At 41.6% G+C, this 57,671-nt stretch carries 54 protein-coding genes and 1 tRNA gene (1 of these 55 running past the window's edge); 36 read left to right on the top strand and 19 right to left on the bottom strand.

Annotated features, from left to right (window positions below; genetic code table 11):
- Nucleotides 1-1,302, bottom strand: the 5' portion of a protein-coding gene (gene sppA, locus DUT71_RS11875) for a signal peptide peptidase SppA (RefSeq protein ID WP_113662761.1). The gene continues 462 nt to the left of window position 1, outside the view; the window shows 1,302 of its 1,764 coding nt (coding positions 1-1,302); it begins with the start codon at nt 1,300-1,302; its stop codon lies off the left edge, out of view.
- A 165-nt stretch (nt 1,303-1,467) separates the two neighbouring features.
- Between sppA and folK the strand changes: the two genes are divergently transcribed.
- Together folK and DUT71_RS11865 are read left to right on the top strand one after the other, a co-directional pair.
- The gene (folK, locus tag DUT71_RS11870) at nt 1,468-1,959 is read left to right on the top strand and encodes a 2-amino-4-hydroxy-6-hydroxymethyldihydropteridine diphosphokinase (RefSeq protein WP_113662760.1); all 492 of its coding nucleotides are present in this window, start codon (nt 1,468-1,470) and stop codon (nt 1,957-1,959) included.
- A 12-nt stretch (nt 1,960-1,971) separates the two neighbouring features.
- The gene (locus DUT71_RS11865) at nt 1,972-2,349 is read left to right on the top strand and encodes an Hpt domain-containing protein (protein ID WP_113662759.1); all 378 of its coding nucleotides are present in this window, start codon (nt 1,972-1,974) and stop codon (nt 2,347-2,349) included.
- Nucleotides 2,350-2,377: 28 nt separating this feature from the next.
- Here the strand turns inward: DUT71_RS11865 and pssA are convergent, their stop codons facing one another.
- Nucleotides 2,378-3,049 (bottom strand): CDP-diacylglycerol--serine O-phosphatidyltransferase, encoded by a 672-nt coding sequence (gene pssA, locus DUT71_RS11860; protein ID WP_113662758.1) that lies wholly within the window; start codon nt 3,047-3,049, stop codon nt 2,378-2,380.
- Between the two features lie 75 nt (nt 3,050-3,124).
- The gene (gene rho, locus DUT71_RS11855; protein WP_113662757.1) at nt 3,125-4,852 is read right to left on the bottom strand and encodes a transcription termination factor Rho; all 1,728 of its coding nucleotides are present in this window, start codon (nt 4,850-4,852) and stop codon (nt 3,125-3,127) included.
- Nucleotides 4,853-5,562: 710 nt separating this feature from the next.
- Here rho and pyrF point away from each other — a divergent pair.
- Both pyrF and DUT71_RS11840 read left to right on the top strand, forming a co-directional pair.
- Nucleotides 5,563-6,393, top strand: a complete 831-nt coding sequence (gene pyrF, locus DUT71_RS11845) for an orotidine-5'-phosphate decarboxylase (RefSeq protein ID WP_113662755.1) — start codon at nt 5,563-5,565, stop codon at nt 6,391-6,393.
- Nucleotides 6,390-7,286, top strand: a complete 897-nt coding sequence (locus DUT71_RS11840) for a DMT family transporter (protein ID WP_113662754.1) — start codon at nt 6,390-6,392, stop codon at nt 7,284-7,286. Before pyrF ends, DUT71_RS11840 begins: the two co-directional genes overlap by 4 nt.
- A gap of 46 nt (nt 7,287-7,332) precedes the next feature.
- On the opposite strand, the gene DUT71_RS11835 is transcribed toward DUT71_RS11840, so the two are convergent.
- Entirely contained in the window at nt 7,333-7,902 is a 570-nt protein-coding gene (locus DUT71_RS11835; RefSeq protein WP_113662753.1) for a hypothetical protein, read from the bottom strand.
- Nucleotides 7,903-8,149: 247 nt separating this feature from the next.
- Here DUT71_RS11835 and DUT71_RS11830 point away from each other — a divergent pair, with 247 nt between their 5' ends.
- The 3 genes from DUT71_RS11830 (at nt 8,150) to DUT71_RS11820 (ending at nt 10,801) form a co-directional block, all read left to right on the top strand.
- Nucleotides 8,150-9,430 (top strand): DUF2851 family protein, encoded by a 1,281-nt coding sequence (locus DUT71_RS11830; RefSeq protein WP_113662752.1) that lies wholly within the window; start codon nt 8,150-8,152, stop codon nt 9,428-9,430.
- Nucleotides 9,431-9,691: 261 nt separating this feature from the next.
- Entirely contained in the window at nt 9,692-10,357 is a 666-nt protein-coding gene (locus DUT71_RS11825) for a YceI family protein (RefSeq protein WP_113662751.1), read from the top strand.
- Nucleotides 10,358-10,582: 225 nt separating this feature from the next.
- Complete coding sequence (locus DUT71_RS11820) at nt 10,583-10,801, top strand: PspC domain-containing protein (RefSeq protein ID WP_113646729.1); 219 nt, start codon at nt 10,583-10,585, stop codon at nt 10,799-10,801.
- A 101-nt stretch (nt 10,802-10,902) separates the two neighbouring features.
- Here DUT71_RS11820 and DUT71_RS11815 read toward each other — a convergent pair whose 3' ends face one another.
- Nucleotides 10,903-11,559 (bottom strand): ankyrin repeat domain-containing protein, encoded by a 657-nt coding sequence (locus DUT71_RS11815; RefSeq protein ID WP_113662750.1) that lies wholly within the window; start codon nt 11,557-11,559, stop codon nt 10,903-10,905.
- Nucleotides 11,560-11,828: 269 nt separating this feature from the next.
- On the opposite strand from DUT71_RS11815, the gene DUT71_RS11810 reads away from it, so the two are divergent.
- From DUT71_RS11810 to DUT71_RS11795, 4 genes are all read left to right on the top strand, one after another.
- The gene (locus tag DUT71_RS11810; RefSeq protein ID WP_113662749.1) at nt 11,829-14,450 is read left to right on the top strand and encodes an FtsK/SpoIIIE family DNA translocase; all 2,622 of its coding nucleotides are present in this window, start codon (nt 11,829-11,831) and stop codon (nt 14,448-14,450) included.
- A 23-nt stretch (nt 14,451-14,473) separates the two neighbouring features.
- On the top strand, nt 14,474-15,124 hold the full coding sequence (locus DUT71_RS11805) for a LolA family protein (RefSeq protein ID WP_113662748.1): 651 nt from the start codon (nt 14,474-14,476) through the stop codon (nt 15,122-15,124).
- Between the two features lie 92 nt (nt 15,125-15,216).
- On the top strand, nt 15,217-15,978 hold the full coding sequence (locus DUT71_RS11800; protein ID WP_113662747.1) for an MBL fold metallo-hydrolase: 762 nt from the start codon (nt 15,217-15,219) through the stop codon (nt 15,976-15,978).
- Between the two features lie 199 nt (nt 15,979-16,177).
- Nucleotides 16,178-16,261, top strand: a tRNA-Leu gene (locus DUT71_RS11795).
- Between the two features lie 522 nt (nt 16,262-16,783).
- Here DUT71_RS11795 and DUT71_RS11790 read toward each other — a convergent pair.
- From DUT71_RS11790 to DUT71_RS11745, 8 genes are all read right to left on the bottom strand, one after another.
- Complete coding sequence (locus tag DUT71_RS11790; RefSeq protein WP_113662746.1) at nt 16,784-18,514, bottom strand: sensor histidine kinase; 1,731 nt, start codon at nt 18,512-18,514, stop codon at nt 16,784-16,786.
- A gap of 10 nt (nt 18,515-18,524) precedes the next feature.
- Nucleotides 18,525-19,643 carry a sensor protein KdpD gene (locus DUT71_RS11785; protein ID WP_113662745.1) on the bottom strand — a complete coding sequence of 373 codons (1,119 nt, stop codon included), beginning with the start codon at nt 19,641-19,643 and terminating at the stop codon, nt 18,525-18,527.
- 4 nt (nt 19,644-19,647) lie between these two features.
- On the bottom strand, nt 19,648-20,712 hold the full coding sequence (locus DUT71_RS11780) for a porin (protein WP_113662744.1): 1,065 nt from the start codon (nt 20,710-20,712) through the stop codon (nt 19,648-19,650).
- Between the two features lie 165 nt (nt 20,713-20,877).
- Complete coding sequence (locus tag DUT71_RS11775; RefSeq protein WP_113662898.1) at nt 20,878-21,444, bottom strand: K(+)-transporting ATPase subunit C; 567 nt, start codon at nt 21,442-21,444, stop codon at nt 20,878-20,880.
- A gap of 18 nt (nt 21,445-21,462) precedes the next feature.
- The gene (gene kdpB / locus DUT71_RS11770) at nt 21,463-23,496 is read right to left on the bottom strand and encodes a potassium-transporting ATPase subunit KdpB (protein ID WP_113662743.1); all 2,034 of its coding nucleotides are present in this window, start codon (nt 23,494-23,496) and stop codon (nt 21,463-21,465) included.
- 4 nt (nt 23,497-23,500) lie between these two features.
- Entirely contained in the window at nt 23,501-25,219 is a 1,719-nt protein-coding gene (gene kdpA, locus DUT71_RS11765; protein WP_113662742.1) for a potassium-transporting ATPase subunit KdpA, read from the bottom strand.
- Between the two features lie 3 nt (nt 25,220-25,222).
- Complete coding sequence (locus DUT71_RS20605; RefSeq protein ID WP_113662897.1) at nt 25,223-25,300, bottom strand: potassium-transporting ATPase subunit F; 78 nt, start codon at nt 25,298-25,300, stop codon at nt 25,223-25,225.
- A gap of 1,210 nt (nt 25,301-26,510) precedes the next feature.
- Nucleotides 26,511-27,845 (bottom strand): sigma-54-dependent transcriptional regulator, encoded by a 1,335-nt coding sequence (locus DUT71_RS11745; protein ID WP_113662739.1) that lies wholly within the window; start codon nt 27,843-27,845, stop codon nt 26,511-26,513.
- Nucleotides 27,846-28,325: 480 nt separating this feature from the next.
- Between DUT71_RS11745 and DUT71_RS11740 the strand changes: the two genes are divergently transcribed.
- Together DUT71_RS11740 and DUT71_RS11735 are read left to right on the top strand one after the other, a co-directional pair.
- Nucleotides 28,326-29,084 carry a hypothetical protein gene (locus DUT71_RS11740; RefSeq protein WP_113662738.1) on the top strand — a complete coding sequence of 253 codons (759 nt, stop codon included), beginning with the start codon at nt 28,326-28,328 and terminating at the stop codon, nt 29,082-29,084.
- 188 nt (nt 29,085-29,272) lie between these two features.
- Complete coding sequence (locus DUT71_RS11735) at nt 29,273-29,647, top strand: hypothetical protein (protein ID WP_113662737.1); 375 nt, start codon at nt 29,273-29,275, stop codon at nt 29,645-29,647.
- Between the two features lie 264 nt (nt 29,648-29,911).
- On the opposite strand, the gene DUT71_RS11730 is transcribed toward DUT71_RS11735, so the two are convergent.
- On the bottom strand, nt 29,912-30,208 hold the full coding sequence (locus DUT71_RS11730) for a Dabb family protein (RefSeq protein WP_113662736.1): 297 nt from the start codon (nt 30,206-30,208) through the stop codon (nt 29,912-29,914).
- A 319-nt stretch (nt 30,209-30,527) separates the two neighbouring features.
- On the opposite strand from DUT71_RS11730, the gene DUT71_RS11725 reads away from it, so the two are divergent.
- The 9 genes from DUT71_RS11725 (at nt 30,528) to DUT71_RS11685 (ending at nt 40,012) form a co-directional block, all read left to right on the top strand.
- Entirely contained in the window at nt 30,528-30,926 is a 399-nt protein-coding gene (locus DUT71_RS11725; RefSeq protein WP_205313925.1) for an HYC_CC_PP family protein, read from the top strand.
- Between the two features lie 246 nt (nt 30,927-31,172).
- The gene (locus DUT71_RS11720) at nt 31,173-31,523 is read left to right on the top strand and encodes a heavy-metal-associated domain-containing protein (protein WP_113662734.1); all 351 of its coding nucleotides are present in this window, start codon (nt 31,173-31,175) and stop codon (nt 31,521-31,523) included.
- 116 nt (nt 31,524-31,639) lie between these two features.
- Nucleotides 31,640-32,935 (top strand): efflux RND transporter permease subunit, encoded by a 1,296-nt coding sequence (locus tag DUT71_RS20545; protein WP_113662733.1) that lies wholly within the window; start codon nt 31,640-31,642, stop codon nt 32,933-32,935.
- Nucleotides 32,932-34,869 carry an efflux RND transporter permease subunit gene (locus DUT71_RS20540; protein WP_113662732.1) on the top strand — a complete coding sequence of 646 codons (1,938 nt, stop codon included), beginning with the start codon at nt 32,932-32,934 and terminating at the stop codon, nt 34,867-34,869. The genes DUT71_RS20545 and DUT71_RS20540 overlap by 4 nt, the downstream gene beginning before the upstream one ends.
- The gene (locus tag DUT71_RS11705; protein WP_240186917.1) at nt 34,856-36,544 is read left to right on the top strand and encodes a TolC family protein; all 1,689 of its coding nucleotides are present in this window, start codon (nt 34,856-34,858) and stop codon (nt 36,542-36,544) included. Before DUT71_RS20540 ends, DUT71_RS11705 begins: the two co-directional genes overlap by 14 nt.
- 223 nt (nt 36,545-36,767) lie before the next feature.
- Nucleotides 36,768-37,955 carry an efflux RND transporter periplasmic adaptor subunit gene (locus DUT71_RS11700; protein ID WP_113662895.1) on the top strand — a complete coding sequence of 396 codons (1,188 nt, stop codon included), beginning with the start codon at nt 36,768-36,770 and terminating at the stop codon, nt 37,953-37,955.
- 7 nt (nt 37,956-37,962) lie between these two features.
- Complete coding sequence (locus DUT71_RS11695; protein WP_240186916.1) at nt 37,963-39,195, top strand: efflux RND transporter periplasmic adaptor subunit; 1,233 nt, start codon at nt 37,963-37,965, stop codon at nt 39,193-39,195.
- Nucleotides 39,196-39,242: 47 nt separating this feature from the next.
- Nucleotides 39,243-39,449, top strand: coding sequence for a hypothetical protein (locus tag DUT71_RS11690; protein WP_113662731.1), 207 nt, complete (start codon nt 39,243-39,245; stop codon nt 39,447-39,449).
- A gap of 8 nt (nt 39,450-39,457) precedes the next feature.
- Nucleotides 39,458-40,012: a DUF3347 domain-containing protein gene (locus DUT71_RS11685; RefSeq protein WP_113662893.1), complete on the top strand. Its 555-nt coding sequence runs from the start codon at nt 39,458-39,460 to the stop codon at nt 40,010-40,012.
- Here DUT71_RS11685 and DUT71_RS11680 read toward each other — a convergent pair whose 3' ends face one another.
- Entirely contained in the window at nt 40,013-40,555 is a 543-nt protein-coding gene (locus tag DUT71_RS11680) for a hypothetical protein (protein WP_162796032.1), read from the bottom strand. It lies immediately after the preceding gene.
- 271 nt (nt 40,556-40,826) lie between these two features.
- On the opposite strand from DUT71_RS11680, the gene DUT71_RS11675 reads away from it, so the two are divergent.
- Nucleotides 40,827-41,126 (top strand): hypothetical protein, encoded by a 300-nt coding sequence (locus tag DUT71_RS11675; protein ID WP_113662729.1) that lies wholly within the window; start codon nt 40,827-40,829, stop codon nt 41,124-41,126.
- A 9-nt stretch (nt 41,127-41,135) separates the two neighbouring features.
- Nucleotides 41,136-41,894 carry a DUF2931 family protein gene (locus DUT71_RS11670; RefSeq protein ID WP_113662728.1) on the top strand — a complete coding sequence of 253 codons (759 nt, stop codon included), beginning with the start codon at nt 41,136-41,138 and terminating at the stop codon, nt 41,892-41,894.
- A gap of 66 nt (nt 41,895-41,960) precedes the next feature.
- Here the strand turns inward: DUT71_RS11670 and DUT71_RS11665 are convergent, their stop codons facing one another.
- Nucleotides 41,961-42,929, bottom strand: a complete 969-nt coding sequence (locus DUT71_RS11665) for a GlxA family transcriptional regulator (protein WP_113662727.1) — start codon at nt 42,927-42,929, stop codon at nt 41,961-41,963.
- A gap of 121 nt (nt 42,930-43,050) precedes the next feature.
- On the opposite strand from DUT71_RS11665, the gene DUT71_RS11660 reads away from it, so the two are divergent.
- From DUT71_RS11660 to DUT71_RS11610, 11 genes are all read left to right on the top strand, one after another.
- Nucleotides 43,051-43,551: a DinB family protein gene (locus tag DUT71_RS11660; protein ID WP_113662726.1), complete on the top strand. Its 501-nt coding sequence runs from the start codon at nt 43,051-43,053 to the stop codon at nt 43,549-43,551.
- A gap of 3 nt (nt 43,552-43,554) precedes the next feature.
- Entirely contained in the window at nt 43,555-44,055 is a 501-nt protein-coding gene (locus DUT71_RS11655; protein WP_113662725.1) for a DinB family protein, read from the top strand.
- A gap of 107 nt (nt 44,056-44,162) precedes the next feature.
- The gene (locus DUT71_RS11650) at nt 44,163-44,627 is read left to right on the top strand and encodes a VOC family protein (RefSeq protein ID WP_113662724.1); all 465 of its coding nucleotides are present in this window, start codon (nt 44,163-44,165) and stop codon (nt 44,625-44,627) included.
- Between the two features lie 11 nt (nt 44,628-44,638).
- Complete coding sequence (locus tag DUT71_RS11645) at nt 44,639-45,049, top strand: VOC family protein (protein ID WP_113662723.1); 411 nt, start codon at nt 44,639-44,641, stop codon at nt 45,047-45,049.
- Between the two features lie 119 nt (nt 45,050-45,168).
- A complete protein-coding gene (locus DUT71_RS11640) occupies nt 45,169-45,480 on the top strand; it encodes a hypothetical protein (RefSeq protein ID WP_205313923.1) in 312 nt (103 codons plus the stop codon).
- A 142-nt stretch (nt 45,481-45,622) separates the two neighbouring features.
- A complete protein-coding gene (locus tag DUT71_RS11635; protein ID WP_113662722.1) occupies nt 45,623-46,057 on the top strand; it encodes a DUF2147 domain-containing protein in 435 nt (144 codons plus the stop codon).
- A gap of 32 nt (nt 46,058-46,089) precedes the next feature.
- Entirely contained in the window at nt 46,090-47,076 is a 987-nt protein-coding gene (locus tag DUT71_RS11630; RefSeq protein WP_240186915.1) for a YCF48-related protein, read from the top strand.
- Nucleotides 47,077-47,227: 151 nt separating this feature from the next.
- Nucleotides 47,228-47,602 carry a response regulator transcription factor gene (locus tag DUT71_RS11625; protein WP_113662720.1) on the top strand — a complete coding sequence of 125 codons (375 nt, stop codon included), beginning with the start codon at nt 47,228-47,230 and terminating at the stop codon, nt 47,600-47,602.
- Nucleotides 47,603-47,622: 20 nt separating this feature from the next.
- Nucleotides 47,623-48,768 carry a HEAT repeat domain-containing protein gene (locus DUT71_RS11620; protein WP_113662719.1) on the top strand — a complete coding sequence of 382 codons (1,146 nt, stop codon included), beginning with the start codon at nt 47,623-47,625 and terminating at the stop codon, nt 48,766-48,768.
- Nucleotides 48,768-50,225 (top strand): glycosyltransferase family 2 protein, encoded by a 1,458-nt coding sequence (locus DUT71_RS11615; RefSeq protein WP_113662718.1) that lies wholly within the window; start codon nt 48,768-48,770, stop codon nt 50,223-50,225. The genes DUT71_RS11620 and DUT71_RS11615 overlap by 1 nt, the downstream gene beginning before the upstream one ends.
- A gap of 6 nt (nt 50,226-50,231) precedes the next feature.
- A complete protein-coding gene (locus tag DUT71_RS11610) occupies nt 50,232-52,280 on the top strand; it encodes an LTA synthase family protein (RefSeq protein WP_113662717.1) in 2,049 nt (682 codons plus the stop codon).
- Nucleotides 52,281-52,733: 453 nt separating this feature from the next.
- Here the strand turns inward: DUT71_RS11610 and DUT71_RS11600 are convergent, their stop codons facing one another.
- The gene (locus DUT71_RS11600) at nt 52,734-53,903 is read right to left on the bottom strand and encodes a hypothetical protein (protein ID WP_113662715.1); all 1,170 of its coding nucleotides are present in this window, start codon (nt 53,901-53,903) and stop codon (nt 52,734-52,736) included.
- A gap of 1 nt (nt 53,904) precedes the next feature.
- Entirely contained in the window at nt 53,905-55,158 is a 1,254-nt protein-coding gene (locus tag DUT71_RS11595) for a YaiO family outer membrane beta-barrel protein (RefSeq protein WP_113662714.1), read from the bottom strand.
- 271 nt (nt 55,159-55,429) lie between these two features.
- Between DUT71_RS11595 and DUT71_RS11590 the strand changes: the two genes are divergently transcribed.
- Entirely contained in the window at nt 55,430-56,083 is a 654-nt protein-coding gene (locus DUT71_RS11590) for a response regulator transcription factor (protein WP_113662713.1), read from the top strand.
- 85 nt (nt 56,084-56,168) lie between these two features.
- Here the strand turns inward: DUT71_RS11590 and DUT71_RS11585 are convergent, their stop codons facing one another.
- Nucleotides 56,169-57,299 (bottom strand): serine hydrolase domain-containing protein, encoded by a 1,131-nt coding sequence (locus DUT71_RS11585; protein WP_240186914.1) that lies wholly within the window; start codon nt 57,297-57,299, stop codon nt 56,169-56,171.
- Nucleotides 57,300-57,671 lie beyond the last annotated feature (372 nt).

The raw sequence follows: 57,671 nt of genomic DNA, 5'->3' as shown, positions 1-57,671 counted from the left end.
CACCTCATCAAAGGTGATTCCCAGTTTGTTGTTCATCAGATTTTCCAGGTTCATGTACATGCCAAACACCCCAATAGAACCGGTGATGGTGTTGGGCTGCACAAAAATGCTGTCGGCGGCACAGCCGATATAGTAACCGCCCGAGGCTGCCACGTCGCCAAAAGAGGCCATTACAGGCTTGATTTTTTTGCTCAATTCAACCTCTCTCCAAATCACGTCAGAAGCCAGCGCACTGCCACCGCCCGAGTTTACACGCAGCACAATGGCCTTAACATCTTCGTCCAACCTGGCCTTCCTGATGGCACGCGAAATGCGTTCGGAACCAATCTGTTCATCAGAGCCTTCGCCGCCAATAATATCGCCGTTGGCATAAATTACGGCTATTTTATTTTTAGAGGCAATATCGCCTTGCGTAGGAAGGTCTTTGATATAATCGTTGATGGCGACACTGTTGATGTCATCTTTCTTGCTTTTATCGGTAATTTCCCTGAGCTCGTCTAAAACTTCATCCTTATATTTCAGGCCGTCCACCATTTTAAGCGTGAGTGCATCTTTCGGATGTTGTATCTTCAGTTGGTCGGCAATTTGGAACAAGGTGTCTGAACTTAGTTTGCGGGCATCGGCTATGCCTTTTAAAAATGTTTGGTATAAACCATGGACATAAACACTAACCTGCTCGCGGTTATAGTCGCTCATTTTGGTGTTAATGAAAGGTTCCACGGCACTTTTGTAATTGCCCACCCGGATAATCTGCGGCTCAATGCCCAGTTTGTCCAAGGCCCCCTTAAAGAACATGAGCTGGGCCTTAAAGCCCTTAAATTCAAGATCGCCTTCTGGGTTAAGGTAAACCTTAGTGGCCGCCGAAGCTAGATAATAAGCGCCCTGGGAATATATTTCGCTATAGGCAATTACGGGCTTTTTGCTGGTTTTAAAATCCAGGATGGCATTTCTGACCTCCGTTAAGGTAGCCATGCCGGCCTGTGGCGCCATTACGTTAAGGTAAACTGCTTGGATGTTGTCGTCGGTTTTGGCTTTTTGCAAGGCCCTGATCACATCGTAGAAACCCAAGCTTTTGTTGCCGCTGCCAAACACATTGCCAAAGGATTCTTTGGGCGTACGTTCTGTAATGGCCTGATCAAGATTGAGGTAAAGTACGGAGTTTGGCTTAACGACGGTTTTGGTGTCGCTACCTACGGAGGAGATAAGGCCTACAATGACCACAAACCCCAGGATGCCTAAAACAACTGTCGAAAGGACGATGCCAACCACTGTAGCAAAAACGTACTTGAAGAACTCTTTCATATTTTGTTTTGTTTTTAAGGTGATGAAATAATTCGATTTTACAAGATCGAAAAAGGTTTTTAAAATTTATTGGTTTAAGTTTGTAAAGTTAAAAAAAGCATTGTGATAAACAGGTATTTCAAATGAAGAAGTAACTGATTTACTTTTGCGTTAAACTAACCTTACATGAAATTAGATCGCAGAGATGCTTATTTGTTACTTGGTACTAATTTAGGCAACAGGGCGCACAACCTTACAGCAGCCATTTCCTATATAGAAAAGGAAGTGGGCGTGGTTTTTGCGCAGTCGGGTGTTTACGAAACTGCTGCATGGGGCAAAACAGACCAGCCCAACTTTTTAAACCAGGCCATTGCCGTAAAAAGCACCTTGTCTCCAATGGAATTGCTGCAAACCCTGCTGGGCATTGAGCAGAAAATGGGCCGTGTAAGACTAGAGCGATGGGGACAGCGTTTGATAGATATTGATCTTATTTTTTATGCCGATTTGGTGTTGGATAGCCAGGCATTGCAATTGCCACACCCAGAGATGCATAAGCGAAGATTTGTACTGGAACCTTTAAATGAAATTGCCGAAAATTTTATTCATCCTATTTTTGGGGAAAAAGTATCGGCCATTTTAGCTAACTTGACCGATAAATTAACTGTTCAAAAAATATAAAGTATAAACCAAATGATTAATCCGGCTAAAAGTAAAGAAGATTTAGATTTGTCATACCTGAAAGAGATGTCTGGCGATAGCGCCGAATTTATGATTGAAATGCTCGATACTTTGGTAGAACAGATCCCGGTATACCTAGAGGATTTGCAAAGGGCCGTAGATGCAAAGGATTGGAAAGCGGCATCGGAGTTTGCCCATAAGGTGAAGCCTACTTTTTACTACGTGGGCCGGGAAGATATCAGGGATTATATGCAGCTTATTGAACGTAATGCGAAAGAAGGTATTGAGGTTGATCGAATCCCGCAGGCGCTCACTGAAATCAAGCAGGAACTGCAGATCATTTTGGGGCAAGTGGCCAAATCAAAAGCCCAATTGCAGCAACAACTTTAGCGCTATTGGGCTTTGTTTCTAATAGCCTTTATCTGTTCTTGAAATACACAAAAGACAGACCGATATAAAGTAATAATATTAGCGGCAGTGCCACAAATTGTTGCCAGCAGAATAATGCCAGGGATAAAACCATGAAAATGAATTTGATTTTATGCTCTCCCCAGCTAAAGTTGCTGAATTTTAGGGAAAATATCCTGATTTCACTGATCAACAGGTAACTGCTCACTACGGAAATGGCCGCTAGTACCACCCAATTTCCAATCACTTGCGGATGGTAATCGGCTACGTAGGGTAACGATACCATAAACAGTGTATTCATGGGTGTGTTAAGGCCTATAAAATCTACCGTTTGCCGAGTGTCTGTATTAAATTTGGCCAGCCTTAGGGCCGAAAACAGGGTAATCAGGAAGCCTAGGTAGGGCAAATATTCAGAACTGCTGTTGCTTGCCTTAAACAAATGGAACATTACTGCTCCGGGCAAAAAGCCAAAGCTCACCATGTCAGCCAATGAGTCGAGCTCCTTTCCAATACCATCTTTGATTTTTAATGCACGTGCGGCCATTCCATCAAAAAAATCAAATATTCCCGATAGGATCACAAAATAGGCCGCAGATTTTAAATCGCCATTAAAACAAAATACAATACCTATACAGCCTGATAACAGGTTGGCCAGGGTTAAAGCATTAGCGAGGTTAAACATTTGAATTTAGTATTGCGTAAAGCGTAAAGCGTATTGCGATTTCTATATACGCAATACGCTAGTGGCTATACTATTTTATCCGTTCATTCCAAGTAGGAATTCTTCGTTGCTCTTGGTGCCTTTAATTTGGGCCTGTATCAGCTCCATAGCTTCTTGGCTGTTCATGTCGGCCAAGTGGTTGCGCAATACCCAAATACGCTGCAAGGTTTCTCTGTCTAATAATAGGTCATCTCTGCGGGTACTTGATGCGGTGATATCGATAGCCGGGAAGATACGTTTGTTGGCCAATTTACGGTCAAGCTGAAGTTCCATGTTGCCAGTACCTTTAAACTCTTCGAAAATCACCTCATCCATTTTAGAGCCAGTTTCTGTTAGGGCGGTAGCTAAAATAGTTAAGGATCCACCTTTTTCGATGTTACGGGCGGCACCAAAGAAACGTTTTGGTTTGTGTAAAGCGTTGGCATCAACACCGCCAGAAAGGATTTTGCCCGATGCCGGCGCTGTAGTATTGTAAGCTCTTGCCAAACGGGTAATCGAGTCAAGTAAGATCACTACATCATGGCCGCATTCCACCAATCGTTTCGATTTTTCCAGCACAATATTGGCAATCTTCACGTGTCTTTCGGCAGGTTCGTCAAACGTAGAAGAAATCACCTCTGCTCTTACGCTGCGTGCCATATCGGTTACCTCTTCCGGACGTTCGTCAATTAGCAAGATGATCAAATAAACCTCTGGATGGTTTTTGGCTATAGCGTTGGCTACTTCTTTTAATAGGTTGGTTTTACCCGTTTTTGGTTGCGCAACAATTAAACCACGTTGCCCTTTACCAATGGGGGTAAACAAATCCATGATACGGGTAGAGTGGTTGCTGCTTTCAATAAACAGGTCCAATTTCTCGGTTGGGAAAAGTGGGGTCAGGTAATCGAAAGGCACACGGTCACGTACATCGGCAGGTACACGGCCGTTAATGCTGATTACTTTAACCAAAGGGAAGTATTTTTCGCCTTCTTTTGGTGGGCGGATACTGCCGTTAACCGTATCTCCAGTTTTTAAACCAAATAATTTGATTTGCGATTGCGAAACATAGATATCATCAGGAGACGATAGATAGTTATAATCCGCTGAACGTAAAAAGCCGTAACCATCGGGCATAATTTCCAAAACGCCTTCGTTGGTGATGGTGTTGTCAAAATCCAGGTTGGAGTAGCTGGTTTCGTTCTGTTTTTGGTTGTTGTTGCCGTTGTTGCCGTTATTGTTCTGCTTTCTTTGTGGTTGGTTTTGTTCTGCCTGTGGTTTTTCTTCCTTGGCAGGTTTTTCGTTCACCACAATCACTTCCGCATCGCTTGGGTTTGCTGATTTATCCTTCGAGATACGTTCTCTTTTTTTCTTTTGGTTTTCCAGTTTGTCGGCAATGCTTTCTTGTTTTTGCAGGTCTTGGCCGGTAACCAGGGCAATGGCCTCAAAATCGGGAGTAGGAATTTCAATCAGGTCGTCGTCAAAAAGGGTTGGTTTCTGTACTTTTTCCTTTTTGGTTTCTATGGGAGCTTTTTTCTCCTCGGCCACTGGAGCGGCCTCCTTATTTTCTTTTACAATACGTGTTCTTTTTCTGGCAGGCTTTTCGGTATTTACTTCGGCTTGGGGCTCTGGCGTAACCGCCACTTCGGCGTTTGCCGCTTGTCTTTTAAGAATTTCTTCAATTAAATCGCTTTTGCGCAAATCACCTGCTTTATCTACACCATTTGCTTTTGCTAACTCACGCAGTTCGGTAGTAAGCTTTTCAGTTAGTTCTGTTTTACTAAACATTTATGTCTTGTCGAGAATTTTATTTTTAGGGTTTAACCAAATCATACAACCAAAAAAGAGGCTCAAAAGATTTAAGAAATTTTCTTGCTAAGATTTTTTTTGGAAGGTATTCAGATAAACTTTCTGGGAATTATGGCACAATTGTAGGAAAATGGATTTTAATCTGCAAGATATTTTTCAAAAATTTTCTTTAAAGCTTGGGCCTTTTACTCATAAGGTCAATACTTTAATGGGGCAACTTGTTGATAAATTGTGTTGCTTTGATTTTAAACGTTGAAAAGGCCCGTTTAGTTTTAGTGACTTTAATAGTCCTGCTTTTAGCCACAATCTTTTTGTAGGCCTGTTTGTTGAATTTATGAAGGGATGTGTTGCAAGGCGAAGCGCTTTGATGAACTCAGCGCGATAGGCAAGCGGCGGCAGTGCTGCCAAAAGGTATTCCTGCCAACATTGGGTTTAGGGTGCTCTCACCTGTGCACGGCACTTGCCAACTAAACCCGTCACCAGCGGATACCTGCCTTGTGGCTAAGGCCTGCAGGCGTATGAGCTTGGGGCGGGGCTGCAGCGGCGATTTGGCACCTCGGTTGCTTTTCCCTATCATTTAAAACTCCTGTTGGGCCAAACCTTTTAGGTTTTGGAAAACTGTGAACTGAAAACTGTGAACTGAACACTATTATTAGCATCTTTGCTGCAATTAAAAATCGCATCAAAAAATGAACAAGCAGCAGCTATTTGAACAAATTCAACTTAAAAAATCATTCTTGTGTATAGGTTTGGATCCGGTAATGGATAAACTGCCCAAGCATTTGCTGAAATACGAGGATCCGATACTTGAATTTAACAAGCAGCTGATTGATGCTACCCATGATTTGTGTGTGGCCTATAAACCTAATACTGCCTTTTACGAAACCAGAGGAGTTAAGGGCTGGAATACCTTGGTTAAAACCTGGCAACATTTTCCGAAGGATGTATTTACCATTGCTGATGCCAAACGTGGCGATATTGGCAACACCTCGGCCATGTATGCCGAAGCTTTTTTTAATGAAGCCAGTTCGGAAATGAGCTTCGACTCGGTTACGGTAGCACCTTATATGGGTAAGGACTCGGTTACGCCGTTTTTGAGCTACGAAGATAAATGGGTGATTTTACTGGCCCTTACCTCTAACGAGGGCAGCCGAGATTTCCAGACCAGGCAAAGTGACGACCAAAAGCTGTACGAGCAGGTAATTACTACTGCTGCGCAATGGGCCAGTGCCGATCAGATGATGTATGTGGTAGGCGCAACCAAGCCCCAAGAGTTTCAGAATATCCGTCGTTTGGCTCCTGATCATTTTTTGTTGGTTCCTGGGGTAGGCGCACAAGGTGGAAGTTTGAGCGCTGTTTGCCAGCACGGCCTTAACCAACAATGTGGGTTATTGGTAAATGCCGCCCGTAGTATCATTTATGCCAGCAATGGCGAAGATTTTGCCGAAAAAGCAAGGGAAGAGGCCCAGGCACTTCAGCAGGAAATGGAACAGATATTGACGGCCGCAAAGTTGATATGAAACAAAAAAGAGATCTAAAGCTTGTTGCAGCACTCTTTGCCATTGCCATTGTGTGGGGAACCACCTATTTGGGAATCCGCATTGCGGTGCATACTATACCGGCTTGGTTTGTGGCGGGGTTGAGGCAGGTAGTGGCTTCTGCTGTGCTATTGACCATCCTGCTTTCCAAGGGCCAGTTTAAATGGATAGGCTGGAAAAGCTTGGGGCGTCAAATTTTAGTGGCAAGCTTGATGATCATTGTGGCCAATGGTATGACCACCGTGGCCGAAGAGAGTATTCCGAGTGGCCTAACCTCATTGCTCACGGCACTTTCACCAATCATTGTATTTTTAGCGAGTGTGGCTTTTGGCTTGCAAAAGGCAAGTTTAAAAGGTTTTATTGGCGTAATTGTTGGTTTTTGTGGTGTGGCTTTTATTTTTAGGGATGGCATTGGCGATTTGCTGGACCCCAATTATAAAACCGGCGTTACCTATTTGGCTATGGCTATTTCTGGCTGGGCCGCGGGCACTATTTACACCAAAAAATATGCACATAAAAGCGAAAACCTCTTTTTGGATTTGTTTTATCAGTTTGCCTATGCAGCTGTTGCCCAACTGATCATTGCTGCTTTGGTTTCTTCTTCAACAAATGTTAGCCAATGGACTTGGCAAAGTTTAATGGCCATTGTTTATTTGGGGGTGTTTGGTTCAGTGGTGGGTTTCTTCTGTTATAACTATGCCCTAAAAAGGGTAAGCGCCACAGAAGTATCTATTTTATCGTACTTCAATACCATTATCGCCATCTTTTTAGGGTGGCTGGTGTTAAATGAAACCGTTACCTACGACTTGCTTATTGCTACCGTTTTAATAATATTGGGAGTATTTATTACCAATTATAAGAAGCCTGAGGGCTAAACTTTATAAACCTAAAGGCTAATGGACATCTCGGCGTTGCCGTGAGCTAGCTAAAACCCAAAATACGGCTAACATCGGTAAGTAGCCCGTTGGCGGTAACTTCATCTAATCCGCCCGCTATTTGATACGTTCGGCCACCCGATTCTATGTTTAGGCTGTAGCTGATTGCCTTAATCATATCGCCCATCTGTAACCCTGCTGATTGTGAAAGAGATGGCGGGCCTAATACAATGGTCGAGTTGTCTTGAGTATTCCTGATTATTACCCTATGGATATCCTCTTTGTTCATTTTTTGTCCGTTCATTTCAATTCTGTTGGGATACACGGCAAACGAACTAGGTAAGCGATGATTGGCTGGACGAGGGTCTCTTTTAAGCCCCCAGCGCATGATCAATACAAAAACGATCAAACCGGCAATAATTCCATATATCATTGGGGCTTGGTTAAATCGATCATAACTGCTTCCGATGAGCCCGCCCACTAACATCGCACCAAGAGATGCTAATGCAATGTATAGGAACATTCCAGCGCATCCTCCATTGGTTTTTGGGGCAGGTGTAACATTAAACAAAAATCCATCACCTTGTGGTGTTTTGGTGTAATATGCTGTTTTCATTTTTTTGATATAAGCTGTTTAGGTGTTTAAAAGTTGCGGAGTTTGGATGTTTTATCGATTGGTTTGCAAAAAAATCTGTCCTTTGAAAACCTGCCATTTTGAGATATGGGCTTTTTGAGAGCGTGTTTGTTTATACCGTTAGTTGATTTTAATATGATCAACTAATATAGAAAAAATGATATTGCATTTCAAATAAAAAAATGCAATATCATTTTGATAATCACTAATTTATTTGTTAAATTCAGCCATGCATCTACCCGAGAGCTTTCTGCACTTCATCTGGCAATTTAGGCTTTATAATAGCACTGCCCTGCAAACTTCCGACCACCGACCGGTGCAGGTTTTGAATTGCGGCTATCCGAATAAACATGCCGGGCCAGATTTTACAGATGCCAAAATTATCATCGGCCAAACCACTTGGGTTGGACAGGTCGAAATCCATTTGAGGTCTTCTGATTGGTATGCCCACCATCATCAAACTGATGAAGCTTACAACAATGTAATCCTACATGTGGTATTAGACGATGACCTGGAAGTGAAGGCTGCGGATGGGACCATTTTGCCTACACTGTCGTTGAAAGGAAGAGTTACCGAGCAGTTGCTGGAAAGATACCAGTCGTTAATAAATACTGTTTGCGCCTTTCCTTGCGAAAAACAGCTTGGCGGAATAGACAGCTTTGTGGTCAACGGTTTTTTGCCAAGGGTATTGGTTGAGCGCTTGGAACAAAAATCAAACGAAGTTTTTGAACGCTTGGACCAGCTTAATGGCAACTGGGACGAAACTTTTTATCATTTTATGGCCAAAAATTTTGGCTTTAAGGTAAACGCTTTGTCAATGCAGCTATTGGCACAAAGTTTACCCCAGCAATTATTTGGCAAGCACAAAGACCAACGGTTACAGATTGAGGCTTTGATATTTGGTCAGGCTGGATTTCTAAATCAACCGTTTGAGGATAGATATCCTAATTTATTAAAACAGGAGTATGCTTTTTTAAAGAAAAAGTACAGCTTGCAGGATATTGGTGTTGCGCTTTGGAAATTCCTGAGAATGCGGCCACAAAACTTTCCCACATTGCGTTTGGCACAATTTGCCGCCCTGATTGTGAAATCGAGTCATCTGTTTTCCGGAGTGTTGGAAGTTAAAAATGTGAGGGAGCTGCATTTGTTGTTTGAAGACTTACCCGTGGATAAATTTTGGGAAACGCACTACCACTTTAATAAAACGGCTGAGCATGTGAACGTACAACTGGGTAAGCAATCTATTGATAACATTTTGATCAATACGGTGAGCCTGTTTTTATTTGCCTATGGGAAATATACGCAGCAGGCTAACTATCAAACAAGGGCATTTTATTTATTGGAAAGCATTTCGGCTGAAGAAAACAAAGTGATTTCCCAATACAAAAATGCAGGGGCAGAAGTAAAAAATGCCTATCAAACACAAGCCTTATTGCAGTTAAGGAAAAACTATTGCGATCATAAGAAATGTTTGTCCTGCGGCATTGGTTTAAAGATTTTGAAGAGATGAGGATGGATATTGACGGTTAGCTCCAGGCAAAAAAATAAAGATTTTTTACGTAAATTTAGCTTAAGGCGAGTGGAAAAATAAGTTGGTGGCGGTAACGAATAATAGGAGCGGAGAAAAGTCGTTACACTATTTTGAAACGTACCGTCAAAAACCGTTGCGCTTAAATTCTTAACATAGGTCAATAATTATGGATTTGAGGTGCTTTAGTTTTGTGACCATCATTTGTAGTTAAACTAAACTTTAATAATTAAAACAGAAAAAATGAAAAAATTACTTTTTGCGCTTCCTGCGCTTTTTCTATTGGCTTCGTGCGGAGGTTCGTCGAGCAATACGGCAACTACAACCGAGCAAACTGCTGCCGAACAAAAAGGTGAAACCTTTAATATTGACACCCTAACTACTTCGGTAGATTGGAAAGGTGCCCACAAAGGCGGTTTGGCGCCACGTTGGGGCAAAATCAAAGTTGCTTCTGGAACAATTTCGGTAGCAAAAGATTCAGTGAGTGGTGGCGAGTTTTTGGTAAACATGAAATCTCTTCAGGTTGATCCAGCTTCGGTAACCGAAGAGGGTAAGAAAGCAACAGACCTTGAAGGCCACTTGAAAAGCCCAGATTTCTTTGATGTGGAAAAAGCACCCACTGCAAAATTTGTGATCACCAAAGTAGCACCATACACTGCTGCAGATGGCGCTAGCCTAGTGGCCGATCCTAATTATCTGATCAGTGGAAACTTAACGCTTAAAGACAAGACTTTGAACGTAACTTTTCCAGCTAAGGTTGAAGTAAGCGCAACTTCAGTTACTGCTTCGGCTAAGTTTGTGATTGATAGAAGCGCCTGGGGAATCAATTATAAAACAGAAGGTAGTCCTGAAAACTGGATGATTTCAAAAGATGTTGAAATTGGCCTTGCGCTTAATGCTAAAAAATAAGTATTTAATAACCTTGTACTTAATTATAGGGAACAGTCCGGCAAGCTTTTGCTGGACTGTTTTTTTATAACAATGATCCTAATATTGCTTCACTGAAATTTTTGGACGCCAATATTTGTGAACGTGCTCATATCAAAACCTCGAAATGTCACGTTATAAAATTCGAATTTAAAATGTAGCACTTATCTATTAATTTTGTAAATTAGGATATAAAACCACGATAAAATGTTTCAGCGTATCGTTACCTTCTTTGAACAACGCAGCTTTGGGGTATCAGCCTACCTAGCTAATAAATTGAATATGAGTACCGCCAAAGTACGCCTGTTTTTTATCTATTCCTCGTTTTTGGCTGTAGGCTTTCCTATCTTGTTCTATATTCTGGCTGCGGTAGTTTTGGATATCCGGAACTACATGAAGCGTATTAGATTGAGGGTTTGGGAATAAAAGTATTAGGTTACAAGCATTAAGAGATACGTGGAGTAATGCCGAAGAGTTTGCGATCCAGTACTGCTTACTTAAAACGTATTACTTAAAAACGTATAACCTTAATCGTCGTCCCTTAAAATTTCAGCTATTTCGTTAAATCCTTTCTCGGCCGCCAAGTCAGCTGGCAGTTTGCCTCCTTCCATTCTTAAGGTAACTTCGGCACCGTGCTCCAGTAAAAGGATAATCATTTCGATATTTCCCAGTTGTGCGGCACTGTGCAAAGGCGCCACCCCTGATTTTTGGCATACGTTGGGATAGGCCCCGGCATCCAACAACATTTTGGCAATGTTATAGTTGTTGCTGGCTACAGCGGAGTGGATAGGGAAAACGTTGAAACCGTTCTTGCTAGGCAAGTTTACCTCGGCACCTTTTAACACTAAAAAACGGGCAATTTCTTCGTGTCCGAAATAGCACGCCAAGCCAAGCGGGGTAAAGCCATCTACAGAATATTCGTTAACCAATTTGGGATTTTTGAAAACCAGCAAGGTAACATCATCAAACTTGCCCACGGCACAAGCGTCAAAAATATTCAGTTCAGGCATAAATTCGGCAATGGCATTGGCAATTTCCATTTTTTTGTAATAGCAGGCCAATAACATGGGCGAAATTTGGTGCGAAGTAAGTTGGGCTGCCAAGCTAGGTTTTTGCGACAAAAGGGCCACAATTTCTTCCAATTGGTTATTTTCTATAAGCGTTTCGAGTTGCGTAATGTCCATTTTTTAAATTAGTTTTCGCCAACAGGTTAAATTAACGAAAATTTATTAACATTTTTAAAACAAAAAATCCTGCCCAGTGGCTACTGCGCAGGATCAAACTAAAATAAAAAACCTATACAATAAATTAATTGCTGAACATGTTTAAGACTGTACAGCCTTGGTAAGGTTTAAAGCTTAATTACAATTTAAAGCGAACAAGTTAAAGCAGAGCAGAAGTAAAAGAATATAAACTGTTTCTTATATTTGTTCATTAAAACATAAACGATACGATGTCGGTACGGGGAAATTCATTTAAATCCAATTCTTTTAAACAAAACACAGAAACAGGTAAAAGTGGGCCGAAATCAGGTCCTAAAGAGCCCCGAGTAAAACCCGAGTATCTGCCAAATTTTAATCTTCAGGATGGAAGGCTGGTCAAAATTGTTGGCTTGCTTTTCATCATTCTTTCCATTTATTTCCTGGTGGCCTTCACTTCTTACATTTTTACTTGGGAAGAAGACCAAAGCTATGTGATTGATGCCAATGGCGGCTGGAGCAACCTGTTCAAAAGCATAGATGAACTGAAACAAAGCGGGGTAGAAGATCCTGTGGTGCAGAACTGGCTAGGTAAAGTGGGAGCGTTATTATCGCATCAATTTATTTACGAATGGTTTGGCGTTGCTTCTTTTCTGTTTGTTTTTGTATTTTTTGTAATTGGCTATCGCTTGCTGTTCAAGGTAAGGATATTTGCCATTGAAAAAGTATTGGGCTACAGTTTCTTTTTTTTACTGTTCCTTTCGTTGGCCTTTGGTTTTGGACATTCCTTTTTTGCCAAAACCCCACATTTCCTTGAAGGAGAATTTGGCTATTGGAGCAATAAACTGCTCGAAATTCAGATTGGACGGACGGGCGTGGCGGGCTTATTGGTTTTCTTGGGCGTATCGGTGCTGATCGTTGCCTATAATATCGATTTTAAAATTCCAGAGAAACAACCAGCTCCTAATCCAAGAAGAATCATAGATCCTGAAGTTCCTGAAAATATCCAGCTGGAAGACGAAACCAAATCAGAGCCAGTGGAATTTAGCTTAAATGATAGGTACAAAAATCAACAGAAATTAGACCAGAATATTACTTTAACGCCAAATAGGTTTGATCGGAAAGATCCGGACGTTGAAGAAGAGGACAATACGGGCATCCCATTACCTACCAATGTGCTACTTACACCAGCGGTAGCCGCACCAGTGGTTGCCCCTGTGGTGGAAATGCCAAGTCCGGCAACTAGCCTGGCCATGGAAATCACCCCAACGCCAAAAGCTGAGGAAAAAATAGAGGAACCTGCGTTTACCATCGAAAAAACGGAAGAAGAAGCTAAGTCGGACGAACTGGTAGAACAATTTGGTACTTATGACCCAACCCTGGACCTGTCTAACTACAAATATCCACACTTGGATTTGTTAGAAAACTACGGGACCAACAAAATCTCGGTAAACGCCGATGAACTGGAAGCCAACAAAAACAAGATTGTAGAAACCTTAAACCACTACAATATTGAAATTGATAAGATCAAGGCCACTATTGGTCCAACCGTAACGCTTTACGAAATTATTCCGGCCCCTGGGGTTCGTATCTCTAAAATCAAAAACCTGGAAGACGACATTGCCCTAAGTTTGGCTGCCTTGGGTATCCGTATCATTGCGCCAATGCCAGGTAAAGGAACCATTGGTATTGAGGTGCCTAATTCCCATCCTGAAATGGTGGCCATGAGAAGCGTATTGGCTACCGAGAAGTTCCAGCAATCGAATATGGATTTGCCTATTGCCTTAGGTAAAACCATTAGTAACGAAGTATTTATTGCAGATTTGTCCAAAATGCCTCACTTACTGGTCGCAGGCGCTACAGGACAAGGTAAGTCCGTAGGGATTAATTCCATCTTGGTATCGTTGCTTTACAAAAAGCATCCTTCACAATTAAAATTTGTGCTGGTTGACCCTAAAAAAGTGGAGCTTACGCTATTCAATAAAATTGAGCGTCATTTCTTAGCGAAATTACCAGGTGGAGAGGATGCCATCATTACCGACACCAAAAAGGTGGTGCACACTTTGAATTCCTTGTGTATTGAAATGGATCAACGTTATGATTTGTTGAAAGATGCCATGGTGAGGAACCTGAAAGAGTACAACGAAAAATTCATCAAGCGTAAGCTTAACCCAAATAATGGCCACCGTTTTTTGCCTTATATTGTTTTGGTGGTGGATGAGTTTGCCGATTTGATCATGACGGCTGGTAAAGAGGTAGAAACACCCATTGCTCGTTTGGCGCAGTTAGCTCGTGCCATTGGTATTCACTTGGTATTGGCTACGCAACGCCCATCGGTAAACGTAATTACAGGTACCATTAAGGCCAACTTTCCTGCCAGATTGGCGTTTAGGGTGCTGTCAAAAATTGACTCCCGTACCATTTTAGACAGTGGTGGTGCCGACCAACTGATTGGTAGGGGCGATATGCTTTTGGCTACCGGAAGTGATTTGATTAGGCTACAGTGTGCTTTTGTGGATACGCCTGAGGTTGATCGTATTTCTGATTTTATTGGTAATCAACGCGGCTATCCTAATGCCTACTTGTTGCCTGAATATATCGATGAAAATGGAGAAGGTTCTTCTAAAGAATTTGATCCAGATGATAAAGACCCATTGTTTGAAGATGCCGCCCGTCTGATCGTGATGCACCAACAAGGCTCTACTTCATTGATCCAACGGAAAATGAAATTGGGCTATAACAGGGCAGGTAGAATTATCGACCAATTGGAAGCTGCCGGAGTAGTTGGTCCGTTTGAAGGCAGCAAGGCAAGAGAAGTTTTAATTCCTGATGAATACGCTTTGGAACAATTCTTGAGTAACCTCAACAATAGTTAAAAGATTTTAGAATAATAGATAAAATGAAGAGAGCAATTATAGCGTTTTTAGCCCTAGGTGTTTTTGCTTCGGTAGCATCGGCACAAACAGATCCAAAAGCCAAAGCAATTTTAGCAGAAGTAAGTAAGAAATATCGTTCGTATGATGTAGTGAAAACTGATTTTACCTTTACTTTGGATAACAAACAAGCCAAGGTTAAAGAAACGCAACAAGGTACTTTGTACGTAAAAGCCAATGCGAATAAATACAAAGTAGCGATGACCAACCAAGAGCTGATCAGCGATGGTAAAGTACAATGGACCTATTTGAAAAACGATAAAGAGGTGCAGATCAATAATGTAGATCCCAGTGGTGAGGCATTAAATCCCGCTAAAATTTTCACCATTTACGAAAAAGGCTTCAAGTACATTTATACCGGTGAGCAAAAAGTAGGTTCAAAGGTTTATCAAATGATCGATTTATCACCTACCGATATCAAGAAAAATGTATTTAAAGTGCGTTTAAGCATTGATAAAGCAGCTAAGCAAATTGCCAACATCGTAATTTTCGAGAAAAATGGCAATACCTACACCTACAATGTAAAAACGTTTTCACCGAACATTAAAGTTCCTGAAACTACCTTTGCATTTGATGCCAGGAAATATCCGGGAGTAGAAGTAGTTGATTTAAGGTAACTGAATTAAAATTAATTATACATCGAAAGGGGTTTAGGTTAGTAGCTTAAGCCCTTTTTTATTATCTTCGGAAATCACGCAGAACAACTATTTTGAAGATTACTTTTTTAGGTACGGGCACATCACAAGGCATTCCAGTAATTGGTTGTAAATGTGTGGTATGCCAGTCTACCAATAAAAAAGATAAGCGATTAAGGGTTTCTGTGTGGGTAAAAACGGCTGATAAAAGCATTGTAATTGATAGTGGCCCCGATTTTAGATACCAGATGCTGCGGGCAGGGGTAGAGGACCTAGATGCCATTCTGTATACCCATGAGCATAAGGACCACGTAGCGGGATTGGATGATATTCGTCCTTATAACTATATCCTCAAAAAACGAATAGACATTTTTGCAACCGAGCGGGTACAGGAGGCGTTGAAAAGAGAATTCCAATACATTTTTTCTGATGTGAAATATCACGGTCTGCCGCAAATTAACCTGCATACCATTACGGGAGAGTCGTTTGATATTGGGGAAACTGCTATTATTCCGTTTGAGGTAATGCACTACAAATTGCCCATATTGGGTTATCGGATAGGGGATTTTACCTACATCACCGATGCCAAAACCATTAGCGACGAATCTTTAGAGAAGATAAAAGGAACCAAGGTTTTGGTACTTAACGCCTTGCAGAAAGAGGACCATATCTCACATTTAACTTTTTCCGAAGCCATTGAAATGGCCGATAAAATAGGTGCGGATATGACCTATTTTACCCACATTAGCCATAACTTGGGATTGCATGAAGAGGTGAGCAAGGAATTGCCAGCACATATTAAGTTGGCTTACGATGGTTTGACGATTGAGCTTTAGTTTGTTTTTTGGTTGCAATCATTCTAAACGTAGCGTCATGCTGAATTTATTTTACTTCATAGCTTGTCGCTTCGCTACAGGTCAGCACCAACTTTAGATATTTATGAGAACGATTTGATCAACCTTTAGGGTTCCAAAAACAATTTAACATTCGCCGCTTTTTTTTTCAATTCAAATGATATCTTTGCAGCATCAAGATGCCCAGGTGGCGAAATTGGTAGACGCACCATCTTGAGGGGGTGGCGCTGGCAACGGCGTGGCAGTTCGAATCTGCTCCTGGGCACTGTAAAAGCCACGATACGATTAGTATGGTGGCTTTTTTTTGACCTGTTATGGATGGGGTAATAGCACCTGTAGTTCTTGTCTTAGCAAGGTGTAATTAGGCGATTAACAAAATACCCCTACAATTTGCAGGGGTAAATTTCAATATTTATTGTCAATTGATAGTTGGGACTTTTAATCGATGATTAAGCTATCATTTGTTCCTACCGCTGGCAGGAGGGTTTCATGAGTATTTCGGGGTATTGTTATGCTTGCCAAGCAAAGATTGGTGTAAGGTTCAATTTTATAAAATGCCATTAAGGATTTATCGTTTTTACCAAAAATGCTTTGGCATTGTTTTGTATGTGGCAACAATGCGTGATATTAAGGAAATTTGCGATCGATCACTCCCTGAAGGTTTTCTTCTGTCAAATGTTTGCCATAGCCGATCCAAATCACTTCATTGTCCCGTATCAGATACCACTGGTAGCCAAATTGTTTTTACTGTTTTTTTATTTTCATCTATTGCTTTAATAACCAGTTATCAAGATAAGATAGGCAACGAAAAACTAAAAGTACTGCCTTCGCCCAATTCACTCTCTACCCATATTTTTCCTTGCTGAGCTTCAATGAAATCTTTGGAGATACTCAAACCTAGGCCCGAACCCGATTTATGTTGCCCATCTGTGGGTACTTGGAAATAGCGTTTGAACAATTCGTTTTTATATTGTGCTTCTATGCCTTTTCCGTAATCGCGGACACTGAAAACCAACATCTGCTCCGCTTCCTTTAACGTAATGTCGATGTTGGAGTTGGTTCCGCTGTACCTAATGGCATTGCTAAGGAAATTAACCAGTACCCAGGCAGATTTTTCCTGATCGGCATTTAAAGTAGGCAATTGTGCTGGAACAGATAATTTTACGGCAATCTGCTTTTGCTGCATCTGTAATTTAACGGCATTTAGGGCATAATCTAATATCTGTTTGGCATCGCTTTGCTGGATGTTAAGCTTGATGTTGCCCGTTTCTACCTGTGCAAGATCTAACAGCTCTCCCGTTATTTTAAGCAGCCTGTTGGCATCATCGTTAATGTGGTTGATCATGTGATGCTGCTCTTGGTTCAATTGGCCCACTCTGCTATCTTCCAATAGCTTTAAGCTCATTTTGATAGAAGATATAGGGGTTTTCAGTTCATGCGAAATAGTGGCCATAAAATTGGTTTTGGCCTGATCTAGTTCCTTAAAATCAGTCACGTTTTTAAGCACGAATACCTTGCCCGCAGGTTTTTCTGTAAAGGCAATGTCCTGGTCTGCATCGAAAGTTTCAGGGATAGTAATGTCGTTACGTTGTACACTGAAAAATTGAGGTTTTTGGTTTAGCACGATCTGTAGCAGAGTACTGTCCTTTTTTTCGATAATGGTTTGTAGTAGCGAGTTCTGTTTGGTCACTTCCGCTACATTTTTACCCAGCATTAGGCCTGCTTCCAAATTCAATAATTCGCTGGCTAGTTTGTTGAGAAAGATAACCGTGCCCTTTTCATCAATTCCTACCACAGCATCCTGCATTTGTTCAATAATGGTTTCTATGCGTAGTTTTTCTGAGGTAAGCTTGGCCACATTACTGTTTTCCCATTGGTCTAGTTTTTTGGCCATGTCGTTAAAGGCGGTAGCCAGTTGCGTAAATTCGTCGGTACCTTTAATATGCAGGCGTTGTTTATAGTTTTTCAGAGAAATTTCCTTGATCCCCTCTAGTAATTGGGCTAGGGGATTGGCAATGAATCCTGGAAAGCTCACAATGAAGGTGAATAGAATAAGAAAGAAAATGAAGGCTGCCAAACCAAGGTATAAGGTAGATTGTGCCACGGTTTTCTCCGACTGCTGACTTTTACTTACAATGGCCTGCATATTCAGGTCTTCTATCTGATAAATAGCGGCTTTAATGTTGGCCAGTTCGTTGGCATTCGTTTGTTGCTGTAAACGACCATAAGCTTTTTCCAATTCCGCCACAGCATTGCCTTCACCAGCTTCGGTAATGTTTTGCCTTTCTTGGTTGAGTAGTTTTGCAAACGCCGTTTTAGAAGCATCGCTCTTCAAACTATCCTGATCAAGGAGCAGGCGCATGGCCTTGGCATATTGCAGGGAGTGGTTGTTGTCTTTTAAAATCAATGCGGCACTTTCAGAAATGCGATTGATTTGGTACAGGGAAATGGCTCCAAATAATATCAAAATGATAAAAAGGAAACCAATGCCCAGCCTGAGTTTTGTTTTAAGCTTCATGGCGTTTGAATTAGGATAAAATTACCAAATCGATACTTCGGTTGGCGATGTTTTTTAATAATTTATTTAAAAGATAGCGACGGGTAATGAGGTTGAACCAATGGAAATGTGGCTTGCCTATGCAAAGTGTGGTAATTTTCTTTTCGTTCACTACCTCAATAATGGCTTGTGCTACCTGATTGCTTTTTACCTTCATTACTTCGGCACCTAGTTCTGTAGCCAGTTTAAAGTTGTTGATGAGATGTCGCTGTTTATCCAAGGCAATTTTATTGAGCTGCTCGTTTTCTGTTTGTACATACAGCACCATCCATGGCGAGCGATAATAATTGGCCAGTTTTGCGGTTTTACGAATGATAAATTGTGCGGTTTTCCAGTTGGAAGAGATACAAGCTAAAAAGCGTTCCTGCCTTACATTGCCCAAATGCCTTTGTGTAATCTTTTGATCTAGATAAGAAGCCACGGTACTTAAAGCCTGTTCGCGGAGCTGTATAATGGTTTCCTTTTTAAAGAAATGAGCCAAAGCCCTATTAATTTTATCTTCCTGATAAATTTTTCCAGCTTTAAGCCTGTCAATCAGTTCATCTACACTTAAATCGATATTAACCACTTCGTCAGCTATTTTAAGTAATTGGTCGGGGATGGTTTCGGTAATGGTAATGCCACTGATTTGTAGCATCCTTTCACTCAGGCTGTCCAAATGTTGGATGTTTACCGCAGTAATCACCGAGATCCCAGCATCTAAAATATCAACCACATCTTGCCAGCGCTTTTCGTTTTTGCTTCCCGGAATGTTATGGTGTGCCAATTCATCAACCACTACCACTTCGGGATGTCTGATGAGTACCGCTTGTAAGTCTAATTCTTCTAAGGCCTTGCCCTTATGGAATAATTGGGTACGTGGAATGAGCGGCAAACCTTTTACCAAGGTTTCCGTTTCGGTACGGCCGTGGGTTTCTACATAGGCAATCTGAACATCAATATGATGCTGCAATAGGCTATGGGCTTCTTGCAGCATCCGATAGGTTTTCCCCACGCCAGCGCTCATGCCCAAGTAAATTTTGAGATGGCCACGCTTTGATTTTTGCAGTAGCTCAAGGAAATGAGTGTGGGATGGAGAATTTGCTGACATGTTTTTAAAATGAAATGGCTAAACTGGTGGTGATGCTTGCATTGTAATCTACAGGATTGTTGTTCCTGATGAACTGTTGGTCGCCTTGATATACTTTGCCTTCTAAACGCAGTAATGCTTGTTTAAAGGGGCTATAATCGATATTCAAAGAGTAGCCGTTTACTTTGAAACCATCTGGATGAGTACCTGTAATGATCATGGCTTGTTTGTCTTTATAGTATTCATATCTTCCGGCCAATGCCCAAGTAGGCGAGAAGGCATATCTGGCAATGATCACTGGGGCAAGTACTTCTTTCTTTTCGCTGCTGCCTTTGGCTATTTGCTGTGTACCATAATCAATACCTGCAGTAACACCAAACTGATTGCTTAACTGAAAAACACCATACAGGTTGTGGTAAAAACGTTGAGTGCGCACTGCGTTTTGGCCTTCGTAACCCAGGTAATTGCTATAGTTGAAAGTGATTTTGTCGCTTGCTTTAAAGTTCAATTGTAAACCGCCTGCGGGTTTCGATTGGCCATCTGCACGTTTAATGCGCTGCCAACCGTTTAGGTATAATAGCGTAGCACTGAATTTTTGATTATCGGTAGTGTAGCTCAACTTGGCACCTGTTTCAAAATAGGGTGTATTTTCAGAAACAATGTTCCGGGTAAGCACCCAGCAGTCTTTGGAAATGGCGCTTTCAAAGCCAATGTGCGAACTGAACACCCCAGCATCTAGCCAAAGGTTAGCGGTTTTGGAGAGCTTAACCCCTGCATTGGCTTCATAGGCATTTTTCATCACATCTGGTTCTGCGGCATAATTGGCAGTCATGTAAGTGCCTAAGGCTACCGCGAGGTTGGCCCTCAATTGTTCGGTTTGGTAATTGGCTTTGATAAAAGCAAGATTAAGGTTCACTTCGTTATGGCGGTTATGACTGTAAATAAAACCTGGGCGTTGGTTATTGCTGGGTTTGTTAAAGTCGTAAGTGTAGTAGGTTTCGATGTAGCCTGATAGGGTTAACGGTGATTGTTGCGCAAAGGAGTATTGGGCTAATAATAGGGTTGCTGCTGAAATAAGTATTTTTTTCATGATGGTTATTTTAAATTGAGTTGGAATTATTGAACTAACTTCGAAACTGATGCTGAAATAAATTTGCTTCGCAGCTACTTCGTGGTCAGCATGACGGAATGCGAACTTTACGTCACCCTGAATTTATTTCAGGGTCAGTTAGAAAGGACAATACATTGCTTCATATTATTTACTAATTTGATCTAGCGCAATGTTCAAAGAGAGTACATTAATTTTTGAGGGGCCAAATAGGCCCAGCAATGGTTGCTCGGTTTGTACATCAATGAGTTTCATCACCTTTGATAGGGGGATTTGACGGTATTGAGCAATGCGTTTGGCTTGGATTTTTGCACCTTCAACAGAGATGTTAGGATCAAGGCCACTACCTGAAGCGGTAATCAATTCTGCTGGAATATCGCTTTTTTGTAGGCCATGGTGGTATTTCAACAAGGTGTCGACCCTGTTGTTCACTTCTTTGAGATAGTCGGCATTGGTTGGGCCTTTGTTTGAACCTCCAGAGCCAGCGGCATTATAATTTACGGCTGAGGGACGACCCCAAAAGTATTGGGGTTTATTGAATGATTGTCCAAGTTGCTTGTAACCTACAACTTTGCCGTTGAGTTCTAGTTTTTCGCCGCTGCCTTGTCCTTTGCTTAATTTGGCCGCAAAACTGATGAATAGCGGATAGAGTACACATAGGATTACGGTAAATACCAGGGTAATACGGATAGATGGAAGAAGATACTTTTTCATGTTCATAATGATTAGGGCTTAAATAAATAAGCCAATACATAAATCAATTAATTTAATGCCTACAAAAGGAGCTACAATACCACCTAAACCATAAATGAATAGGTTACGGCGTAGCAATGCACTGGCTCCGATAGGCTTGTAGGCAACTCCTTTTAGTGCCAACGGAATAAGCAGTGGAATAATAATGGCATTAAAAATCACTGCCGAAAGGATGGCGCTTTCTGGACTTTTAAGGCCCATGATGTTTAAACCTTGCAAAGCTGGAATAGCCGCAATAAAGAGTGCTGGAACAATGGCAAAATACTTGGCCACATCATTGGCAATAGAAAAAGTAGTTAAGGTACCCCTGGTGATCAGCAGTTGTTTACCTATTTCCACAATTTCAATCAGCTTGGTAGGGTCGTTATCTAAATCCACCATGTTACCTGCTTCTTTAGCCGCTTGGGTACCGCTGTTCATGGCTACACCCACATCTGCCTGTGCCAAGGCTGGTGCGTCATTGGTGCCATCGCCCATCATGGCTACCAGTTTGCCTGTTTGTTGCTCGGCTTTAATGTAGTTCATCTTATCTTCGGGCTTTGCCTCGGCAATAAAATCGTCTACCCCAGCTTTTTGGGCAATGTATTTGGCGGTTAAAGGATTATCGCCCGTTACCATCACGGTTTTAACCCCCATTTTACGCAAGCGCTCAAAGCGTTCGCTGATGCCTGGTTTAATGATGTCCTGTAATTCTATCACACCTAAAGGCTGATGATTCCTGCTTAATACTAAGGGAGTACCGCCATTTTCGGCAATGTGTTTTACCTGCACAATTAATGCTGAAGGCATTTCAAACTGGTGCTTTTGCGCAAAGAGTTTCATGGCGTCAAAAGAACCTTTTCTGATGCTTAGCCCATCGGCAGTGTCAATTCCGCTAGCGCGTGTTTCGGCAGTAAAGGCAATGAAAGTGGCATTGCTAGGCGGGGTTAATACCACATTAGGATAGGTGTTTTGTGCCAGTTCCAAAATTGATTTCCCTTCTGGTGTTTGATCGGCTAGGGAGGCTAAGGCAGCTAACCTGATGAACTCTAATTCATCTACCTCTGGTATTGGATAAAATGCGGTAGCTTTTCTATTGCCAATGGTAATGGTACCTGTTTTGTCCAAAAGCAATACATCAATGTCGCCCGCGGTTTCCACGGCCTTGCCCGATTTGGTAATCACATTGGCACGTAAGGCCCTGTCCATTCCTGCAATACCAATGGCCGAAAGCAGTCCGCCAATAGTGGTGGGAATTAAACATACAAACAGTGCAATGAGAGCCGCAATGGTGATGGGCGTTTGCGCATAACCGGCAAATGGCTTTAAAGTCACGCAAACAATAATGAAAATAAGGGTGAAACTGGCTAAAAGGATGGTAAGGGCAATTTCATTAGGTGTTTTTTGTCTAGAGGCACCTTCCACCAAGGCAATCATTTTATCCAAAAAGCTTTCGCCAGGTTGTGCGGTTACTTTTACTTTAATCTGATCAGAAAGTACTTTTGTACCTCCAGTTACCGAAGACTTATCGCCCCCAGCTTCCCTGATCACCGGAGCCGATTCGCCAGTAATGGCACTTTCATCGATGGTGGCAATGCCTGCTATAATTTCACCATCCGTAGGGATAATTTCTCCTGCATCGCAGATAAAAATATCCTCCTTTTGGAGCGCATTACTAGAAATGGCTTTAATGCTACCGTCGGCCAAAAGCAAACGTGCAGGCGTTTCTTCCCTTGTTTTACGTAAGCTATCGGCCTGTGCTTTACCACGGGCTTCGGCAATGGCCTCCGCAAAATTGGCAAATAATAGGGTAGCAAAAAGCACTAGAAATATACAAAGGTTATAGGCAAAGCTACCTTGCGAACTGTTGTTTAAACTATATATACTTACCCCTGCCATAATGATGGTACCAATTTCAACGGTAAACATTACCGGATTTTTCACCATGCTGAGCGGGTTAAGTTTTACAAAAGATTGTTTAACGGCTACGCTAACTAGGCTAGCATTTAATAGCCGTGAAGATTGATGTTCCATCGTTTTATTTGATTATGGTAAAGTATTCTGCAATAGGGCCTAAGGCCAGTGCAGGGAAATAAGAAAGGGCGTTGAGGATCACAATAATGGTGAAGGTCATGAGCGCAAAGGTTTTGGTATCTATTTGCAAGGTGCCCGCACTTTCAGGAATGTATTTTTTCTTGGCTAATAAACCTGCAATGGCCAAAGGACCAATGATGGGGATAAAGCGGCCAAATAATAACACAAAGCCAGTAAGTACATTCCAAAAGGTATTATTATCACCCAAACCTTCAAAGCCAGAGCCATTGTTAGCGTTAGATGAAGTCACTTCGTACAGCATTTCAGAAAAGCCGTGAAAACTAGGGTTATTAAGCCATGCCGAAGGGGCTACTTCCCAAGGTGCTTGTCCGTATTGGGTGAAAGTGTATGCTGCCAAGGCGGTACCGCACATGATTAAAAAAGGACTGATTAAAGTAACCAAGGCGGCAATTTTCACTTCCCTGGCTTCTAACTTGTGACCCAAAAACTCGGGTGTTCTGCCTACCATCAGCCCTGCGATAAATACCGCAATCACGAGGTAAACAAAATAGTTGAGCAAGCCAACCCCACAGCCGCCATAAATGGCATTGATCATCATGGCTAATAATTGGTACAAACCCGTGAGTGGCATGGTGCTGTCGTGCATACTGTTGACAGAGCCTGTACTCACTACCGTAGTAATGGTACTCCAGTAAGCACTAGCAGCTGGGCCAAAACGTACTTCTTTCCCTTCCATCGCACCTGTTGTTTGGGTAATGCCCATTTTGGCAATGTTCGGATTCCCGCCCAGTTCGCTTTGTAGGGTAGGGAGCAGGAGGAGTAGGAAACCTACCGTCATGACACCGAAAATAGACCAGGCCAGTTTTTTACGACCAATGAACAAACCAAAAGCAATCACCATTGCAATAGGGATAATCATTTGGGCAATGGCCTCGGTCATGTTGGTAAGGTAATTAGGGTTTTCTAACGGATGGGCCGAGTTCGCACCAAACCAACCCCCTCCGTTAGTTCCCAAATGTTTAATGGCCACCATTGGCGCTGCGGGACCTCTACTTATCGACACGCTGTCGCCTTGTAAACTCACGATTTGGTCTTTCCCTTCGTAAGAAGCAGGAACGCCATTAAACGCCAATATAAGGGCAACCACTACAGCTATGGGTAATAATATTCTGGTAATGGATAGCGTAAAGTGCTGCCAAAAGTTGCCCAGCTTAGCAGTAGTTTTTTCCTTAAAGGCTTTAAAGAAAGAGATGGCGATAGCCATACCTGTTGCCGCGGAAACAAAATGCAGGAACATGAGAATAAAGTGCTGTACCAAATAGCTCACGCCACTTTCGCCACTATAGTGCTGTAAGTTACAGTTCACCACAAAGCTGATAATGGTATTGAATGCCAAGTGTGGCGACATGGCGGGGTTACCATCAGGGTTAAGCGGGAGTTTATCCTGATTGATCAAAACGAAAAAGCCATATACCAACCATAATGCGTTAATGGTGAGCATGGCTTTAAGATGTTGCTTCCAATCCATTTGTTCGGCTGGATTGATGCCTGAGAGTTTATAGATCAATTTTTCAAGAGGAGCCAGCACGTTTGTCCATACGCGTTGGCCAGCAAATACCTTTGCCATATAACTGCCCAAAGGGATGCCAATGAGAAGCGTAAGGGCAAAGGTGGCTATGATGCCTAAGATTTCGGTTTGCATGATTTAGAATTTTTCGGGATAGAGCAGTACGTATAACATGTATGCGAACACCGCTACGGAAATAATGAATAGAATAAGCATGGATTAAATTTTTTCGAACCAATCAACTGTTTTAAAGAAAAGCCACATGCATACGAGCAGGGCCAATAAGAGAAGTAGTGTCATCATCATTTTTATGTTTTTACCCTGCTTTGCTAGGGATGTGCCAAAAATGAAGGTGCTTGGTTAAGTGTTTGTTTTTGAGTGTTTTGTGGTGGTTTGTTGAATTTGGGACATAAAAAAAGCTTCTCATTTTGAGAAGCTGGTTTATCATTTTGAAAGGAGTGGTTTCGTCATTGCGAGGTACGAAGCAATCTTTCTAGCTAATGGATGTGCTGTTTTAGATTGCTTCGTACCTCGCAATGACGGTATTTTCTATGGGTACTGGGAATACAAATTGAGTTAGTACTATTAACGGTTCTGTCGCTTTGCGGACAAACTTTTATCCATTAGTTATGATATCTTCAATGGTATTCATGCTTGCTTCGCAGGTTTCCTATAGCTGAAAAAAAGTATGCAAAACCGAAACGATTGAGCTCATTTACACCTTTAAAATCATATAAATAAACAAATAAAAAGCCACGGCTGCGCCCTGTTCTGTTAAAGTTAGTAGTAGGGCTTATTGGTACATCCCGAACAGGCCAAGGCCGATTTTAGGTTAACGTAGAGACGATGCTTAGGCCTGAAATTATCCAAGGGGGCTGGATTACTTATCGTTGCCGTCATTGCGAGGTACGAAGCAATCTTTCTAGCTAATGGATGTGCTGTTTTAGATTGCTTCGTGCCTCGCAATGACGGTATTTCCATGGCTACTGGGAATACAAATTGAGTTAGTACTAATAATGGTTCTGTCGCTACCGCGGGTCCTACTTTTTCCTGTAGCTGAAAAAGTAGGCAAAAAAGCCACGGCTGCGCCCTGTTCAGTTAAAGTTAGTAATAGGGCTTATTGGTACATCCCGAACAGGCCAAGGCCGATTTTAGGTTAACGTAGAGACGATGCTTAGGCCTGAAATTATCCAGGGGGCTGGATCACTTATCGTTACCGTCATTGCGAGGTACGAAGCAATCTTTCTATCTAATGGATGTGCTGTTTTAGATCTTATCGTTGCCGTCATTGCGAGGTACGAAGCAATCTTTCTAGCTAATGGATGTGCTGTTTTAGATTGCTTCGTACCTCGCAATGACGATATTTTCTATAGGTACTGGGAATACAAATGAAATCACGATCTGTCTATGTGGTTCATTAGATCACTTAAAACTTTGGAATATGGTACTGCTCCATTTTGCGGTAGAGCGTAGCTAAACCAATACCTAATAAGCGGGCGGTTTCGGTTTTATTGCCTGCCGTGTATTGTAGTACTTTTTTGATGTGCTGCTCTTCTACACTGGCCATGTCCATACTTGTTGCGGTACTGCCCTGTTGGTTAAAGTTGAAGGGAAGCAATGTTTCATCCAGCGTGTTTCCCTCGCTTAATATTAAAGTACGTTCAATGGTGTTCTTTAGCTCGCGAATATTACCTTTCCATTGGTGCTGTAGCAATAGGCTTTTAAAAGCTTTGCTCATCTGTGCTACTGGGGTCCCATTCAGTTTGGCAAAATGGTTAATGAAATGTTGCGCCAGGAGTAAAATATCATTGCCTCTTTGGTTCAGTTGGGGCAGGTTGAGCGTAAAAACAGATAAACGATAGTATAAATCTTCCCTGAAATTACCTTTCTCTATTTCTTCGCTAAGGTTTTTATGAGTAGCAGCAATAAGCCTAATGTTTACTTTTTGGGTTTGTAGGTCGCCCAGTTTAATGAAGGTTCCATCTTCCAATACCCGCAAAACTTTGGCTTGCATGTGTAATGGCATATCCCCAATTTCATCTAAAAACAAGGTGCCGCCATCAGCTTGTTCCAATAAGCCTTTTTTGTCTTGCAATGCCCCCGTAAAGGCCCCTTTTTTATAACCAAAGAGCTCACTTTCCAGCAAATCGGCACTAATGGCACTACAGTTAATGGCTACCAGTTCATTTTGGCTGCGTTTACTGCTTTGGTGAATGGCTTTGGCAAATACTTCTTTTCCTGTACCTGTGTCGCCCAGTAGCAATACATTGGCATCGGTGGTCGCTACCTTTTTAGCCATGGTGATGCTTTGCTCAATAGCCTGCGATTGCCCGATGATATTTTCAAAGCCTTTGCTTGGTGCATTAGGCTGTGTTTGAGCAACAGTTGCTTTGGCCACTGCTTCAAAAGCCTTGGCTACCAACGGAATAATTTTATCATTGTCGTCGCCTTTGGTGATGTAGTCGTAAGCGCCGTTTTTCATGGCCTTCACGCTATCGGCAATGGTGCCGTAAGCGGTAAGGTTAATCACTTGTACGTAGGGCTTTTGTTGTTTAATAAGCGCTACAAGGTCTATACCACTATAATCGGGTAGTTTAACATCACATAATACAACGCCAATATCCTGCTGTTGCAATAGGGCCAAACCTTCTTTGCCAGTGTAAGCTTTATGAACCGTATATCCTTCTAATTCGAGGATGCGTGCCAATAGGTCGCACAGCTTTTTTTCATCATCAATGATCAGTATGGATTGTGGGTTCATGCTGCAAAGATAGTTCATTGGTTAATTAGTTCATTAGGAACTAGGAATTAGTAGTTAGGAACTAGTGGTTAGTGGCTAGGAATTAGTGGTTAGTAGGTCCGTTTGTCATCTGGAGCGTAACTTTTCAAAGGATCTTATTGTCATTGATCGTTTAGCTGATTAATTGTTTCCAGTAAGTTACGTTGATTTCCCCCCAGATTGGTCATTTACCACCTTAGAAACTAAAATGATGCTTTATCCTATTTGATTTTTACTAAAAAGCCAATCCGTAAAACCAGAATAATCTTTATCTTAAAGTATTGAGCAATGAGTATGGGCAGTGTAGCGAAGCAATATGCCGTCGGTATAAAGGCGGAATGCCAAAACTACGGACTTGTACGGACTTCTATGGACTTGTACGCACTTTTACGGAGTTTTAGTAAATTAGGGGTGGAATGTGCATAGAAATATGCTTGATTAAATATAAACATAATTTACCTTATGAAAAACAAATCAACCAAAAAAGGGGAGAACTATGCACTCTCTGCTAATTCTAAATTATCTGGCCTCGATTTTTCACGGGCCATGGGATGGGCTTCCAAAATTTACATGCTATTAAAGCAAAATGAAAGCTGGCTGTGTAATGATGCCGTTTTTAGGTGTTTAAAAAAGCTTTTATTAGAGCTTTGTGCCACTGATCATATCCATGCCGTGGGTAGTAAAAAGTTGTGCGGCGCAGATATTGACAAGTTAAAAAAATGGCGAGTGAATAACTATAGGCAATGGAACGAGTATTTGCATTTTAAGCCTTCGCTAAGCGTTAATCCTAAGCATGGGGAAGTGGTTTTGGCTTTGGATAATTTTACGCTGGAAAAGGATAGCTTGCCCCCTCGTGCTTGTGCAATAGCCATGCGTTTTTATCTGATTTTTTTGAATGAGGAAGATGATACTTCTTCTTCGGTAGTGATTGATGAGCTGGTTGTTCCTGTAGGAGGTAAACTAGATGCCTTGGAAGCTAGCTTTACTTTTGGCCCTGTAGTAAATGGATGTTTATTATTATTAGGTGCTTATCAATTACATTTGATCGATAGTAGCGGCAGTGATAGTTTTGCCTCGCATGACAAGCGTTATTACGGAGCCAATATGGTAGAGACTATTGCGGTACGGGAAGGGATAGTGGCTAGTTGTGAGAAAAAGGATATTTTGCCTGAGGAAAAGGTGGTGGTGCCTAAAGTGGCTTGGGTAAAACGTAGGAGTTGATTTGATAATGACAGTCACACGAGGCAGGCGTTGGAGCTAATGAGGGAATTAAATAAATGTTTGTGTAGATAATGAAAATAGAAGCTGATTTTTTTGAAAATCTGTATTTGAAGGCGAAGCTTTCTTATCATACTCCTTCCAGCGCAAGTATTAGCGTAGCGGTGCTTGTGTCCTAATTACAGTAGGTAATGACGAAAATTTTTGATTATATATATTACAGAATAAACAAAGCCTATTTCAAATGGGATGGCCGCAATGGTATAACTTCGATTATTGGTTTAAGTATGATTCAGTCTATGTTAATAGCGGACTGTTTCGCAATTATTATAAAGCAAATTTTTGATAGAGATCAATTAATCCCGTTTGCTAAAACAATAGCTGCCGGATGGACCATCATCTTTTTTATATTTTTGGTTTGGAATTTTTTCCGTTATAAGGATAAATATAATTTTTTAAAGAATAAATGGAAGACAGAGACAAAAACAATTAGAATAATAAGAGGATGGGCCGTATTTGGAAGTTTGGTTTTGCCATGGCTAATTTTATTTTTATTTGTTGTTTAAATTAGATCTCCCTCCAGCGCAAGTATTAGCATAGCGGTGCTTGTGCTCTATTTGCCAGAAGAAGATAAACCTTTAAAAAAATAAAGCCCACTGACATCCGTCGGTGGGCATAACCAAACAAACTTTTTGAAGATTTATACCTTTACAACATTAAACACATTAAAAGGTTTTGGCTGTGGTGATATTTTTTTATTTTTTTCTAAAAGGTGATTTAAGCATTAAAAAAGGCCAAAATATTTATTTCGGCCCTATCTAAAAATACTTTTATTGAGCATCGTAAATCACTACTTTCTCGAAGAATACTCTAAACTCTTCTAAGAAAGCTTTATGAATAGGATGAACTTGGTAAACATCATGCGCAGCCAAATCTTCAAAAAATAAGATTAAACTGAAAGTGTAGGTGGTGTCAACTACAGCACGCTCAATAGGCGCTGGAGTACCTACATGAAAATTTTTAACAACTTCTATTTCTTCTAAACTTTTAAGGCCATTTAAGAAAGCTTCTTTTTGGGCATCGGTGGTATCGGCTTTTAGCCAGAATAGTACGTGGTGTGCAATCATGATTTTTAATTTGGAAGCGAAGATAGGGAAATAGTGGCTAGTTGCTAGTGGTTAGTAGTTAGGAGCTAGGAACTAGTAGTTAGTGACTAGAGGCTAGGAATAGTCCCGATCCTTTGGGATTAGTGGTTAGTTCACTGGTTCATTAGTTCATTGGGAATTAGGAGCTATTAATTAGTGGTTAGGGGCTAGGATTCAATTAACCAGTTAAACAATTAACCAATGAACTAATGAACCAATTAAACCCATTTTGTCAATTCTATAACAGATTTTGAAAATTATATAAAAACCTATGAAGGTTTTTCTTCATATTTGCTCCGTAATGAAAAAGATTGTATTCACGTTAATGGCATTTTTCTATCTGGCAGTAGCCAGTGGTGCTGGTGTGCAACTTCATTACTGCATGGGCAAACTGGTAGATTGGAGCCTGGTGCATTCACAACAAGCGGCTTGTGATTTCTGCGGAATGGAGAAAAAAGAAGCTTCTGAAAAATCTTGTTGTAAGGATGTGCAGCAACAGGCTAAAGTAGATCAGGCACAAAAAGCCAACGCCCAAATCTACAAATTCGAGCAGCAAGTTTTTATTTTACCTTCATTGAAGCCTGTAGTGGCCGAGGTGATGCCAATGGTAAACATCATTGCTCAGGAAATCAATAGCAATGCCCCACCTTTAGGGCAGCAGCTCCCCCTTTTTATTAAAAACTGTACCTACAGGATTTAAAATACCCTTTTTCTTTTTTGATTGGGCATGTTCCATATACGGTAGTTCCAGCATAGACAGGAATTATAGAGAATTTTTTGCTATCGTATTAAAATTCCCAATCGCGTTGGGAATGACGGCTACACAAAGTGAGTCCATACCCAATCGGCTATTCAAGCCAAATAATCCAAAAACCAATTTATTAACCCGTTGCTTCCTTTATGCTTTGCCATGCATGCATTTCGGGCAACAACAAAAAATTAAAACATGAAAGCATTAAAAACAATGGCTATTGTAGCATTGACTATGATTGGAAGTGCAGCTTTTGCACAAACTAAAACAGACAAAATTAAAGTATTAGGCAACTGCGGTATGTGCAAAAAGCGTATCGAAAGTGGTTTAAAAGATGCTGCCATTAGCAGTGCTGTTTGGGACAAAGACACTAAAATTTTAACGGTTAGTTACGATAGCTCTAAAATCACTAATGATGCCATTCAGCAAAAAGTAGCTGGTTTAGGACACGATACGCCTAAAAACAAAGCTAAAGACGAAACTTACGAGAATTTGCCAGGTTGCTGCAAGTACGATCGTACTGGAAAAACCAGCAAAGCACATTAAGTTTTTAGTCATTTCGACTGTAGCGTTGTAGAGAAAACCTATTCGAAAGATTTCTCCGTTTCGCTGCGCTCCAGTCGAAATGACGTCTTGTAAAAAAAGAAAAAGGGTATTTTAAAATGGTACATAAAATTATAGAATGGTCGATACATAACCGCTTTATTGTACTGGTATTGGCCATTGGTGTATTTGTTTGGGGCATTTTTGCGGTAAAGAAAAATCCGATAGATGCTATTCCAGACTTGTCGGAAAACCAAGTAATTGTTTTCACCGAATGGATGGGGCGCTCACCACAATTGATCGAAGATCAGATTACCTATCCTTTGGTCACCAACCTACAGGGTATTCCAAAAATCAAATATGTGCGTGGTTCGTCCATGTTTGGCATGAGCTTTATCTATGTGATTTTTGAGGATGACGTAGATGTATATTGGGCGAGGGAAAGGGTAATGGAGCGTATCAGTACCATTTCCAAAGCATTGCCCGAAGGGGCTACGCCACAATTAGGGCCTGATGGCACGGGAGTAGGGCACGTGCTGTGGTACACCTTAGACGCACCTGAAGTTGATTTGGGCGAGCAACGGGCCATACAGGATTGGTACGTGAAGTTTGCCCTGCAAAATGTACAGGGCGTAAGTGAAATTGCCTCTTTTGGCGGCTTCCAAAAACAATATCAAATTGCTTTAGATCCTAATAAGCTGCTATATTACAAACTTACGGTACCACAGGTAATTGCTGCGGTGCGAAGCAACAACAACGAAGCGGGTGGCCGTAAGTTTGAAATGAGTGATATTGGATATATCATTAAAACTTCGGGCTATTTAAAATCAGTAGAGGAAATAGCCAATATTCCTATTAAAAACCAAAATGGTACGCCTATTAGGGTTTCGGATATTGGAACGGTACAAATGACTGGCGAAACCCGTTTGGGTATTTTTGATCAGGATGGCGAAGGCGAAAGGGTAGGCGGCATTGTAGTGATGCGCTATGGCGAAAACGCCGCCGAGGTGATTGATAAGGTAAAAGCAAAAATGGCCGAAGTAGCCAAAGGCTTACCTAAAGGCGTGAAATTCGACATTGTTTATGACCGTGGAGAGTTGATTAAAGAATCGATAGACTCCATTAAACATACCTTAATAGAGGAGATGATTGTGGTTTCCCTGGTGGTTATTATCTTTTTATTCCACTGGCGTAGTGCCGTAAGTATCATTATCCAAATTCCAATTACCATTGCGGCAAGCTTTATTTTATTGAATGCCTTCGGTATTTCATCCAACATCATGTCGCTTACAGGAATTGCCTTAGCCATTGGGGTCATTGTCGACAATGGAATTATCATGAGTGAAAATGCTTACAAGCACCTGTCTGAGCGTTATGCGCAGTGGCAGGCCGATCAAAATAACACTACATCATGAAAAACTGGTTAAGAAATTTATTTCGCAAAAGTCCACAGTGGATTAGCGAAGAAGAACGCATAGAAATCATCTCCAAATCAAGCAAGCAGGTCTCGAGAGGGGTGTTTTTTGCCACAGTGATCATCATCACCTCATTTTTACCTGTATTTATGCTTACAGGGCAGGAAGGTAAATTGTTCCACCCCTTGGCCTATACCAAAACATTCATCATGATTGTGGATGCCTTATTGGTGATTACCTTAGCGCCAGTGCTGATTTCTTTCTTTATGAAAGGGAAATTTAAGCCTGACAGTGCCAATCCAGTGAACCGCTTTTTGGAGCGCATTTATGAGCCTATTATCAGGAAGGTATTGAAATGGCGTAAAACTACCATAGGGATTAATCTTTTGGCTTTGTTGATCACCATTCCCTTATTGGCTAGGCTGGGTACTGAGTTTATTCCACCTTTAGACGAGCAAAGCATTTTGTTTATGCCCGTAACCTTACCTGATGTTTCCAATGCAGAGGCGAAGCGTATTTTACAAGTACAGGATAAAATCATCAAATCGGTACCTGAGGTAGATAAAGTGTTGGGCAAAGCGGGTAGGGCAAGTACAGCTACCGATAACTCGCCCATTAGCATGATTGAAACCATTATTACGCTAAAACCCAAAAGCGAATGGCGAGAAGGGATGACCAAAAAGGATATTGTGAATGAGCTGGATGCCAAATTACAAATTCCTGGTGTGGTGAACGGATGGACACAGCCTATCATTAACCGTATCAATATGTTGGCTACGGGGATCCGTACCGATGTGGGTATTAAAGTATTTGGACAAAACTTAGATACCATTGCCGCGGTATCGGAAAAAGTAAAGGCCGCTTTGGAAGGTACACCTGGGGTAAGCGATTTATTTGTGGAACCTATTACTGGTGGTAAATACTTGGCCATTGATATTAAAAGGGAAGAATTGGCCCGCTACGGCTTAAACGTTGATGATGTGAACCAAGTGGTGGAGACAGCTTTAGGTGGCGCGAGCATTGGCAATACCATTGAAGGTAGACAGCGTTTTTCGATCAGTGTGCGTTTGGCGCAGGCTTATCGAAACAGCGTAGCACAAATTGAGCGTATTCCATTGCAGTCGCCTAGCTTTGGTGAAATCCCACTTTCAGCAGTCGCCAATGTAAAATTTGAAGATGGGCCACCAATGATCAGCTCGGATAATGCCATTTTACGTGGAGCGGTAATGTTTAACGTAAGGGATAGGGATTTGGGAAGTACCGTGAAAGATGCGATGGAGCAATTGAATAAAAAGGACGGGATTTTGCCAGAAGGTTATTTCTTGGAATGGAGCGGACAGTATGAAAACCTAATTAGGGGCCAGCAAACCTTGATGTGGATTGCTCCAGTGGTACTCTTGATTATCTTCTTCTCGTTATACTTTGCATTCAATTCCATTAGGGAAGCATTTTTAAGTTTGATTACCGTGCCATTTGCCCTCATTGGAGGTGCCTACATGATTTATTTCTGGGGCGTGAACCTTTCGGTAGGGGTAGCCGTAGGTTTTATTGCCTTGTTCGGTATTGCCGTAGAAACGGGTATTGTCATGGTGATTTACCTGAACGATGCCATGCAGCAGTTGATTAAGCTGAAAGGGAATTCCAGAGAAACGATAACCAAAGAAGATTTGAGGGAATACGTAATTCACGGTGCAGCCAAAAGGCTCAGACCAAAGTTGATGACCGTTTGTGTGTCGTTATTTGGTTTGGTGCCGGTGTTATGGGCTACTGGTGTAGGCGTTGATGTGATGCGCCCGATTGTATTGCCCATGATTGGCGGCGTTTTGACTTCATCAACCCACATTTTGTTGGTTACCCCGCTCATCTTTTTGATGTCGAAAGAATATGAATTGAGAAAATTTGGAAAATTGGAGGTGCACGATGTACATCATTAAAAAAATAGGCTCCTTGTTGGGGATCTCTTCCTTAGAGGGAGAGAGGAACGATGTGAATATTTTCCATCATTTCGACTGGATCGTCGTTCGAATGGGGGAAATATCCTCCCTCTTTAATTCTCCCTCCAAAGGGAGACACCAAGCGCAAATAGCTACACCTATATCCCCCTCTTTGAGGGGGCAGGGGGAGGAATTTTCAATATCTAAAGATTCCTCGGCTACGCTCGGAATGACGGGTCATCAGCATTTAGTACAAGGCAAAGGAAAAAGCTCCGAAGGGGGATGCCAGGTGCCAATAGCAACAGCTATATCCCCCTCTTTGAGGGGGCAGGGGGAGGAATTTTCATTATCCAAAGATTTTTCAGCTACACTCGAAATGACGCGTGAGGAGCGTTTAGTGCAGGGGGAGGAATTTAATACTTTCCACGCTGTAGGAATGATATTAATAGCCTTGTTGTCATTGTTTCCAGCATTTGCGCAAGCCCAAAAAGCGCCAGTACTCCCTTTGGATAGTATTTTACAACGCATCGATGCGAATAACCTATTGTTAAAATCGTATGGGTTAAAAGCAGAAGCTTATCAGTACAATGCCAAAGCAGCTACGGCTTGGATGGCGCCCATGGTTGGGGTAGGTACGTTTATGACCCCTTATCCCGGTCAAATGGTGATGGACGGTAGAGACAAGGGGTCGATCATGTTGCAGTTGGAACAAGACATTCCCAACTACGCCAAGTTAAATGCGCAAAAGAAATATATAGAGTCGAAAGCCAACGTGGAGCGTGCTACTAGAGACGTTACGCTAAATGATTTTAAGGCACAAGCCAAAAAATTGTATTACGCTTGGTTGGTGGCCCAGCAAAAAATAATGGTATTGGATAAAAGCACCCAAATTATGCAAACCATGAAAAAGATTGAGGAGATCAGGTATCCCTTCAACCAATCGAAATTGGGCAGCGTGTACCAAACTACCGCAAAACTGGAAGAAACGGAAAACATGAAACGCATGCAATTGGGAGAAATTGGCAAGGCGAAGGCTTGGCTAAATAGCCTGATGAACAGGCCTGGAAATACAGATTTTGCCATTGACAGTACTTACCAACCGCAATTTGTAGCCGCTTCGAATTTAGATACGGCAAGTTTGGCCATGGCTAGAAAGGATATTAAAAAGATGGATTATAATATCCAATCGATGCAGCTCAATATTGCTTCGATGAAAAAACAGAGTAAGCCCGATTTTAGGCTTCGTTTTGATCATATGTCGCCTTTAGGTTCGGGAATGCCCAAAGCTTTTAGCGTGATGGGGATGGTGAGCATTCCTATTGCTCCTTGGTCCTCGAAGATGTACAAATCGGAAGTGAAAGGAATGCAATTTGAAGTAGAAGCCATGCAAATGGAAAAAGCGGCCATGTTGCAGGAAACCCAGGGCATGCTTTACGGTATGCAATATCAAATTAAAACCATGCAACAACAAATAACTGCCATGGAGAAAAAGATTATTCCAACCCTACAGAAAACCTTAGATGTAAGCGTGCTTTCGTATCGTGAAAATAAAATGGAACTTCCTGAGGTAATTGCGGCTTGGGAAGCCCTTAACATGATGCAGAGCAATGTGCTAGATGAGAAATTGAAACTTTACCTAATGATTGCGGATTATGAAAAGGAATTATATAAGTAGTCTACTAACTGGTGTCATTTCGGCTAGCGTTAAGTCCCGAATTTTCGGTAGAGAAGCTTTTCGGGATGGAGATACCTCCCTCTTTAATTCTCCCTCCAAAGGGAGATACTTGATGCCAATAGTGAGGACGATATCCCCCTCTTTGAGGGGGCAGGGGGAGGAATTTAAAACCTCCCGTCATTTCAATAATATTCTCGGAATGACGAAAGTTGGTGCTAAAATAATGACGTTGTTATTGATCGTAACGCTATTCATCACTTCCTGTAAAAGTAAGCCCGAAAAGCAACATCATGATGTGGGGAAAATTACGGTTGATAGTGCTTTAAAGGCTTTGGTAAAACCTTCCAATGAATTAGTGGTAGGCAAAACAACTTTGATAAAGGCAAGCCACGAAACCAAAATTTTAATGGCAGAAGCGCAAGGGATTGTAAATTATGATTTACGCAGCGAAACCAGTGTAGCCAGCAGAATTGCAGGTCGTTTGGAAAAATTGTGGATCAAATACAATTACCAACCTGTTAGAAAAGGACAACTGCTTTTTGAGATTTATGCACCAGATTTAGCAGCGGCACAACAAGAGTTGATTTATCTTTCGCAAAGCGATGGCGACCAACAACTTTTAGAGCGGGCAAAACAACGCCTGATGTTACTGGGAATGAGTGCTCAAAGTATTCAAGGGGTGTTACGCAGCAAAAAGGTCAATTATCGTATTCCGGTCTATAGTCCTGCCGATGGTTTTATCCTAGAAAAATCGGCAGCAAGTGCAGGACCTGCAGCACCAAGTAGCTCAATGGCTGCCAGCGGTGGTAGTGGGGGCGATGGCATGTCGGGAATGAGCGGTGGCGGTGGTAGCCCTAGTACAGCACCTGCACCAGCAAAGGTTGAAAGTACCGCTGTATTGCTAAGAGAAGGCCAATATGTAAGTGCTGGCGAAGCTTTGTTCACCATTTATAAAAGCAACCAGTTATTGGCTGAGTTTATGTTGAAACCAGATTTGGCAGCTTTTGTATCTAAAGGCACCAAGCTTGCTTTCTTTAAAACGGTTGATAGGGCAGGTACCTTTCAAACGGCTGCTATTGGCATGATACAACCTACCATTAAAGCGGGTGAAAACTTTACGCTGGCCAGGGTGTACCTTAATGAGCAGGGTTTTAAAGCAGGCGAAATATTAACGGCTAAAATTCCTGTACTGATACCACGCAGCTATTGGCTGCCCGAATCGGCAGTGTTAACCATGGGCAACAAAAGTATCGTGTTTAAAAAAGAGGGTGCGGTAATGGTGGCCCAAGATGTTCAAACTGGAGTGAGGATGAATGGCCTAGTACAGGTTAAAAGTAACGTGGCCGATTGGCAGTTGGCTAAAAATGCCGCTTATTTAGTAGATAGTGAAAGTTTTGTGAAATCAAAATAACAGTGTGATGAGAATTACCATAAACTTATTGATAGCCTTATTGATGTCGTGGGTTTTACTGGGCTGTAAAGGCAGCAGTAACGAAACGGAGCAAGGGCATGAGGCGCATGCAAAAGGTGGTGCTAAAGAGGCCGAGAAGCCAGCCCAAACTTTTACTTGTCCAATGCACCCACAGATCGTTAAGCATGAAATGGGCACCTGTCCAATTTGCGGAATGGATTTGGTGCCATTTGAAAAGAACAGCAATGACAAAAGTGTGAAAGTGGATGCCCAGAGGCAACTGCTGGCCAATATTAGTACGTTAAAATTGGGCGATGCTGGGCAGGTGAATAGCCAAACCGTATTGAATGGAAAACTGGTGGTCGACCCACAACAAAGCAATTATATCTCTGCCCGTATTGCAGGAAGGATAGAGCAGCTTTATGTGCGGGAAACTGGGGTGGCCATTGCCAAAGGGCAGGCTTTGTTTAAGCTTTATTCTGAACAGTTGGCTACTTTACAACAGGAATACTTAATGGCTTTGGCACAACAGCAACAGTTTGCAGGCGACAAATTGGAGCAACAATTGGTAGCCTCGGCCAAGCAAAAGTTGTTGTTGTACGGACAAACGGAAGCGCAGGTGCAAAGCTTAAGCAAAACCAAACAGAAAAGCCCTTATGTAACCGTTTATGCTACGCAAGGTGGGGTAGTGGCCGAGTTGAGTGTTACCCAAGGACAGTATGTGTCTGAAGGTAGTCCCCTGATGCGTTTGGAAGGCTACCAGCAATTATGGGTAGAGGCTGATCTTTATCCAAATGAAGCAAAGCTGATTAAAAGGGGCCAAAAACTTAAAGTAATTGTAAACGGATGGGAAGATCAAATGCAATGGATGACTGTCGATTTTATCAATCCTTCGTTACAGGCCGGAACGCAGCTCACTCAAATGAGGGGCAGTATTCCCAATGTAAAAGGACAATGGCAGCCTGGTTTGCAGGTTAAAGTATTATTGGATGGAGAAAGCTCGAAAAAAGGGTTGACTTTACCTATTGATGCGGTGATTAGGGATGGAAAAGGGGAGCATGTATGGATCAAAACCGGTAAGGATAGCTTTGAACCTAAAGCCGTAACTACTGGAGCAGCGAATGAAAGTAGTGTAGTGATTGCTTCGGGGCTTAGTGCTGGAGAAGAGGTAGTGGTTACCGGAGCATATTTGTTGTATAGTGAGTATGTGTTGAAGAGAGGGAAACATCCTTTGGGATAGTATTTACACATTACGCCTCAATAGCCGGCGTGGCCTAGTTCTTTTTTATGGAAAAAAGAACCAAAAACCACCGACTGCGTCTGGCGCTGGAAAGTTGGTGGTTTGGCCAATTGTTGCTGTCCGCACCAGCCAAGGTCGGTTTTAACGGGGAACGTTGGGATTATGGGGCTATCGCTGGGATGCCAAATATTAAAGGTTTAATGGTTGACGACGATTGGCTAAAGGAAAAGATTAATAACGAAATACGAAAATGATTAAAAATATGAAAGTAATAGTAGGTTTATTAGCAGGAACAGTATTATTAGCTGCGTGCAACACCGCTACGGAGAAGAAAGACGAACACCAACATCAGCATGGCGTTCAACAAGAGGTGAAGCAGGAAAGTGCAGCTAAGCCCAGCAATAATGCAGTAAGTTTAAAAGATGAACAGTTGAACCTGGTTTATCAGCAGTACTTATTGTTGAGCAAAGCTTTGGTTGACTCGGATATGGCGGGCGCTAAAGAAGCGGGAATGGCTGTTGAACTTGGTGCAAAAGCCATTAGCAATGGGGCTAAGCTGGCTAGTTTAGCTGCAAAAATTACGGCTGCAACTAATATCGAAACACAAAGAACCTTGTTTGCTGATTTGAGCAATGAAATGTTGGCGAAAGTAAAAGCGGTAGGCTTACAATCGGGCGAAGTATACGTGGAATATTGCCCTATGGCCTTAAACGACAAAGGTGCTTCTTGGTTAAGCAACCAAAAGGAAATCAGAAATCCATATTATGGCGAAAGTATGCTGGAATGTGGAGAGGTTAAAGAAACCTTAAAGAAATAATTAGGGTTTCTCTTTTTTCTCCTCTGGTTTTATCGCTTGTACAACAATACCATATTGCTTATCCTCGATATTGTAGTTTGTTTTAAGCTGCTCGGCAGATATGATTTCTAGTTTAATGAATTCTTTATCTCCTATGGTAGATAAGTTTCCTTCGTAATTTCCTTTTTGAATTTTATCATTAAGGATGTAAACAAAGTTCTGATCATTTTTTTGTGAGGTATAAAGCTGATCGAATTCAGGAGAAACTTTTTTAAAATAGGAGATGAATTTACTCTTGGCATAAGATCTGGTTTCTATCATCACTAACCCATCTTTGGCGGCATCGCCATATCTATTGGTCGCTGCGGTATCATATAATAATGTGACTACGGTAACAGAGTCAGAAGGTAGGTCTTTAATCATAGCTGTGGTTGCTTTTTTGTCATTAACTACAAAAAATGGTTTAGGACCTAGTTTCTTTATTTCGGTATCTGGATTGGATTTCTGAGCAAAAGCTGCACTGTATACTGCTAGTAAAATAAGCGTTAAGATGGATTTTTTCATGTTGTTTTTTGCGATGAAGTTAATGTTTGTTTGTTCATAAAAGCAAATTTTAATGTCAAGTTGTTGCAGGTTGGTTGAGGGCAATTCTATTGCCTTCACAATCTTTAAATTCTGCTACATATCCTAAATCGCCATTGGTAGGCGAGAATAAACAGTTTTTTCACAATTCGTCAATTATAGATGCGAAAATAATCTCTTTGAAGCGAACAAAGCAATTTTATATTTGTATAGTTAATGTTTTCAGTTTAACGTAATCGCAAGAAGAAACTTTATGGAGCAGGAAGAACTCAAACAAAGGAACAGTAGTTTATCGGTAGTGATGATTGGCGTTAACTTACTGTTGCTGCTGATTTTCCTGAATATCACGCCCAGTTCAGAAAATGAACAGTTTGAAGCCATTATATTCATCAGTTTTGAGTTTGTGGTGCTCGTGGGTTTGTATGCTTTTAGCTATCACGGAAAAGCGTATCGGGCAGGGAAATGGATTTTCGGTATCGCTTTGCTTATTTTCTTAATCTTTATGGGCTTATTATGGTATGCGGCACAATTGGGCAAAGCGTTTCAACATTAATACTGGTTTATGAAATTTAATCTCGTTAATAAAATATATATCGGTATTGCCGTGATGTTGGTATTGGCTAGCATTTGGAAGATATGGCAATTTAAACCATGGGACCGACACTATTTTTTCGCCAGTGTGAGTACGCCTTATACCTTTCCCATTTATATTCGTGATATTTATTTTGTATATCCTGGGGCTGATGAGTATGGCGAGGGGTTTTCGTACACCAAAGAAGAAGTAAATAATTTCAATAGTCACTGGGGGGCCGAGTATTTTTCGCCTCGTGTGTCAGATCCTTTGCGTTTTCCCAAGCAACTGATATTCCAATATGTTTCGTATAGAGATCAGAAGTTTTACCGAGATACCTTGGATTTGCCCCAGCAGCTAATTGAAGATACTTTTAAAGAAGCAAAAGAAAAGAACCAGTTGATGACCATGTCTACCAGTCTTGGAGGCGATGAAAAACAAGGTTTACATTTTGTAGTGGGTATTGCCAATGATGGCGATTTAGTGGTTTGGTTAAGGGGCACGTATTTAGAGAAAGTATTACTGAAAACGAAATTGAAAGCTCGCGAACCAAAGGCAGAAGATTTATACTACGCTAAGCCCATGAGCAAGCAAGAGTATTATGAAAAGATGTTTCAGTTTGTCCCCGATACATTAAAGAACTTGATTGATAATGGGGTAGATCGTAATGCAAAGTATATTGATAGCCCAACGCATTATATCGAATTGAACAAGGAATACTGGGAAGCGGAGAAAAAAAGGAAGAATTAATTATTAGATTGTTGGATTGTTGATTTTAGGATAGGGATTCCCCATATACTCGGAATGACATACTAACTACCTCACCTGAAACTTCTCTCGATATTGCGTTGGAGTCATTCCCACGCTTTTCTTAAAAACTTTCCTGAACGCCTTTGCATCATTATACCCAGAGCTATAAATGATTTCGTTCATTTGCTGGCTGGTTTTTTCCAGCAATTGCTTCGCGGCCTCAATTCTGGTTTGCTGTAAGTACTCAATGGGTGTAATGCCCGTAATGAGTTTAAAACGACGGACAATGTTCCTACGACTGGTAGGAATATCCTTAATCAACTCTTCAATAGTAGCGGCATCCTGATAGTTTTGCTCTATCTTTCTTTGTGCTTTGGCCACCAATTCATCCGTATGATCTTTGGAAGGCTGAAAAGTACTAAAGTACGATTGGTTTTCCCGATCCATATCAATGGCAAATACCTTGGCAATACGAATGGCCATTTCCCGGCCACAATATTCATGTACCAAATGTAGCAACAAATGGAACGATGAAGTTGCACCGCCACTGGTATATAAACGTCCATCCTGTGTAACGGTCTTATCGGCCTTGAGCTTTACTTCCGGAAAAGCATTGGCAAAACCATTGCTGGCATCCACATGGGTGGTGGCAATTTTACCGTTTAAAAGGCCACTGGCGCCCAACAAAAAAGCACCCGTGCAAAAACTGCCCAAACAAGCCCCTTTCTGATATTGTGCAATGAGATGGGGGATACACTTTTGGTTCGCCATGAGCGATGCCTGCATATTATCAGAAGTAAAGGCGGGGATCAAAATAATCTGCATCAAGGGAGCATCCTTCAAATCCGTTAGTTGATAACCCAAAGCCTCCTTGGTTTGCGCCATCGTTTCTTCGCTGGCAAGCAAATAAATATCGAAAGGAATTGCCTCTTTGCTGGCGGCCGATAACTTGTTTACCGTTTCAAATACCTCTAACACCGCTGCAACACTTAACAACTTGTAATCTTTACTTAAGAGCAATCCTATTTTTTTCATGTTTATATTTTGGGTTAATCTAAATTACTAAAAATGTCGCGAATGCCCCCGAACTTTGACTACAATAGCAAGCCTTGATTGGGAAAAACCACTGTAACTTAGTGTAGTAAAATTTAAAGCTATGGACATTAAACCAATTAGTAACAAAATGTACGGGTTTTTGGTGTTGTACGATATGCACACCATTTATTACCATAACGTATTGGATGGCATTAACGATGAAGACGCCCTAAAGCGCCTCGATACCAAGGCCAATCATATTGCCTGGATTGCAGGAAGTTTACTACAAGAACGTTTTGAACTGGCCAATTTAATGGGGCTGTCATTACAGCAAAGTGCCAGTGAACTGTTCAAGCATCATCAAGGGATTAAGGATGGAGAAAAATATCCATCGTTAAAAACCTATGAGGCTGAGTGGGATCGTATATCGCCTTTGTTAAGAGAAAAACTTTTGAAGGTGAGCGAAGCGGAGTTAGATAAGGTGATTGATTTTCCGGTGGAACAAATGAGCTTTCCATTATTTGATATGGTGAGCTTTAATACCTATCGAGAAGCAAATTGCATTGGTCAAATTGCATTGTGGCGCAGGTTGTTGGGGTATGAGGCCATGAAATATATGTAAGCGATGGAAAATAAAGAAGCAATCGTGAGTACTTTAGAAAGTACTTTTTCGGAACTGGATAAGGCAATTAAACGTTTTGACGAAAGTACCTTTAACCAAAAGCCAGCAAAGGGAGGTTGGACACCTGCGCAAGTTGCACAACATTTGGCTTTGGCAGGAACTGGAATTGATGGCGTACTATTGGGCGAAACCCGAACAACCGAAGGAGCCCCAGATAGGCAAGTTGAAAGCATTAAAGAAGTATTCCTCAACTTCGACTTGAAAATGACTTCGCCAGACTTTATTGACCCTGCGGATGAGGTATATGACCAAAAGGTTTTGATAGCGCAGTTGAAAAATGTTGGCGAAACCCTGGTAAAACTGGTGAATGACCTAGATTTAAGCCCTACCTGTTTAGCTTTTGAAGTGCCAGTATGGGGATTTATGACCAGATTGGAAATCATCTATTTTGTGATTTACCATACCCAACGGCATACCCGACAGCTCCAACAAATATCCTTTTAAAAAGATGTCTTAAATGCCCTCAAAGTTGACCCGTTCGGCAACGTGGAAAACTAAAAAGGCAACTAGATTTGTGTCAAACAATATCTCAAAATCAAAACAATAAAACGATGATTATCAATCCTTATTTAAACTTTAACGGTAATACCGAAGAAGTTTTCAATTTTTACAAAGCCGTTTTTGGCGGAGATTTTCCTTTCTTGATGCGCTTTAACCAAGAACCCCCAGAAGCAAACGATCAGGAAGGCTGTATGGACCAAGGTATCCCCGAAGAAGAAGGCAACGGTATTATGCACATTGCACTCCCAATCGGTAAAAGTATGTTAATGGGTACCGATGTACCTTCGACCATGCCGCAGGTAACCGCTGGAACCAATATCTCCCTTTGTGTAAGTGTAGACAGTCGTGCAGATGCCGATAGGATTTTTGCTGCTCTTGGTGCTGGTGGTACCGTGCAAATGCCAATGGCCGACATGTTTTGGGGCGATTATTATGGCATGTTGACCGACAAATATCAAATCCAATGGATGATTAGTTACAATGAAGCACAAGACGGAAAAGCTGCTCAATCATAAAGTTTAAGGAAATGGCTAGAAAAATATATGTAAATGTGCCTGTAAAGGACCTAACTAGGTCAATTGATTTTTATACCAAAGTGGGATTTAGCTTTAATCAACAATTCAGCAACGAAAATGCGACCAGTATTATCGTGTCTGATGATATTTTGGTAATGCTGTTACAGGAAGACTTTTTTAAGAACTTCACCAATAAACCTATTGCCAATGCAAAGGAAAGTACCGAAGTGCTGATCAGTATTTCTGCCGAAAGCAGGGAAGAAGTAGACGAAATGGTTGGTTTGGCTATTGCTGCGGGAGGCGCCTCACCAGTACCTACCCAAGACCATGGTTGGATGTATGGCCGCAGTTTTGAAGATCCTGATGGGCATATTTGGGAAGTTTCCTATTTGGATATGAGTGCCATTCCTGAAAAGGCTTAAACTAATGCAATGAGCAACGCCGCTAAAATAGGCGTTGCTCATTGTTTTTAAATAGCTTAACATCTTTATTTCAATTATTTAAGAGTGAAATATTTTTTATATTTGCTTCATCATCCACTATGAAATTTATGATTGAGGTATTTAAAACAGATATAGACCAACCTTTAGTCGCCCAACAAATTGTTGACGAGATAAGAGCACTACCCTTGGGGGTTGATGCCAGTTTTGACCTTGAAGATTGTGACCATATTTTACGAGTGTGTGGTGATTTTGAACCTATTTCCCTGAAAGACCAAATGATAGCGTTGCTGCTTTCAAAAGGCTATGTTGCCATTCCCTTAGATGATGATGATGGTTTTTCAGTATATCAACTGGAAGAACAATTATTGGGAACTCAAACAGGAATTATTGCCTTTTTGAATATTAGATAAAGCCCCTCTCGTAATTAAAATTGGATACGGTGAGGTGCTTGGGAAATTACAGCCCTTTTGAATAAATTACCTTCTAAATTTTAATTTCCTAAAACTTTTATGATGCTTAATCCTTAACTTTATAAAGATTAAATGTCAGATTATGTTAAGGAAAACCTCATTATTGATTGCGTTCATAGTGTTTTCGCTACAATTATTTGCGCAAAAAAAAGACGATATCCTTGGAAAATGGGTTAATCCATCAGGTGAAGGCCAGATAGAGATCTATAAACGTGGGGAGAAATATTTTGGGAAGCTGGTTTGGATCAAAGAACCCAATGACGAAAAAGGTAAGCCCAAAACAGATGAAAAGAACCCCAATGAAAGCCTGCGAAACAAACCTATTTTGGGCTTGGAAATCTTAAAAAACTTTGAGTTTGATGGAAGTAAATGGCAAGAAGGAACCATTTACGACCCTAAATCTGGGAAAACCTATAGCTGTAAACTTACGTTAAAGGAGCCTAACCAGCTAAGCATCAGAGGTTATATTGGCGTTTCGTTAATCGGTAGAACCGAGGTTTGGAAAAGGGTAAAATAATGCGCAGGCTCCCTTACATATTATTTGGAATAATGCTACCATTTTGGGCTGCAGCTCAAAACTACCAGCTTAAGCCTTTGGTAACTGATGCTAAAATCAGCATGCGTGGCCTATCGGTTGTAAATAAAAAAATAATTTGGGTAAGTGGCACCAAGGGAACCGTTGGAAAATCAACAGATGGCGGTAAAACTTGGCAATGGCTACAGCCCAAGGGCTACGACAAACTAGATTTTAGAGATATCCAAGCTTTTGACCAAAACAAGGCTATTGTGGTAAACGCGGGATCGCCAGCCTACATTTTATCCACCATTGATGGAGGCAAAACATGGCGTGAAAACTATAAAAATACCGATAGCGCAGCCTTTTTTAATGGAATGGATTTTTGGGACGGGCAAATCGGCATGGCATTTGGCGATCCAATTAATCATAAAATGCAGCTGTTGCGTACCGATGACGGCGGATTAACGTGGAAAAATATATCCGAACAGCTCAAACAGCCTATGGAGGTAGGAGAGGCGGGGTTTGCTGCCAGCGGAACATCCATTAAAACCACCGGAAATGGAAAAGTTTGGATCGCTACCGGAGGTGTCGTCTCCAATATCTATCATTCTGTTAACTACGGAAAAAGCTGGAAAGTATTTAAATGTCCCATTTTGCAGGGCGAAAGCAGTACCGGTGTGTTTTCGATCGATTTTTGGGATGAAAACAATGGCGTAGCAGTAGGAGGCAACTACTTAAACGATAAGGATAACCAAAATAATGTGCTGCTCACCACAAACGGGGGTAAAAAATGGAAGAAACCAACGCAGCCCGTAAGTGGTTATCGTTCTGGTGTAACCTTTGTAAACAAAAACCTTTTAGTAGCTACAGGCACTTCGGGCACTGATGTTTCCACCGATGGCGGCCAACGTTGGCAGAACATCTCCGGCCTAAGTTTTAATGCCGTAAAAGCGGCCGACGGATTGGTGATATTGGTGGGCGGAAAGGGCCAAGTTTACAAGCTTGAACCCCAGTTGTAATATCGCATTTCCACATTGTGGGGAATTTACTACTCCTAAAATGCGTGTTTAAAGCTATATTTGTTTACTGAAACTACGCTAACCACGCTTTTGGGCATATTCAGATAAGTGGTAAGAAAATTGCAATGTCATCTTATATAAAAGGAGTAAAATGTCGAAAATATTAATTGCTGAAGATGAAGTTTTGATGCTTAAGGCCCTGGAGTTTAAGCTTAAGAAAGATGGCTATCAGGTTGATGTGGCTGCTGATGGCCGACAAGCCATGGAAAAAGTCAAAAGCAATACCTACGACTTGATCCTGACGGACATCATGATGCCCTTTGTAGGCGGTATGGAGATTTTGAGCTACATCAAAAATGATCCGATCAAGAAAAACACTCCCGTATTATTGATTTCTGCCGTAGGCTTGGAAAATGTGGTGTTGGAAGGTTTCCATTTGGGTGCCGATGATTTCATTTACAAGCCCTTTAACCTTAACGAACTCTCTGTTAGGATCAAAAGATACATTAAGCAGAACGTTTTCTAATAAAAACGATTGGCCAAAACATGAATTTTTTCCAAACGGTCTTCAACTACATCAGGGAAACCTATACTGATCGATTATTCTATTTCCCGTCCAATATCAGGATTTCGCTCCTGATTATCCTTTTTTGTGTGATTGCCGTGTTGGAACTTTATGTTTATATCAGCTTTAGGCGTGCCCAGCAGATCAAAAGGAAACGCGACGAAGCCAAATGGAAGGAATATATCGATAATATGCTGGCCAATTTGGTGATTTTTGATGAGAGCGATAGTACCGAGGACATTGTTGCGCACTTTTATCCGAAAATGAGCAAATTGCCATTGCGCAACCCGATCGTGAATGAGGTTTTAACCGCCGAGATCCTAACTTACCACAAAAATTTCACGGGCAAGATACATGAAGTGCTTTCTATTTTATACCGTAGGCTAAACCTGGACCGGAAATCGAAGAAAAAGATCAATAATAAAAACTGGGAAGTAAAGATAGAAGGCATCCGGGAGGCCAATGAAATGCGCATTAAGGAAATGGCCGGCGAGATCATTAAGTATACGGATGATGAAAACAGCCTTTTGCGCATGGAGGCTCAGGCAGCCTACATCAAACTTTCTGAGCAATATCCCTTCCGCTTTTTGGATAGGGCGCAGGAACGTATCTTGGACTGGCACCAAGTGGTGCTGTTCGAAATCATCACCAAAAACAAGCAGTTGAGCATTCCATCTTTTTCGCACTGGCTACGGTCTTCAAATGATACGGTGGTAATGCTCTGTTTAAAGCTGATAGAACATTTTATGCAGTTTGATGCAGCGGAAGAGGTACAGCGACTTTTGAAGCACCATAATCCAAAGGTGGTAAAGAAATCGGTAGAGATCATTGGTAAATTGGAGCTCGCCGATGCGGAAAAGCACATGTTTGAGGTTTATTTTGATCAACCTGAGGAGATTAAGTTAGAGATATTAAATTCTTTGGGCAAAATTTCATCGGGCAATTACAATGATTTCCTCTCCTCCAGAATTTACTCCACTGATCCCAAGATCAAAAAAGAGGCACTTTACGCCATCAAAAGAAATCCAGAACATGGCGAAGAAAAACTTCGCGAAATATACAAACAAACTACCCTAGAAAACCAAGCCTTGATTAAGCACGTTTTAGACCACCGTATTAAGCCATAATGAGAGAGTTTTTAGCCACTTTTGAGACATTCTTTAATAATGCGATATTCTATTACGCTTTGTTCGTAATGGGTTCATACGTGGTGCTCACCTTGCTGTCGGCCATCGAAATGAATGGCTATATGAAAAAAAACAGCTATGTGAACTATCGCGAAATATTGGTGTCGCCTTTGGCTCCCTCGGTATCCATTTTGGCCCCCGCTTATAACGAGGAGGCCACTATTATCGAAAACATCCGGTCCTTGCTTTCGCTGCATTATGGCAATTACGAAGTAATCATTATTAACGATGGTAGCAAGGACAGCACTTTCCAGCGGATGTTTGATTATTACCAGTTGGAAAAGGTTGATTTTGCGGTAAACTACCAAATCCAGTGCAAAGAGATCAGAGGGGTTTACAAATCTAAGCTGCCTTCTTTTTCTAAACTAACCGTAGTTGATAAAGTGAATGGCGGCAAATCTGATGCCCTCAATGCAGGAATCAACGTAGCGGGAAAAGACCTGATTTTGTGTATCGATGTTGATTGTATTGTACAGGAAGATGCGCTTTTGAAGCTGGCCAAGCCTTATCTGGAAGAAAAGTACCAAGTGATTGCTACCGGCGGCGTGGTACGTATTGCCAACTCATGCAAGGTGGAGGATGGTAAATTGGTGGAGGTGAACATGCCTAGGAATTTATGGCCACGTTTTCAGGTGCTGGAATACATCAGGGCATTTTTAATGGGGCGTATGGCGTGGAGCAGGCTAAATGGTTTGCTGATTATTTCGGGTGCCATGGGCTTGTTTGATAAGAACATTGTGATTAAAGTGGGCGGTTACGACCATAGTACCGTGGGCGAGGATATGGAGCTCGTAGTGCGGATGCGGCGCTATATGTACGAGCAGGACAGGAGGTTCAAGGTGGTTTACATTCCCGATCCTTTGTGTTGGACCGAAGCTCCCGCTGACCTGCAGGTTTTGGGCCGCCAGCGTAACCGCTGGACCCGAGGTACCATTGAAACGCTGTGGATGCACAAAGACCTTTTCTTTAACCCCAGGTATGGTATTTTGGGAATGCTGAGCTATCCGTACTGGTTTTTCTTTGAATGGTTGGCGCCCATTATTGAGTTTTTGGGAATCAGCATTTTTATATTGTTGGCTTTTATGGGCAATATCAACTGGGAATTTTCGCTTATCCTGGTTTCCATGGTGTACTTCTTTTCATTGGCACTGTCAACGGTGGCCATTCTTTTCGAGGAGATGTCGTACCAGCAGTACACCAAGGGCGGCGATTTGGTAAAGCTATTGTTAGCAGCTTTTTTGGAGCCTATTTTATACCACCCCTTAACGGTGTATTGGGCCATTATGGGAAATGTACATAAGTTTGCCGGCAAAAATAACTGGGGAGCAATGACCCGCAAAGGCTTTACAGAAAAAAAAGCTGTTCAGGAGGCTCCAACACAAACCACAACGATTTAGATTGATATGGAAAATACTTTTTTTGAAGCACCAGAATACCCGGTTTTAGACAGGTTTAAGAACAGTGCGATCCTGTTTCTCAAATATTCAGTGGCCTTGCTGGCAACCGTATTTTTTATCAAGTTGCTGGAATATACCTATATCGTCATTAAGGGCAATATCCCTAACGGATTTTTCCTGTTGGCATTAAAATCATTGTTCTTTGATGTGGTTTTTGTGCTCAAATGCTTGCCTGTACTTTACCTGCCTTTTCTGCTATTCTTCTTTTCGTTGAAGGTGAAAAAGCAGATTTATGTTGCAGCCGGAATTATCTTCAGTATCTATATCCTGGTATATTTGCTGTTGCTGAAATATTTCTTCACAGCTTTGGTGCCGCTGGGATCTGATTTTTATGGTTACTCTTACGCCGATATAAAGCAAACGGTTTCGGCCGGTTTAAGTATCGATGTCTTGAGTGTCATCATCTTTATACTGCCATTTGTATTTCTGTGGTTTGTCCTTAAGCTATCGGCCAAAATCAAGACCTTCAACTATCGGATAGCTGTTGGCGTTTTTGCGGTATCCATGGTACTGCTTTACTTTAACGTTTCGTCGCTGCCTTCACAAGCTGGCTTCAAAAAAGATTTCGACTACAATGTGGCCATTAACAAGGAAGCTTTCTTTTTTGAAAACAGTTATGCCTACTTTTTTGATAATGAGCCCAACGTGGATATTTATGCCGCCAATTACTTTGAAGATGGTGCCGATGGCAATAATGCCCTTAGGCCGCAAATGAAATATGTGAACAGTGCCTATCCGTTTTTAAGGGAAGAGAATACCTTGGAGGTACTAGGTAATTTTTTTAACGTAGACAGCACCGCCGCAAAGCCCAATGTTGTGTTTATCCAAGTGGAGGGTTTGGGCAGGGCCTTTAGTGGGCCTAATGCTTATTTGGGTAGTTTTACGCCTTTTCTGGATCAGCTAAAGGGCAGAAGTTTATATTTCGAGAATTTTTTAGCGGCCCAAGGCCGAACTTTTGCTTCACTGCCATCTATTTTGGGTTCGCTACCATTTTTTGATAAGGGCTATAACGAACTGGGAAGCCGCATGCCAAAGGCCTTTACTACCTTGAGCCTATTGAAACATAACGGTTATCATTCGTCGTTTTTGATGAGTACCGATGTGGCTTTTGATAATGAAGGGCTTTTTATCAGATCGCAAGGGGTTGACCAATTGATTTCAAAGGCCAATTTTAGCGAGTTTCCAGCGGCGCATAATTCTTACTGGGGCTATCCGGATTTGGATTTGATGAAGAAGGCGATTGGCTTTTATGCCAAACTGCCCAATAATAGGCCGTTTGTGAGCTATATTCAAACGATTTCCATGCATACGCCTTACAAGGTCCCCGAAATGGATCGCTATTATGATTTAATGGAAAGCCAAATGAACAAACTGGGCTTTGATGAAGGGCAAAAAGCAGCGCATAGAAGCTACAAGGACCAATATGCCACCATCATGTATAGTGATGAGGCATTAAAGTATTTCTTTCAGGAATTTGCTAAACTACCGGCCTATAGGAACACCATTTTTATCATTACCGGCGACCACAGGCTTCCGGAAATTCCAATGTCGACCAAGATTGATCGTTACCATGTGCCTTTGATCATCTATTCGCCAATGCTTAAACGCAGTGCCAGTATCAGGTCAATATCGAGCCATTTGGATGTTGCGCCATCTTTGCTGAAATTTTTGAGTACCCATTACAAAGTGAGCACGCCAGAATTGGTAACGTGGGTGGGTACGGGATTAGATACCGTACGCCAGTTTAGGAATATACATCGTTATCCGCTTAAACAAACGGTTAGTGATTTGATAGACTACGTCTCGGGCGAATATTTCCTAAATGGGCAAACCTTGTTTAGTATTGGCGATAACTTTGACCTGCAGCCGATGCAGGATGATAACCGAAGGAACCAATTGCTTGGGGAGTTTAATCAATATAAATCACAAAATAACCAGGTAACGCAAACACTGAAATTATTGCCAGATAGTATTTATAAGAAATTTAGGCCTTAAATAGGCGATTTAATTGGAAAACCTTGCAGGTGTTAAAGCCCGTGAGGTTTTTTGTTGTTATTGGCAGATTAAAGCTTTGCGAAGTTTTTAAAACTTCGCAGGGCCCACCAGTTGCCAAAGCGGTGTAAGTGTGATGGGCGGGTAAGTTGATGCCTTGCAGGTTTTTAGGCGGCATAAACTTAAGAAGTACCTTTTAATGCTAGCCCCGACAGTAATGGAAAGCCCGCAAGGGAGCGTAGCGAGTGCGGACTTGAAATGGATGGCGGGACTATCGGCTTGGTTTAGCAGGAGTTTTGCGCTGCCAAAATAATTGAAAATGTTTGGCGTTAAAACCTGGCAGCTTTTTATACTGTTTTGTGCTGATTAGAGATTTACGGAGTTTTTAAAATTCCGTAAATCTGATCAACAAAGGTTTTTAGCCACAAAAGTGGAGGTTTTGATGGTAAAAGAGGATTATTCTTTTTCCGCATCCATGTCCTTATGGTAGTCGTCGAGTATGGTATTGATCATTGGACGATAGAATTCCCAAAAAAAACTCACGCGTTCGGCGGCAATATCGTCGTTATAGAAAAGCTTGCGAAACATACTGATGCCCTTAAAGTACGAGCCACCCTGCGAAATGGGATTGTCGGCAAAATCGCCACAGAAATAGTAGAACTTGTAATCCTTTCGGTAATGCTCTATAATGGCCGGAAATTGCGAGGGAATGTTGTTTTGCGCCAATATTTTCGCTCCAGCATCATTTACGCTCAGGTCGTAAAAGGACACGATTTTATTTGCCCTTGAGGTTTGGATGATATCAAACCAGAAGGGATATTTCATGGCTTTGGGGATATTGTACCTTTCACGTTCTTCTTTTCGGGTGAGGATAAAAGGCACTTCGCCGTTCAAATGGTTTACGTACTCCAGCACCACAATTTTGTCGCTTTTATGCACAAAGGCAATTCCCGACCGTTTAAAGGGCCATTGGTTGTTGTTTTGAGCCTTGTAGTTTTCTACCAGCCATTTGGGTAACTCTTTATTGCGTACGGTGTCAAAAGAATCGAAGTATTTACCTACCCATCCGGTCCATTTAATTTTAAAAGTATGCTCGAAATCGCGAGCAACGGTACCTGATGTTGGTGTGGCAAAGGTGTTAAATTCGGTAATGATAAGCTTTTTCTTTTGCTTCATTTTTTTCAGGAAAAGCATGTCCTGTGGCGAAAGTCCACCATAAAGTAGGCGTTGCCTTTCAGTGATGTTTTTGGCCAGGTACCACTCTTTGGAATAAATTCCGTAGGTATCGGTAATGTAGGCCATGTCGGCATGTACGCTTAGTTTTTCCAGATCCTCGTCGGTAGCTCTCTCCAAACCTTTCAGGTCGTATTTTTTGTTTTTGTTAGGGAAAAAACCAAAATAATCACGCCCTACCTTGTATAAATCTTTAGAGGTTTTGGAGTACTTGTTATTGCGCAGTACCCAGGTAAGCGAGGCATGTTCCTGCCCGGTTTTAAATAATACCGTTTTATCAACAATGGCAATTACCAGTTTGGTTTTGGGCCAAAAAAACCAAACCAAAAACATCCAAAGCGGCATGGCAATTACCAAATAGAATAAAATGGTGCTGATGATCCCACGCTTCATGTTAAAATCTCTTAATTAAGGAAATTCCAACACCTATTTGGTTGCCCCATTCATCGGTACGGTATTCTTCGTGGAACCATAGGCCTGTGGCAGCCAAAGTAAAGTTGCTGAACAGGTCTCTGGAATAATTCAGTCCCAATTTGTAGGTGTTCAGGTTGCCGGTACCCATAATGTTCCTCGCCCTGTCGTCGGGAGATATTCCTGCACCAACTTGGAAGCCAATAAAGTTGTAACGGTCAGAAAAATAGTAGCGGGTGGTAAAGGTATAGGAGTGCGAGAAAACATCTACATCTGGTGATAGGTAGGTTTTTAAATTGAAGTAGAAATTACCGGTGTATTTTCCCAGTGCAAGTACGTAGATATAAGTTTTGGTGGGGTTAAAATCCAAGTACCTGAAACCTGTTTCGGCATCAAAACTTTTAGGAAGCGTATAATAAAGTGATACACCAGCCCTGAACCTTGGGAAAATATCCGATTGCGAGTAGCCAGCGCCCACATAGGCGTAAATGCCTTTTGAAATAGAGGGGTAAGCTTCGATTTCGCCCTGTAAACCATCACTTCTGAAACGGTTGCTGTACATGAGCCTGCCCGTTACCGATCCTAGCGAAGTGTTGCGGGTATAATCAATGGAGGCATAGTGCCAGGGATCATCAAAGCGTTTATCGAAATAAACATATTCATAGCTTAGGTCGATCAGGTTTTTGGTGTTCTCGCTCCTCAACATCTGATAATAGCTTTTTACCGTATCCTGATTGGGGTTTTGCTTATTGTAATTACGCAACAGTGCCAAGGCTTGCCGGCTGTCTTTTAGGGCGTTGAGCGCTTTTGCTTTTTTCAGGAGCAGCTCGGTTGAATTGGGATCGTACAACAAACCCTGGTTGGCGTGGTCCAAAGCCCTCGAATAGTTTTCGTTCCAATATTCCAGGTCAAATATGGCCGAATGCGCTTCTATGTTCTGCGGTTCTTTGGCCAATACTTGGTTAAATTGGTAACGTGCGCTATCCAACTTATCGCTCCAGGTGTAAACCCTTCCTAAAAATAGATGTATATCTGCATAATCAGGGCTTTTTTGCAAAGCTGTTTTAAGCAGGGCAATTATTTGGGGATAGTTTTGCTTTTCCTTTGGAATGTTTCTCGCTTGCGTAAACAGTTCGTCGGAGGTTTGACTATTGGTATCCTGGGCAAACAACAAGCCTGTAAACAGTACCTGCAAACACAGCGCAATCGATAAAAATCTGAAGAGGGTTTTTGTCATGTGATTGGTTAATTCAATTTACATACCAATAGGCAAAATTATTTTCAAACAGAGAGAATAAAAGCAAGAAATGCCCTGATGCGCATTCTGTAAAGCTCTAAATTACTAAGAGTAGCGCTACTTACAAAACAGCAACCGAAACTTTAGGAAAAAAAATCTACAATTTGGGGGAATATCACCTTTATCCTATTTTTGGTACTTTTGCATTTTGAATAAAATGCGCTCTAAAATTTAAACCTGAACAGGTAGGAAAAGATAAATCGCTCAAAAAATGGATCTAGATGATAAGCTTGATGAATTGAGGCGCATTGCCGATGAATTGCCAGTTCCCATTATTGTACAGCAGGTGTCAAACTACGGTGTGGTTTACATGAATAGGATAGGTTTGGATATTTTGGGTGTTGACTTGAGCGAATTGCAGGCCATTGATCCCAAGGAATATGTTACCCGCTATTTTAACATTGACGATGATAGGGACTATGCCACGAAGATTAAACAGCGGCTGCAACAGGTTTCGGACAAGAGCACGTCTTATTTTCAGCAAGTGAAGTCAAAAGATGGCCATTGGAAACTTTATGCCAGTAACACCAAGGTATTTTTAAAAAACGCGGAGGGCGAAGTTACTCACTTGGTTACCACCGCTAGTCCGGTTGATCCTGAACACCATATTACCATTAAAGTTAACCGTTTAATGGATGATGTAAGGTTTTTGCGCAATAATGCCATGGTGTTTGCCAAGCTATCGGCAAGGGAAATAGAGGTGCTGAAGCTGATGGCCTTGGGCATTAGCTCACCTGAAATTGCCGAACGTTTGTTTATTGCACTGGCCACCGTGGATACCCACCGCCGAAATATCCGTAAAAAACTATCCCTTAAAAACAACTATGATGCCGTGAAATTTGCGCATGCTTTTAACCTATTGTAAGATTGTTGAACTGAGCACAGAGCTTGTTTGGTATCAGTAATCTTTTTATATCCCTAGTTTGCGGCAGGCGCATGCGGCCAAACGTTTATTTAGCAATAAGGTGTTGGTAAAGAATGTTGAAGCTTTCCTTAATGATGTTTTTAAAGCCATCGGTTTCATTTGCACCAGTACCATTGGTAATAACCACCATGCCAAACTTCTGTTTTGGATCGAAGAACATGGCGCTGTAAAGGCCGTACGCAGAGCCGGTATGGCCAGTTAAGGTTTTTCCTGAAATAAGTTTATTGGTAGTGCGTAACGCAAGGCCATAATTTTCTGGTATGCTAAGGGGCGTTTGCATTTGCCTGGCACTTCTTTTAGTGATAATCCTGGTGCCCTTGGCTTTGCCGTAGTTCATGTGCATGGTCATGTAGGTGGCTAAATCTGTGGCCGATATTTTCATGCCGCCAGTGGGCGATAAAACGGGAGTAGTGTAACCTATCTGGTAGTTGCTCAGCTCCTCCCTGCGAGGTGCGTAGGCCGCTGGCGATAATTTAAAGGTCTTATTTTCGTATTCGTACAGCGAAACAAAACGTTTGGCATCCAAAGAGTCGATACAATAGCCGCCATATATCTTTAGCGGCGCAAGGATATGCTGCTTCACATAACTGTCGAAACGCTGGCCAGTGAGACGCTCGATTACAGCGCCCAACATGTTAAAGTTGAGGTTACAATACAGGTAGTTCGTTCCAGGTTGCTTATCGGTATAGCATTTTTCCCAATTGGGGTTTTTGGCAGGGTTGATCGCGTCCAGGTTAAAATACCCCTGGCTGTCGTTAATACTAGAGGTGTGTGATAAGACCATTCTTAGGGTAATCACCGTTTCTGGAAATTTTGGATTGCGGATTTTAAAACCTACCAAGTTGCCAAAATCATCATCTAAGGAGGCTTTTTTAGCTTCAACCAATTGCATCATGGAAGTTGCCGCAAATGATTTGGAAATAGAGGCAATCCTAAAAATATCGGAATTGCTCAATGGTAAATCATCTTCAAGACTCTTTTTGCCAAAGGACTGCTGATACACCAATTGATTGTTCTTGATTACAGCAACAGCCAATCCAATAGTCTCGGTATTAGCCATACTTTGGGTAATTTCCTGTGCTATTTTTTTCAATTGTGCATGGGAAGGCAGATAAAGGAATAGGGCGGAGAAGGCGAGGATGAGTTTCTTGATCACAACGATAAGGTTTAAGTTTGCTTAATTCTAAGTTACGGTTATTTTGGGAATGATTTTGATTTTGTAGTAGATAAGCGTGGTTTATTTGTAAGAACATAAAGCTTGCACTGGATATAATCATACTTTGAAAATGGAATGTCAATCTGCTTTTCGGGAAAAACTTTATTTAAATGCAAAAACATCGCTGCGGATATGTTTGAAAGATGAGGTAAGCACTTTTTTAAAAAAGAAATAGATATTTCTATAGAGCAGATTATTTTTCAGGAAGATTACGTCAAGATTCATTCACAGTTAAGGAGCATATGATACATCGGGGTGATCAGGGGCATTGCCAGGAACAATGGCGGCACCTACACCTACGAATATAACCTG

This window comes from Pedobacter nanyangensis (assembly GCF_003313505.1).
GTDB lineage: Bacteria > Bacteroidota > Bacteroidia > Sphingobacteriales > Sphingobacteriaceae > Pedobacter > Pedobacter nanyangensis.
This window is presented reverse-complemented; position numbering and strand designations above follow the sequence as displayed.

Excerpts from the sequence above, each read along its gene's own strand:
- DUT71_RS20605 (WP_113662897.1), bottom strand. The coding sequence starts at position 25,300 with ATGCTTATTCTATTCATTATTTCCGTAGCGGTGTTCGCATACATGTTA.
- DUT71_RS11785 (WP_113662745.1), bottom strand. The coding sequence starts at position 19,643 with ATGTCAGCAAATTCTCCATCCCACACTCATTTCCTTGAGCTACTGCAA.
- DUT71_RS11645 (WP_113662723.1), top strand. The coding sequence starts at position 44,639 with ATGGCTAGAAAAATATATGTAAATGTGCCTGTAAAGGACCTAACTAGG.
- DUT71_RS11720 (WP_113662734.1), top strand. The coding sequence starts at position 31,173 with ATGAAAGCATTAAAAACAATGGCTATTGTAGCATTGACTATGATTGGA.
- DUT71_RS11600 (WP_113662715.1), bottom strand. The coding sequence starts at position 53,903 with ATGAAGCGTGGGATCATCAGCACCATTTTATTCTATTTGGTAATTGCC.
- DUT71_RS11730 (WP_113662736.1), bottom strand. The coding sequence starts at position 30,208 with ATGATTGCACACCACGTACTATTCTGGCTAAAAGCCGATACCACCGAT.
- DUT71_RS11650 (WP_113662724.1), top strand. The coding sequence starts at position 44,163 with ATGATTATCAATCCTTATTTAAACTTTAACGGTAATACCGAAGAAGTT.
- DUT71_RS11655 (WP_113662725.1), top strand. The coding sequence starts at position 43,555 with ATGGAAAATAAAGAAGCAATCGTGAGTACTTTAGAAAGTACTTTTTCG.
- DUT71_RS11595 (WP_113662714.1), bottom strand. The coding sequence starts at position 55,158 with ATGACAAAAACCCTCTTCAGATTTTTATCGATTGCGCTGTGTTTGCAG.
- DUT71_RS11625 (WP_113662720.1), top strand. The coding sequence starts at position 47,228 with ATGTCGAAAATATTAATTGCTGAAGATGAAGTTTTGATGCTTAAGGCC.
- folK (WP_113662760.1), top strand. The coding sequence starts at position 1,468 with ATGAAATTAGATCGCAGAGATGCTTATTTGTTACTTGGTACTAATTTA.
- DUT71_RS11610 (WP_113662717.1), top strand. The coding sequence starts at position 50,232 with ATGGAAAATACTTTTTTTGAAGCACCAGAATACCCGGTTTTAGACAGG.
- DUT71_RS11690 (WP_113662731.1), top strand. The coding sequence starts at position 39,243 with ATGGAAAAAAGAACCAAAAACCACCGACTGCGTCTGGCGCTGGAAAGT.
- DUT71_RS11825 (WP_113662751.1), top strand. The coding sequence starts at position 9,692 with ATGAAAAAATTACTTTTTGCGCTTCCTGCGCTTTTTCTATTGGCTTCG.
- DUT71_RS11670 (WP_113662728.1), top strand. The coding sequence starts at position 41,136 with ATGAAATTTAATCTCGTTAATAAAATATATATCGGTATTGCCGTGATG.
- DUT71_RS11725 (WP_205313925.1), top strand. The coding sequence starts at position 30,528 with ATGAAAAAGATTGTATTCACGTTAATGGCATTTTTCTATCTGGCAGTA.
- DUT71_RS11705 (WP_240186917.1), top strand. The coding sequence starts at position 34,856 with ATGTACATCATTAAAAAAATAGGCTCCTTGTTGGGGATCTCTTCCTTA.
- DUT71_RS11820 (WP_113646729.1), top strand. The coding sequence starts at position 10,583 with ATGTTTCAGCGTATCGTTACCTTCTTTGAACAACGCAGCTTTGGGGTA.
- DUT71_RS11680 (WP_162796032.1), bottom strand. The coding sequence starts at position 40,555 with ATGAAAAAATCCATCTTAACGCTTATTTTACTAGCAGTATACAGTGCA.
- DUT71_RS11830 (WP_113662752.1), top strand. The coding sequence starts at position 8,150 with ATGCATCTACCCGAGAGCTTTCTGCACTTCATCTGGCAATTTAGGCTT.
- DUT71_RS11660 (WP_113662726.1), top strand. The coding sequence starts at position 43,051 with ATGGACATTAAACCAATTAGTAACAAAATGTACGGGTTTTTGGTGTTG.
- DUT71_RS11790 (WP_113662746.1), bottom strand. The coding sequence starts at position 18,514 with ATGAAGCTTAAAACAAAACTCAGGCTGGGCATTGGTTTCCTTTTTATC.
- DUT71_RS11630 (WP_240186915.1), top strand. The coding sequence starts at position 46,090 with ATGCTACCATTTTGGGCTGCAGCTCAAAACTACCAGCTTAAGCCTTTG.
- DUT71_RS11865 (WP_113662759.1), top strand. The coding sequence starts at position 1,972 with ATGATTAATCCGGCTAAAAGTAAAGAAGATTTAGATTTGTCATACCTG.
- DUT71_RS11780 (WP_113662744.1), bottom strand. The coding sequence starts at position 20,712 with ATGAAAAAAATACTTATTTCAGCAGCAACCCTATTATTAGCCCAATAC.
- DUT71_RS11590 (WP_113662713.1), top strand. The coding sequence starts at position 55,430 with ATGGATCTAGATGATAAGCTTGATGAATTGAGGCGCATTGCCGATGAA.
- DUT71_RS11835 (WP_113662753.1), bottom strand. The coding sequence starts at position 7,902 with ATGAAAACAGCATATTACACCAAAACACCACAAGGTGATGGATTTTTG.
- DUT71_RS11810 (WP_113662749.1), top strand. The coding sequence starts at position 11,829 with ATGTCGGTACGGGGAAATTCATTTAAATCCAATTCTTTTAAACAAAAC.
- DUT71_RS11805 (WP_113662748.1), top strand. The coding sequence starts at position 14,474 with ATGAAGAGAGCAATTATAGCGTTTTTAGCCCTAGGTGTTTTTGCTTCG.
- DUT71_RS11815 (WP_113662750.1), bottom strand. The coding sequence starts at position 11,559 with ATGGACATTACGCAACTCGAAACGCTTATAGAAAATAACCAATTGGAA.
- DUT71_RS11775 (WP_113662898.1), bottom strand. The coding sequence starts at position 21,444 with ATGAAAAAGTATCTTCTTCCATCTATCCGTATTACCCTGGTATTTACC.
- DUT71_RS11620 (WP_113662719.1), top strand. The coding sequence starts at position 47,623 with ATGAATTTTTTCCAAACGGTCTTCAACTACATCAGGGAAACCTATACT.
- kdpB (WP_113662743.1), bottom strand. The coding sequence starts at position 23,496 with ATGGAACATCAATCTTCACGGCTATTAAATGCTAGCCTAGTTAGCGTA.
- DUT71_RS11615 (WP_113662718.1), top strand. The coding sequence starts at position 48,768 with ATGAGAGAGTTTTTAGCCACTTTTGAGACATTCTTTAATAATGCGATA.
- DUT71_RS11640 (WP_205313923.1), top strand. The coding sequence starts at position 45,169 with ATGAAATTTATGATTGAGGTATTTAAAACAGATATAGACCAACCTTTA.
- DUT71_RS11635 (WP_113662722.1), top strand. The coding sequence starts at position 45,623 with ATGTTAAGGAAAACCTCATTATTGATTGCGTTCATAGTGTTTTCGCTA.
- DUT71_RS11735 (WP_113662737.1), top strand. The coding sequence starts at position 29,273 with ATGACGAAAATTTTTGATTATATATATTACAGAATAAACAAAGCCTAT.
- DUT71_RS11675 (WP_113662729.1), top strand. The coding sequence starts at position 40,827 with ATGGAGCAGGAAGAACTCAAACAAAGGAACAGTAGTTTATCGGTAGTG.
- DUT71_RS11685 (WP_113662893.1), top strand. The coding sequence starts at position 39,458 with ATGAAAGTAATAGTAGGTTTATTAGCAGGAACAGTATTATTAGCTGCG.
- kdpA (WP_113662742.1), bottom strand. The coding sequence starts at position 25,219 with ATGCAAACCGAAATCTTAGGCATCATAGCCACCTTTGCCCTTACGCTT.
- DUT71_RS11840 (WP_113662754.1), top strand. The coding sequence starts at position 6,390 with ATGAAACAAAAAAGAGATCTAAAGCTTGTTGCAGCACTCTTTGCCATT.
- DUT71_RS11745 (WP_113662739.1), bottom strand. The coding sequence starts at position 27,845 with ATGAACCCACAATCCATACTGATCATTGATGATGAAAAAAAGCTGTGC.
- pssA (WP_113662758.1), bottom strand. The coding sequence starts at position 3,049 with ATGTTTAACCTCGCTAATGCTTTAACCCTGGCCAACCTGTTATCAGGC.
- DUT71_RS11665 (WP_113662727.1), bottom strand. The coding sequence starts at position 42,929 with ATGAAAAAAATAGGATTGCTCTTAAGTAAAGATTACAAGTTGTTAAGT.
- DUT71_RS11700 (WP_113662895.1), top strand. The coding sequence starts at position 36,768 with ATGACGTTGTTATTGATCGTAACGCTATTCATCACTTCCTGTAAAAGT.
- rho (WP_113662757.1), bottom strand. The coding sequence starts at position 4,852 with ATGTTTAGTAAAACAGAACTAACTGAAAAGCTTACTACCGAACTGCGT.
- DUT71_RS11740 (WP_113662738.1), top strand. The coding sequence starts at position 28,326 with ATGAAAAACAAATCAACCAAAAAAGGGGAGAACTATGCACTCTCTGCT.
- DUT71_RS11695 (WP_240186916.1), top strand. The coding sequence starts at position 37,963 with ATGAGAATTACCATAAACTTATTGATAGCCTTATTGATGTCGTGGGTT.
- pyrF (WP_113662755.1), top strand. The coding sequence starts at position 5,563 with ATGAACAAGCAGCAGCTATTTGAACAAATTCAACTTAAAAAATCATTC.
- DUT71_RS20545 (WP_113662733.1), top strand. The coding sequence starts at position 31,640 with ATGGTACATAAAATTATAGAATGGTCGATACATAACCGCTTTATTGTA.
- DUT71_RS20540 (WP_113662732.1), top strand. The coding sequence starts at position 32,932 with ATGAAAAACTGGTTAAGAAATTTATTTCGCAAAAGTCCACAGTGGATT.